47 protein-coding genes (2 of these 47 only partly in view) are annotated in these 57671 nt (G+C 52.5%); 21 read left to right on the forward strand and 26 right to left on the reverse strand.

What is annotated here, in order from left to right; translation table 11 throughout:
- Window positions 1-589: the 3' portion of an acyl-CoA dehydrogenase family protein gene (locus EHT87_RS15445; RefSeq protein WP_124907551.1), read on the forward strand. The gene continues 566 nt to the left of window position 1, outside the view; only the last 589 of its 1155 coding nucleotides appear in the window; its start codon lies off the left edge, out of view; its stop codon occupies window positions 587-589.
- 66 nt (window positions 590-655) lie between these two features.
- Here EHT87_RS15445 and EHT87_RS15450 read toward each other — a convergent pair whose 3' ends face one another.
- The 6 genes from EHT87_RS15450 to EHT87_RS15475 all read right to left on the reverse strand — a co-directional run bounded on the left by EHT87_RS15450 (window position 656) and on the right by EHT87_RS15475 (window position 7502).
- Complete coding sequence (locus EHT87_RS15450) at window positions 656-853, reverse strand: hypothetical protein (protein ID WP_124907552.1); 198 nt, start codon at window positions 851-853, stop codon at window positions 656-658.
- Window positions 854-989: 136 nt separating this feature from the next.
- Window positions 990-1760, reverse strand: coding sequence for an SDR family NAD(P)-dependent oxidoreductase (locus tag EHT87_RS15455; RefSeq protein ID WP_124907553.1), 771 nt, complete (start codon window positions 1758-1760; stop codon window positions 990-992).
- A gap of 209 nt (window positions 1761-1969) precedes the next feature.
- Window positions 1970-4570 (reverse strand): MGH1-like glycoside hydrolase domain-containing protein, encoded by a 2601-nt coding sequence (locus EHT87_RS15460; RefSeq protein ID WP_124907554.1) that lies wholly within the window; start codon window positions 4568-4570, stop codon window positions 1970-1972.
- Window positions 4571-4744: 174 nt separating this feature from the next.
- Window positions 4745-5887, reverse strand: coding sequence for a serine hydrolase domain-containing protein (locus EHT87_RS15465; protein WP_124907555.1), 1143 nt, complete (start codon window positions 5885-5887; stop codon window positions 4745-4747).
- Window positions 5888-5906: 19 nt separating this feature from the next.
- A complete protein-coding gene (locus EHT87_RS15470) occupies window positions 5907-6488 on the reverse strand; it encodes a hypothetical protein (RefSeq protein WP_124907556.1) in 582 nt (193 codons plus the stop codon).
- A 147-nt stretch (window positions 6489-6635) separates the two neighbouring features.
- Entirely contained in the window at window positions 6636-7502 is an 867-nt protein-coding gene (locus EHT87_RS15475) for a LytR/AlgR family response regulator transcription factor (protein ID WP_124907557.1), read from the reverse strand.
- Between the two features lie 307 nt (window positions 7503-7809).
- Here EHT87_RS15475 and EHT87_RS15480 point away from each other — a divergent pair, with 307 nt between their 5' ends.
- A complete protein-coding gene (locus EHT87_RS15480; protein WP_124907558.1) occupies window positions 7810-8727 on the forward strand; it encodes an SPFH domain-containing protein in 918 nt (305 codons plus the stop codon).
- A gap of 2 nt (window positions 8728-8729) precedes the next feature.
- Complete coding sequence (locus tag EHT87_RS15485) at window positions 8730-9188, forward strand: NfeD family protein (protein ID WP_124907559.1); 459 nt, start codon at window positions 8730-8732, stop codon at window positions 9186-9188.
- Between the two features lie 95 nt (window positions 9189-9283).
- Here EHT87_RS15485 and pafA read toward each other — a convergent pair whose 3' ends face one another.
- On the reverse strand, window positions 9284-10939 hold the full coding sequence (gene pafA, locus EHT87_RS15490) for an alkaline phosphatase PafA (RefSeq protein ID WP_124907560.1): 1656 nt from the start codon (window positions 10937-10939) through the stop codon (window positions 9284-9286).
- 99 nt (window positions 10940-11038) lie between these two features.
- Here pafA and EHT87_RS15495 point away from each other — a divergent pair, with 99 nt between their 5' ends.
- Window positions 11039-11767, forward strand: a complete 729-nt coding sequence (locus EHT87_RS15495) for a fatty acid desaturase (RefSeq protein ID WP_124907561.1) — start codon at window positions 11039-11041, stop codon at window positions 11765-11767.
- Between the two features lie 71 nt (window positions 11768-11838).
- Here EHT87_RS15495 and EHT87_RS15500 read toward each other — a convergent pair whose 3' ends face one another.
- On the reverse strand, window positions 11839-12813 hold the full coding sequence (locus EHT87_RS15500; RefSeq protein WP_124907562.1) for a polyprenyl synthetase family protein: 975 nt from the start codon (window positions 12811-12813) through the stop codon (window positions 11839-11841).
- 231 nt (window positions 12814-13044) lie between these two features.
- Here EHT87_RS15500 and EHT87_RS15505 point away from each other — a divergent pair, with 231 nt between their 5' ends.
- Window positions 13045-13962, forward strand: a complete 918-nt coding sequence (locus tag EHT87_RS15505) for a patatin-like phospholipase family protein (RefSeq protein WP_124907563.1) — start codon at window positions 13045-13047, stop codon at window positions 13960-13962.
- 12 nt (window positions 13963-13974) lie between these two features.
- On the opposite strand, the gene EHT87_RS31520 is transcribed toward EHT87_RS15505, so the two are convergent.
- From EHT87_RS31520 to EHT87_RS15520, 3 genes are all read right to left on the reverse strand, one after another.
- The gene (locus EHT87_RS31520) at window positions 13975-15048 is read right to left on the reverse strand and encodes a nuclear transport factor 2 family protein (protein ID WP_221622027.1); all 1074 of its coding nucleotides are present in this window, start codon (window positions 15046-15048) and stop codon (window positions 13975-13977) included.
- A gap of 65 nt (window positions 15049-15113) precedes the next feature.
- On the reverse strand, window positions 15114-15980 hold the full coding sequence (locus tag EHT87_RS15515; RefSeq protein ID WP_124907564.1) for a glycerophosphodiester phosphodiesterase family protein: 867 nt from the start codon (window positions 15978-15980) through the stop codon (window positions 15114-15116).
- Between the two features lie 67 nt (window positions 15981-16047).
- Window positions 16048-19440 carry a TonB-dependent receptor gene (locus EHT87_RS15520; protein WP_124907565.1) on the reverse strand — a complete coding sequence of 1131 codons (3393 nt, stop codon included), beginning with the start codon at window positions 19438-19440 and terminating at the stop codon, window positions 16048-16050.
- 384 nt (window positions 19441-19824) lie between these two features.
- Between EHT87_RS15520 and selD the strand changes: the two genes are divergently transcribed.
- Both selD and EHT87_RS15530 read left to right on the forward strand, forming a co-directional pair.
- Window positions 19825-20871, forward strand: a complete 1047-nt coding sequence (selD, locus tag EHT87_RS15525; protein WP_124907566.1) for a selenide, water dikinase SelD — start codon at window positions 19825-19827, stop codon at window positions 20869-20871.
- Between the two features lie 122 nt (window positions 20872-20993).
- Window positions 20994-21767: an alpha/beta fold hydrolase gene (locus EHT87_RS15530; protein ID WP_124907567.1), complete on the forward strand. Its 774-nt coding sequence runs from the start codon at window positions 20994-20996 to the stop codon at window positions 21765-21767.
- Between the two features lie 54 nt (window positions 21768-21821).
- Here the strand turns inward: EHT87_RS15530 and EHT87_RS15535 are convergent, their stop codons facing one another.
- Complete coding sequence (locus tag EHT87_RS15535; protein WP_124907568.1) at window positions 21822-22403, reverse strand: nitroreductase family protein; 582 nt, start codon at window positions 22401-22403, stop codon at window positions 21822-21824.
- Window positions 22404-22511: 108 nt separating this feature from the next.
- On the opposite strand from EHT87_RS15535, the gene EHT87_RS15540 reads away from it, so the two are divergent.
- The 4 genes from EHT87_RS15540 (at window position 22512) to EHT87_RS15555 (ending at window position 25099) form a co-directional block, all read left to right on the forward strand.
- Entirely contained in the window at window positions 22512-23213 is a 702-nt protein-coding gene (locus tag EHT87_RS15540) for an SAM-dependent methyltransferase (RefSeq protein ID WP_124907569.1), read from the forward strand.
- 21 nt (window positions 23214-23234) lie between these two features.
- The gene (locus tag EHT87_RS15545) at window positions 23235-23876 is read left to right on the forward strand and encodes an MBL fold metallo-hydrolase (RefSeq protein ID WP_124907570.1); all 642 of its coding nucleotides are present in this window, start codon (window positions 23235-23237) and stop codon (window positions 23874-23876) included.
- A 150-nt stretch (window positions 23877-24026) separates the two neighbouring features.
- Window positions 24027-24632 carry an RNA polymerase sigma factor gene (locus EHT87_RS15550; protein WP_124907571.1) on the forward strand — a complete coding sequence of 202 codons (606 nt, stop codon included), beginning with the start codon at window positions 24027-24029 and terminating at the stop codon, window positions 24630-24632.
- A gap of 86 nt (window positions 24633-24718) precedes the next feature.
- Entirely contained in the window at window positions 24719-25099 is a 381-nt protein-coding gene (locus tag EHT87_RS15555; RefSeq protein WP_124907572.1) for a hypothetical protein, read from the forward strand.
- A gap of 37 nt (window positions 25100-25136) precedes the next feature.
- Here EHT87_RS15555 and EHT87_RS15560 read toward each other — a convergent pair whose 3' ends face one another.
- From EHT87_RS15560 to EHT87_RS15575, 4 genes are all read right to left on the reverse strand, one after another.
- Complete coding sequence (locus EHT87_RS15560; protein ID WP_124907573.1) at window positions 25137-25565, reverse strand: hypothetical protein; 429 nt, start codon at window positions 25563-25565, stop codon at window positions 25137-25139.
- Window positions 25562-26863, reverse strand: a complete 1302-nt coding sequence (locus EHT87_RS15565; protein ID WP_185716240.1) for a caspase family protein — start codon at window positions 26861-26863, stop codon at window positions 25562-25564. Before EHT87_RS15565 ends, EHT87_RS15560 begins: the two co-directional genes overlap by 4 nt.
- An 87-nt stretch (window positions 26864-26950) precedes the next feature.
- The gene (locus EHT87_RS15570) at window positions 26951-30628 is read right to left on the reverse strand and encodes an nSTAND1 domain-containing NTPase (RefSeq protein WP_124907575.1); all 3678 of its coding nucleotides are present in this window, start codon (window positions 30626-30628) and stop codon (window positions 26951-26953) included.
- Between the two features lie 3 nt (window positions 30629-30631).
- Window positions 30632-32494, reverse strand: coding sequence for a CHAT domain-containing protein (locus EHT87_RS15575; RefSeq protein ID WP_124907576.1), 1863 nt, complete (start codon window positions 32492-32494; stop codon window positions 30632-30634).
- A 504-nt stretch (window positions 32495-32998) separates the two neighbouring features.
- Here EHT87_RS15575 and EHT87_RS15580 point away from each other — a divergent pair.
- On the forward strand, window positions 32999-38191 hold the full coding sequence (locus EHT87_RS15580) for a family 78 glycoside hydrolase catalytic domain (protein ID WP_124907577.1): 5193 nt from the start codon (window positions 32999-33001) through the stop codon (window positions 38189-38191).
- Here EHT87_RS15580 and EHT87_RS15585 read toward each other — a convergent pair.
- Window positions 38180-38398: a hypothetical protein gene (locus EHT87_RS15585; RefSeq protein ID WP_124907578.1), complete on the reverse strand. Its 219-nt coding sequence runs from the start codon at window positions 38396-38398 to the stop codon at window positions 38180-38182. The genes EHT87_RS15580 and EHT87_RS15585 overlap by 12 nt on opposite strands.
- A gap of 175 nt (window positions 38399-38573) precedes the next feature.
- Between EHT87_RS15585 and EHT87_RS15590 the strand changes: the two genes are divergently transcribed.
- Window positions 38574-39509 (forward strand): alpha/beta fold hydrolase, encoded by a 936-nt coding sequence (locus tag EHT87_RS15590; protein ID WP_124907579.1) that lies wholly within the window; start codon window positions 38574-38576, stop codon window positions 39507-39509.
- A gap of 1 nt (window position 39510) precedes the next feature.
- A complete protein-coding gene (locus EHT87_RS15595) occupies window positions 39511-40539 on the forward strand; it encodes a glycoside hydrolase family 130 protein (RefSeq protein WP_124907580.1) in 1029 nt (342 codons plus the stop codon).
- On the opposite strand, the gene EHT87_RS15600 is transcribed toward EHT87_RS15595, so the two are convergent.
- The 4 genes from EHT87_RS15600 to EHT87_RS15615 all read right to left on the reverse strand — a co-directional run bounded on the left by EHT87_RS15600 (window position 40536) and on the right by EHT87_RS15615 (window position 43789).
- Window positions 40536-41819: an MFS transporter gene (locus EHT87_RS15600; protein ID WP_124907581.1), complete on the reverse strand. Its 1284-nt coding sequence runs from the start codon at window positions 41817-41819 to the stop codon at window positions 40536-40538. The two genes, EHT87_RS15595 and EHT87_RS15600, sit on opposite strands and share 4 nt — an antisense overlap.
- Before the next feature lie 185 nt (window positions 41820-42004).
- Window positions 42005-42403, reverse strand: coding sequence for a VOC family protein (locus EHT87_RS15605; protein ID WP_124907582.1), 399 nt, complete (start codon window positions 42401-42403; stop codon window positions 42005-42007).
- 61 nt (window positions 42404-42464) lie between these two features.
- Window positions 42465-43058, reverse strand: coding sequence for a TetR/AcrR family transcriptional regulator (locus tag EHT87_RS15610; protein ID WP_124907583.1), 594 nt, complete (start codon window positions 43056-43058; stop codon window positions 42465-42467).
- 50 nt (window positions 43059-43108) lie between these two features.
- Window positions 43109-43789, reverse strand: coding sequence for a DUF6624 domain-containing protein (locus EHT87_RS15615; protein WP_124907584.1), 681 nt, complete (start codon window positions 43787-43789; stop codon window positions 43109-43111).
- A 93-nt stretch (window positions 43790-43882) separates the two neighbouring features.
- Here EHT87_RS15615 and EHT87_RS15620 point away from each other — a divergent pair, with 93 nt between their 5' ends.
- The gene (locus EHT87_RS15620) at window positions 43883-46894 is read left to right on the forward strand and encodes a S9 family peptidase (RefSeq protein WP_124907585.1); all 3012 of its coding nucleotides are present in this window, start codon (window positions 43883-43885) and stop codon (window positions 46892-46894) included.
- A 100-nt stretch (window positions 46895-46994) separates the two neighbouring features.
- Here the strand turns inward: EHT87_RS15620 and EHT87_RS15625 are convergent, their stop codons facing one another.
- Window positions 46995-47375, reverse strand: coding sequence for a DUF1573 domain-containing protein (locus tag EHT87_RS15625; RefSeq protein ID WP_124907586.1), 381 nt, complete (start codon window positions 47373-47375; stop codon window positions 46995-46997).
- A 182-nt stretch (window positions 47376-47557) separates the two neighbouring features.
- Between EHT87_RS15625 and EHT87_RS15630 the strand changes: the two genes are divergently transcribed.
- From EHT87_RS15630 to EHT87_RS15640, 3 genes are all read left to right on the forward strand, one after another.
- Window positions 47558-48826, forward strand: a complete 1269-nt coding sequence (locus EHT87_RS15630) for a sensor histidine kinase (protein WP_124907587.1) — start codon at window positions 47558-47560, stop codon at window positions 48824-48826.
- Window positions 48827-48833: 7 nt separating this feature from the next.
- The gene (locus EHT87_RS15635) at window positions 48834-49511 is read left to right on the forward strand and encodes a response regulator transcription factor (protein WP_124907588.1); all 678 of its coding nucleotides are present in this window, start codon (window positions 48834-48836) and stop codon (window positions 49509-49511) included.
- Window positions 49512-49613: 102 nt separating this feature from the next.
- Window positions 49614-50885, forward strand: a complete 1272-nt coding sequence (locus EHT87_RS15640; protein WP_124907589.1) for a beta-propeller fold lactonase family protein — start codon at window positions 49614-49616, stop codon at window positions 50883-50885.
- 67 nt (window positions 50886-50952) lie between these two features.
- Here the strand turns inward: EHT87_RS15640 and EHT87_RS15645 are convergent, their stop codons facing one another.
- Window positions 50953-51249, reverse strand: coding sequence for a hypothetical protein (locus EHT87_RS15645; protein WP_124907590.1), 297 nt, complete (start codon window positions 51247-51249; stop codon window positions 50953-50955).
- Between the two features lie 766 nt (window positions 51250-52015).
- Here EHT87_RS15645 and EHT87_RS15650 point away from each other — a divergent pair.
- The 3 genes from EHT87_RS15650 (at window position 52016) to glgX (ending at window position 55581) form a co-directional block, all read left to right on the forward strand.
- Window positions 52016-52747 carry a YiaD family glycine zipper/OmpA-like lipoprotein gene (locus EHT87_RS15650; protein WP_124907591.1) on the forward strand — a complete coding sequence of 244 codons (732 nt, stop codon included), beginning with the start codon at window positions 52016-52018 and terminating at the stop codon, window positions 52745-52747.
- A 69-nt stretch (window positions 52748-52816) separates the two neighbouring features.
- Window positions 52817-53272 (forward strand): ferritin-like domain-containing protein, encoded by a 456-nt coding sequence (locus tag EHT87_RS15655; RefSeq protein WP_124907592.1) that lies wholly within the window; start codon window positions 52817-52819, stop codon window positions 53270-53272.
- A gap of 206 nt (window positions 53273-53478) precedes the next feature.
- Entirely contained in the window at window positions 53479-55581 is a 2103-nt protein-coding gene (glgX, locus tag EHT87_RS15660; protein WP_124907593.1) for a glycogen debranching protein GlgX, read from the forward strand.
- Between the two features lie 55 nt (window positions 55582-55636).
- Here glgX and EHT87_RS15665 read toward each other — a convergent pair whose 3' ends face one another.
- The 3 genes from EHT87_RS15665 to EHT87_RS15675 form a co-directional block, all read right to left on the reverse strand.
- Window positions 55637-56365: a DUF3891 family protein gene (locus EHT87_RS15665; RefSeq protein WP_124907594.1), complete on the reverse strand. Its 729-nt coding sequence runs from the start codon at window positions 56363-56365 to the stop codon at window positions 55637-55639.
- 78 nt (window positions 56366-56443) lie between these two features.
- On the reverse strand, window positions 56444-56947 hold the full coding sequence (locus tag EHT87_RS15670; RefSeq protein WP_124907595.1) for a pyridoxamine 5'-phosphate oxidase family protein: 504 nt from the start codon (window positions 56945-56947) through the stop codon (window positions 56444-56446).
- Between the two features lie 359 nt (window positions 56948-57306).
- On the reverse strand, window positions 57307-57671 hold the 3' portion of the coding sequence (locus EHT87_RS15675) for a four-helix bundle copper-binding protein (protein ID WP_124907596.1). Its footprint extends 40 nt past the window's final position; only the last 365 of its 405 coding nucleotides appear in the window; its start codon lies off the right edge, out of view; its stop codon occupies window positions 57307-57309.

Consider the following 57671-nt stretch of genomic DNA (forward strand, 5'->3'; position numbering starts at 1 on the left):
CGTAGTCGAACGCGGCACACCCGGTTTTCTGGGTGGAAAAAAAGAAGACAAGCTGGGCATGCGGGCGTCGGAAACCGCCGAAATGATTTTTCAGGATTGCCGCCTTCCGGACAGCCAGCGACTGGGGGAAGTTGGCGACGGTTTTGTTCAGTCGTTGAAGATTCTGGACGGTGGCCGGATTTCCATTGCGGCCCTGAGCCTCGGTATTGCGCTGGGTGCGTTCGAACACGCCCTGAACTATGCCCAGGAACGGCAGCAATTTGGCCAGTCGATTGCCCGGTTTCAGGCCATCGCTTTCAAACTGGCGGATTTAGCCACCACGATTGAAGCGGCTAAACTCCTCACCTACCAGGCTGCGGATTTGAAGGATGCGGGAAAACCGGTCACCAAAGAATCGGCAATGGCTAAACTCTACGCGTCGGAAGTGGCCGTGAAAGCCGCCGACGAAGCCGTGCAGATTTTCGGCGGCTATGGCTATACGAAGGATTTTCCGGTCGAGAAGTTCTACCGCGACGCCAAGTTGTGCACCATTGGTGAAGGCACCAGCGAAATTCAGCGGGTGGTCATTTCGCGGCTCCTGCTTCAGTAAGTTACCCGAAAAAAGAAAAGGCGGGGAGATTTCCCGCCTTTTCTAGCTTTTCACAATTAAACCTAATCACTGATTACTCTTCTTTTGCGTCTTTTTCACTTCGGTCTTTTTCGTCACAACCTGGTGTTTACCGTGCTTGCCTTTCATTTTTCCTTCCTTCATGGCGGTGGTAGATGCGTCGGCTTTCGCTGGTTTTTCCTGGGCAAAGGCGGTTGGGGCGGCAAATAGGGCCACACAGACAGCGGCCATCATTAACTTCTTCATGATCTTGACCTGTTTAACATGATATAACCTTCCTACTGGCCGGTTTAGTGACAGAAAGATGCGTTTCCAGAATTAAAACCCTATTAAGTTTGATTTAAAAGAGGGTTAAACCTTTCCGCCTGTATTTCTTTCTGATTTATTGTTCCTCGTAATGATAGGTTAAACCGCCATCCACGAAGTAGGTGCTGCCGGTTACATACCCGGCGTCTTCACTCGCCAGAAAAGCCACCACGGCGGCCACTTCCTCCGGTTTGCCCAGGCGCTTCATCGGGATATTTTTCAGCACATGGTTGAGCAGTTCGGGCGTTTCCATCAGATGCTGGTTGATCGGTGTAGCCACTGCCCCCGGTGCAACGTTATTGATGCGAATGTTGAGCGGAGCCAGTTCGGTGGCCAGATTCCGGGTCAGCATTTTCAACCCTCCCTTGCTGGCGCAGTAGGCCGCAAAGTGCGGAAAGATAATTTCCTCATGCACCGAGCTCATGTTGACCACCACGCCGGGGCGGTTGTTGGCTTTGCAGTATTTTACAAAGGCCTGAATACCAAAGAATACGCCTTTCAAATTGGTATTCAGAACAAAATCATACTCCTCTTCGGTAACGTCCCAGAAGTCATGGTTACGCTCCACACCGGCATTATTGACCAGCGCATCGAGACTGCCAAAGGCCGCGATGGCCCCGTTGACCAGGTCGATAACATTTTTGGGGTCACTCACATCCGCAGCAATAAATTTGGCCTGCTGCCCCATGGCCGTAATCTGATCGATAATTCCCTGACCGCGCTCGTCAAATTTGCGGCCGTTCAAAATGATGTTGGCTCCTTCACTGGCCATCCGCAAGGCACAAGCCGCCCCGATGCCCTGTGAACTGCCGCTGATCAATACGTTTTTCCCTTCGAAACGTTTCATGCTTGTATAGGTTTGATACTGGTTGATACGTCTGGAACACGGATTGGGCGAATTTACGCAGATAAAAAATCCGTTTTTTGATCCGTTCAATCCGCCCAATCCGTGTTCCCATCCCCTTAGGGCGCGGGTTTTCATTTTGCCGCGTAGCCAAAAAGCAACCGACATCGCCGGATTGAGGAAGTAGCGATTTCAACAGACGTCGTGTTATGTTAGTCCAAAATGGCGACCAGGCCCGTCCAGCCGGTTTGGTGGCTGGCACCAAGTCCTTTTCCGGTATCGCCGTTAAAATACTCGTGAAATAAAATATAATCTTTAAAATGCTCGTCGGTCTGGAGCTTTTCGTTCTCCCCGAATACCGCCCTCCTCCCCTTTTCATCCCTGAGAAAAATGGCATTTAATCGTTTTGAAATCAGTTCGGCGGCCTCCTTAATCGTTGAAAACTGACCGGAGCCGGTGGGCAACTCGATTTTAAAATCATCGCCATAATACTCGTGAAAGCGGTATAAGGCCTGGACCAGCAGGTAGTTGACCGGCATCCAGATGGGTCCGCGCCAGTTGCTGTTTCCGCCGAACATACCGCTATCGCTTTCGGCCGGCGTATACCGCACTGAAAATTTTTCACCTTCAAGCCAGTAGTCATATGGGTGTGCGGCATAGGTTTTCGAGATTGACCGAATACCGTAAGGCGACAAAAATTCGTTCTCGTCCAGCATGCGTCGCAACAACGCCTTCATGCGGTGACCGCGCAAAAGACTGAGCAGGTGCATGTTATCCTCCCCGGCCTGCCCCTGCCAGTTGCTGATGAGGGCGGCCAGGTCGGGGCGCTGCGCCATAAACCACTTCATATGGGATTCGAGCCGTGGCAGCTTTCCCCACTTTCGGTCTTCCACGACCTGAGCCGCAAACAACGGAATCAGGCCGACCAGCGTCCGCACCCGCAGCCGACTCCACGACCCATCGGGCATCCGGAGCATATCGTAATAAAAACCGTCTTCTTCGTCCCACAGGCCCTGCCCTTCCACGTCGCCCATGTTGGCCATACTGCCAGCAATGTAAAAAAAATGCTCGCCGTATTTGATCGCCAGATCCTCGTAAACGGGATTATCGAGGGCCAGTTCCATGGCGATGCGCATCATCGTCAGCGAATACATCGCCATCCAGCTCGTTCCATCGGCCTGCTCCAGTTTGCCCCCGCCGGGCAGCGGTGCGCTGCGGTCAAAAACGCCGATGTTGTCCAGTCCCAGAAAACCGCCTTCAAAAATATTGTTGCCTTCGCTGTCTTTCCGGTTTACCCACCAGGTAAAATTGAGCATGAGTTTGTGCAAAACCCGTTGCAGGAATGCTGTATCCGGTTTTCCGTTCAGGGCTTCGTCGGCTTTATAAACTTTCCAGGCGGCCAGTGCGTGTACGGGCGGATTCACATCGCTGAAATTCCATTCATACGCCGGTAACTGGCCATTCGGATGCATATAGCGATCCTGCAACAAGAGCAGCAACTGTTCTTTGGCGAAGTCCGGGTCGATGGTGGCCAGGGCGATGCAATGGAAAGCCAGATCCCAGGCGGCAAACCACGGGTACTCCCACTTATCGGGCATGGAAATGACATCGGCCGCAATGACGTGTTTCCAGTCGGCGTTGCGGATGGTTTCCCGGCTTTCGGGGGGTGGAATCTCGCCCTTGTCGCCCTTGAGCCACGTATTGACGTTGTAATAATAAAACTGCTTGCTCCACAGCATTCCCGCCCAGGCCTGGCGTTGCACCCGCTTTTCATCCCCGGTTGCGGATTCTTTTTGCCGGGCCGCATAAAACGCATCGGCGTTGTTTTTCTGGGTAGCAACGATGGCATCGAAGTCGGCGAAAGGCTGCTCCGTTTCTTTGTTGGTCAGCCGCACCTTAAACACCTTGCCGCTTTTGGCGGGCACCGTTACCGGGTAATGGATGGAAACTTTGGTGCCGGTTTGCTGCGGATTCACCGTGTCTTTTTCGCCATTGACGACATAGTTATTGATGCCGTCTTTTACATAATCGGCGGTGTTGGGCGCATTGTACAAACGCCGGTTATTACTTTCGTTTTCGGTAAATAAAAACCGGACGTCACCTTCCGCGTAACAATAATAGTCGCCCAGATTCCGGGTTTTCAAGATCAGCGTGTTGGCATCGATCACCGAAATAACCGGTTTTTTGTCCGGCTCATTCCAGTCCAGGGTATTCCGAAACCACAAGGTGGGCAGCAGGTGCAAGGGTGCCGCTTCCGCCCCCCGATTATAAACCGTATAGGTGGCCAGAATGTCATGCTCATCGTTTTTAGCGTATTCGATAAACACATCAAAGTAGGCATCCTGATCGAACAGGCCGGTATCGATCAGTTCAAACTCCGGGTCAAGCCGGGTGCGCCGTTGGTTCTCCTCCTCCAGTTCCTGGTACGGAAACGCCTGCTGCGGATACTTGTAGAGCATTTTCATGTAGCTGTGGGAAGGCACATTATCGAGATAATAGTACAGTTCCTTCACATCTTCACCGTGATTCCCCTGGCGGTTGGTCAGGCCAAACAGGCGCTCTTTTAAAATCGAATCCTGTTCATTCCACAACGAAAGCGCCAGGCAAAGAAATTGCTCTTTGTCGCTGATGCCCCCAATGCCCTCCTCCCCCCAGCGGTAGGTTTTGCTACGCGCCATATCATGGCTAACCTCATTCCACGCATCCCCGTCGGCGCTGTAATCCTCACGAACCGTACCCCACTGCCGGTCACTGACATACGGCCCCCACGCCCGCCAGGTATTGCTGTATTTCAACTTATCAAATTCAGTCATGTTGTCTGTATTCTGTAGCGGCATTGCCAAAGCGCAGACGAAGTATCGATCCGCACGTTCCAGAATCGTTAAATTCTGCTCTATATACCGCATTACAGCCTGGATAACAACAACTGGTTTGTCTGCCCTATCAAAAAATGTACGGTTCGGCTAAAGATCCGTTGTGCGGTGTTCCTATTTCAGCAACTTCTCCACAAATGATTTGTCCGCTCCTCCGCCGTTGTTATTGAAAATGATGTACGTCGCCTTGGCATCGGGGAAATGAAACCAGTTGGTGTCCACACCCAATAACGTTCCGTTATGGCCCCAACCCATGCCCAGTTCCGGTGACGAATAGGATTCCAGGCCCAGCCCGTATTCATTGGTACCCTTCCGAACGGGCTGAATGGTCATCATTTCCTGTACTGAGGCCCGACCGATGATTTTTCCGCCGAAAAACGCTTCGCTAAATTTCAGCAAATCTTCCGCCGTGGAAATCAGTCCGCCATTGGCCTGTCCGTCAGAATCAGCGCGGTCGATGGCCGTAACATCCATCAGGTTTCCGTTGGCGTAAAAGTCGTTATACCCCCGGACCACGTTGCGGTCGTCGCGCCGGTCGAGGTAAGTGTGGGTAAGGCCGAAAGGGGTTAGAATCACTTCTTCCAAAACCGCCGGCAGACGCTTCCCCCGAATCTTTTCAATCAGTTTACCCAGCAACCAGAAATTGGTATTTGAATATCCGAACTGATCTCCCGGCTGAAAAACGAGTGCACGACCGTAAACGTACCGTCGAAGGAGTTCATCAGTCGATTTCTCAACCCGGCGGGATGGGTTATTGAGCAAATCAAGCTGATACTGAAGGTCATCGTTCGTCGGATCGGCAATACCGCTCGTATGCGCCAGCAGATGCCGAATCGTAATTTTGTGCGCATCCGGGATGTGGCCGACTACTTCGGGTAATACCGCTGCCAGATTGTCTTCCAAACGCAACTGGCCTTTTTCCTTCATCTGCATAATGACCGTCGCCACGAACACTTTGGTAATGCTGCCCGTACGGAACGAATCGTTGATGCGAAGGTCAGTCTGGTATTCCAGATTGGACTTGCCGTCGGCGCCGATCCAGACGGGATCATCGCCCCGCTTCAACAGCATAATGGTGCCGGGGATGTTCCATTTCCGGCGGAAGGCCTGCAATTCTTTCCGGTAAATCTGGTTTTGGGGATGGCCGGCATATTCGTCCGTCGAACCGGGTTCAGCCGCCGGTCCGGGAATCGGTTCGGTTTCGCACGCCGAGAGGAACAGGGCCATGAATGCGCTGATAATCAATTGTTTTTTCATGAGTAGTTGTTGTTTTACGCTATTGAAGAATCAGTCTTGCCCCCAAATGCAGTGCCTGATGGGGAAGTAAAATTTCACGGAATGGCATTTCGCCGAATAACTCGTAGCGGGCAAAAACCGCCGTTCGGTTGCGGAAGCGATACCCAAACCCGGCATTCACCGTCGGCATGAATTTGAGTTGAGTAGCCGGAGCTTTCCGGTAGTCTCCAGTCCTTTCGTCGCGTTCGTAGGACGGGGATACTGGCCGCAAAAGCAGCGCACCACCGCCCACCAACGCATCGGCATAGAAAGGTCCGACGTATTTTCGAAACCCAAATTCCGACTTAACAAATAAACCGGACTGCACCCGCGGATGGCGATAATAGCCCACGTTCAGCGTCTGGATGAGTTGCGAGCCGGGCCGGTTGCGGTAGTAAAGCTCGGTTCCGATTTTGAGTCCCATCCCGCCCGACTGAAGGTGTTTGAACGTCGGCAAACTGATGGATTCAGAGAATACACTGATGGTAACCGGCAGACCGCTTCGGGTCGCCGTTGGCTTCTGCGCTTTGATCGGTGTGGCCATAGGCAGCAGCATGACAAGGAGGACTTGTACCGTTTTCATGACTTTGTTCAGTAATTGTTGTTGGCTGCAAAATTGGCCTTTAAAACGATAAGGAGAGGCTTTTCGACCGCCCACCGGTCGGGGTTTCGGGGTGATCGGGCGAATTGAAAACGCGAATGGCAGGTCTGAAGAGCGGAGATTGTAAGGTTAGGCACCCATCCACTGCCGAAACTCGGCCACGCGCCGACGGCTAACGGCCACCTCTTCGGTATGGGCCGGTTGCAGATGCAGTACCAACCGCCCGGAACCGTCGTTTTCGACCTTCCGGATGGCACGCCGGTGGGTAATAAACTGGCGGCTCGTTCGAAAAAAAGCATCGGCGGGCAACCGTTCGCTCAGTTGTTCAAGCGTGGCATCGACGGTGAACGACTGGCTGTCGGTGGTTTTGACGATGCTGATTTCGTTCGTAATAAAAATGTAAGCCACCTGTTCAATGGAAACCGGCACAAATCCTTTTCCCTGATTGACCAGCAAGGTTTTCAACGCGGGAGTACGGTTTTCTATGGTCTCAGACCGAACTTCCGGCCCGGCCTGTAAGGCGGCCAGTTGTTGCACGAATCCGGCTACGGTCTGGCGGTGATACACGATCATCCAGTACAGGGTATACGCCAGGTGCAGGATGACAATGAAGAGCAGACCAATCGGCACGTCGTTGGAAATCGTGATCGATAAATCGAACGGGGGCGGCCTTTTCAGCACAAATTTGTTATAAATAACGCTAAAAACGGCAATAACCAGACCGGTAGAGGTGATCGCCAACCCACCCTGCGCAACCAGCCGTTGCAAGGGTTGATCCGCCCAGGAATACCGCCGGTCCATGGTCCGAATCAGCCAGCGGTTTAATTCCCAAAGCAGGATGTTGACCCCCATGATAACGGCCATATCCAGGTAAAATAAGGGATTCAGAAATAAATTACCCAGCGGAGACGGATCCCCGATAAACCGGAACAGAATAGCCCAGACCGGGATACCAATCACACGAACCCATTTATCGGGGTATTGAATAGCAACCATGACTATCGCATACGTTCAGGTTAATTTTCTTTTCGGCAGGGTCCATTCCCCGGCGATGGGCGAATACCGCAAATTACACGATTACTTCATTTTTCTCCATCCGTTCCCACAACCTTTCATTTACGGTTTTTTCTGCCTATCATCACACCGCTTGGAGTTATCCATCGAATTAGCCGAGATTTACCGTAACCAGATAAAAGAAGGGAGACCAAAGAGCAAAGACAGGCTATGGCCATTGCCTGCTGTTGGTCTCACGTCTCTTGTCTGTCATCGTTCTTCTTTTTTAACCTCTTAACCTGCACTTTCCATGGGATATGTATTTCTGACCCTTGTTATTCTGGCCCTGCTGATTGTTTTTATGACCGTTAAAGTGGTTCCGCAACAAACCGCCTACGTGGTGGAGCGGCTGGGCAAATTCTTCGACGTGCTGCAACCCGGTATTACGTTTATCATTCCGTTTTTCGACCGGGTCGCCTACAAACACAGCCTGAAAGAAACCGCCCTCGATATTCCCGAACAGATTTGCATCACCCGCGACAACGTGCAGGTGCGCGTCGATGGGGTGATTTTTATCCAGATCGTCGACGCCCAGAAAGCGTCGTACGGTATCGCCGATTACCGGTTTGCCGTGATTCAGTTGTCGCAAACCACCATGCGGAGCGAAATGGGCAAAATTGAGCTGGACAAAACGTTTGAAGAACGGACGACCTTGAATCAGGCGGTGGTGCGGGCCATCGACGAAGCCGCCATCGGCTGGGGCGTGAAGGTGTTGCGCTACGAAATCAAGAACATTACGCCCCCGCAGTCCGTTTTGAACGCGATGGAAAAGCAGATGCAGGCTGAACGCGAAAAACGGGCGGTGATTCTGCAATCGGAAGGTGAAAAACAATCGGCCATCAACATTGCTGAGGGCCAGAAACAGAAAGTGGTGCTGGAATCGGAAGGGGTGCGGCTGCGGCAGATCAACGAAGCCGCCGGGGAAGCCGAAGCCATCAAATCCATTGCCGATGCCACCGCCGAAAGCATCCGGAAAGTGGCAGCCGCCATCAACGACGAAGGCGGTATGGACGCCGTGCAACTGCGTGTGGCCGAGCAACTGGTCGATCAGTTTGGCAACCTGGCCCGTACCAACAACACGCTGATTCTGCCCGCCAATTTCGGCGATCTGGCATCGATTATTTCAACCGCCATGACGGTAGTCAAACACCAGGACAAAAAAGCATAACCATGGATTTCATCACCTGGCCTCAATTGTGGGTACTGCTCGGCATTCTGTTTCTGATTGCCGAGCTACTCAGCGTTTCGTTTGTCTTCACCTTTCTGAGTGTCGGCGCTTTCGTCACGGCCTTGGTTACGGTTCTGGGAATTACCCCCAATCTCACCACACAGCTATTCTGTTTTGCGGTCGTTACGGTATTAACACTGGTCACCGGCCGAAAACCGCTCCGGCGCTGGTTCGAATCCCGCACGAAAAAGCAGGAATACATCGAATCGGTTGGTGATAAAGCCACGGTGACGGAAACCATCCCCGCATCCGGCGAAGGCCGGATTTTCTACCGCGGCACGGAATGGGCAGCGGTTTCGGAACATCACGAGTCGATTATGGCAGGGCAAGCCGTGGTGATTCGGCGCATGGAGGGAAGCCGGGCGGTGGTTAGACCGGCGTCCGTCGGGAGTTTGTTGTAATGATTCTGGACGAGCTAGTTTTCAAGCAAAAAGCGACCGATACCGGTCGCTTTTTGCTTGATTCTTCCTTTCGATTTATGGGGTTCTGTCGACCCTTACTTGATCGCTTCCGCCACCGGGCTCCCAATGTTTCCACTGGGTTCCAGAATGTGCAGCAGGGCCGAAACCGTCGAGGCAATGTCGGCAATCTGCGTCCTGCGGGTGGTTTCGCCGGGTTTGATACCCCAGCCGTAAAAAACCAGCGGCACGTGCGTGTCGTAATTATAGAGCGTTCCGTGCGAGGTACCGCCTTTCTGGTACCCTTCCAGCCAGCCCGGTTGGGTAATCAGCAGGATGTCTCCGCTTCGTTTCGGATGGTAGACATTCCGTAAAAAAGGAAGCCAGTATTCCGGCACGGAGTTCGACCCGACGTCATGCAGGTTAATTACGTTCTGAATACCGGGATTTTTTAACAAAGCCAATCGAACCACTTCGACCGCATCGGCCACTTTTACCTTCTTTTCCCGCAGTAAATCGTGATTCAGATATACCTGGGCATTGGAATTGCCGATCACCCACTTGCCGGGGCCAAACGCGTCGGTCAGGGCTTTGACGGTGGTCGCAGCGATTTCTTTTCCTTCCAGAAAACCGCCCGGCAAACCCAGGCTCTGCGAAAAAGCCGGGTTGTCAGCGGCTCCGTGGTCGGCCGACAGAAACGTAAAATAATTGCCTTTACCGACCTGCGCATCCAGGGCCGTCAGCAACTCCGCCATCACTTTGTCCAGACGGAGGTATTCGTCCTCGATTTCAATGGAAGTTGGACTGAAGCGGTGACCAATGGCATCGGGCGACGAAAAACTGACACACAGAAAATCCGTCTCACTGCCTTTGCCTAAATTCTCCCCTTTCAAGGCCGCCACCGCCATTTCCTTGGTCAGCACATCCCCAAAGGGGCTGGTGCGCAGGGCCTCGTATTTACTGCCAAGCGACGCAATGGCCTGGTGCGGAAATACCGCCTTGGGCTCGCCCGCCAGCGGGTTTTCAAACGGCGTATCATCGACCGTACTTTCGGTGTATTGCGCCAGTGGCAAGGTGGTTTCCCAGGTCTGGGTCAGGTATTTATCCGACAGTTTGAGTGCGTTAAAATCCTTGGCCCACTGGGGCTGCTCCTTCATGTAAAACGTACTCGAAATCCAGCTTCCGTCTTTCGAATCGAACCAGTAGGCGGCATTCGCGGCATGTCCGGCAGGCAGGATGGCCCCCCGGTCTTTCATGGCAATACCGATCACTTTCGAACGGCCCTGCGTGGCAACCTTCAGCTGATCGGTAACCGTGGTAACGAGCAAATTACGCGGTGACATTTTCCCGGCCGACGAGGTATTCCCTACAGCTCTGACCGACGAATCTTCGACACAATAGACCGTCCGGTCGGCGGCCCGATCATACCAGTCGTTGCCGATTATGCCGGATATGGCCGGAGCCGACCCCGTATATACGTGGGTATGACCGGGTGCGGTAATCGTGGCGGCATAATGATAATGATTGTTGCGGGCGTTAAATCCATCGCGCATCATTCGTTTAAAACCGCCTTCCGTATATTTGTTGTAAAAGCGATACAGGTAATCATACCGCATCTGGTCGACGATGATGCCCACCACCAGTTTCGGGCGATTCAGCGTAGACGACGGAGTTTCCAGAACTTTCTTAGCGGCCGGTTGCGCGAATAGGGAGGCAGGCGCAAACAGAAATAATGCAAAACGGGCTAGTTTCATGCCGGGTAAAAGGAACTATTGAAAATGAGTTGGGTTACAACCCCAAAAGTAATGAACATTTCTGGTACGCGGGTCGTTAGCCGGTAAATGAATTGTTAAATGGTATCTTCTGCTAGTTCGTTTAAACCGGCACAAATTGGAAACCGGGGCCTTTACTTTGCCGCGGCCATTCTCCTGAGTTGGCTGGGAATGCTGATTTTTCTGCTCAATTTTACGATTGATTGGCAAAATCCGCTGGTCTACCTTTTTGTTCTGGTTCAAACCCACCTGTATACCGGCGTTTTTATTACCGCCCACGACTCCATCCACGGTGTCGTTGCGCCCAACAACAAGCGACTGAATGACGGGATTGGCTTTCTGTGTGCGACGCTGTTTGCGTTCAATAACTACAACCGGCTTCGCCAGAAACACCACCTGCACCACAAACACTCCGCCACCCACGACGACCCGGACTACCACGACGGCAATCCCGGTTTTCTGGCCTGGTATTACAGTTTTCTGAAAGAATACATCTCCGTGATCCAAGTTGTGCTGATGGCGGTTACCTACAATCTCCTGAAGCTCTGGTTTCCGATGGAAAATCTGATTGCGTTCTGGATGGTTCCGGCGGTATTGAGCACGTTTCAGCTCTTTTATTTTGGCACCTACCTGCCCCACCGGGGCGAGCACCACAACCCGCCCCACAACGCCCGCAGCCAGAAACTGAATCACATTACCGCCTTTCTGAGCTGCTACTTTTTCGGTTACCACGCCGAACACCACGCCTGGCCCTATTTGCCCTGGTGGAAGCTGCCGGAAGCGCGGGAAAGGAGGAATGATGGATTATGAATGATGAACGATGAATGGGCTGACGCGAAGCAATTCATCGTTCATCATTCATAATCCATCATTATTTTAACTCATTTACTCCGTTCAATCGTATACTGCACCAGGTGCTCCAGGGAAGTGCGGTAGCGGGAGTCGGGCAGGGTGAACAGCAGGGCTTTGGCTTCGTCGACGTAGCGGGTCATCACCGTCGTGGCGTACTGAATACCGCCCGATTTTTTCACAAAATCAATCACTTCGGCAACCCGCTTCGGGTTTTCACTTTCGTTCTTGACGATATTGATCATCCGGCGTTTTTCGGCCCATCCCGCGTGGTTGAGGGCGTAGATCAGCGGCAGTGTCATCTTCTTTTCCTTGATGTCGATCCCGAGCGGTTTGCCAACCTCCTCCTCCCCGTAGTCGAATAAATCGTCTTTGATCTGGAAAGCAATGCCCACTTTTTCGCCAAACATCCGGGCGGTCTCAATCGTTTCGGCCGAGGCATCGACGGAACGGGCTCCCACCGCACAGCAGGCTGCAATCAGCGTCGCGGTCTTCTGGCGGATAATTTCAAAATAGATGGCTTCCGTAATATCGAGTCGCCGGGCTTTTTCAATTTGCAGTAATTCCCCTTCCGATATTTCCTTTACCGCCCGATTGATCAATTTCAAAAAGTCGAAATCTTCGTGGTCAACGGCCAGAAACAGGCTCCGCGAAAGCAGATAATCGCCAACCAATACGGCAATCTTGTTTTTCCACAAGGCATTGACGGAAAAAAAGCTCCGGCGGTAGTTGGAGTCATCGACCACATCGTCGTGCACGAGCGTCGCCGTATGAATCAGTTCGATCAGGGCCGCCCCGCGATACGTCGATTCGTTGATTGGGCCGCAAACGCCAGCCGTCAGAAAAACGAACATGGGCCGAATCTGTTTGCCCTTCCGGCGCACGATGTAGTTCATGATCTGATCCAGAAGCATGACTTCGCTTTTCATAAACTGCCGGAATTTCTGCTCAAATGTTTCCATTTCGGCAGCAATCGGCGCTTGTATGTCCCGGATTGATAGTGGCATCGTTCACATCAGTTCGTCGGGCTGGACGAACCGTATTCAGGCCGCAAGTATACCACTCAAACGCGAGATCAGGACAATACTTCGTAAAAACTTCGTCCGGGTTGGAAGATTGGTGCTAAAAATGTAATGTTACAAACAATAAAAATGATGAATGATGGACGATAAATAAAAAGACGCCTGTCATTCCCGTTTACATTCATCGTTCATCGTCCATTATTCATCATTTCTTCCATGCGTGCACTGGTTTTAGGGGGCGGTTCGCTCAAGGGTGCTTTTCAGGCCGGTGCCATTCAGGCCATTCTGGAAACCGGTTTCGAACCCGAAGTCATTTACGGCGTGTCGGTGGGCAGTTTAAATGCGGCTTTTCTGGTTCACGAAGCCGGCAAGCAGTTTGCCGAACACGGCGCTGTAGACTGGAAAAAAGCCGGTCGCCAATTGATCGAATTCTGGATTCGAAACATCACACGCCCCGAAGACGTGGCCATCGTGCGACCGCGGTTTATGATGGGCTATAATACGTTGTTGAGTCGTTTCGATGGTTTGCTGGACAATGCTCCGCTCCAGGCGCTGCTCAAAACGCACATCAAACTTCCGATTCTGGTCAACAGCCCGATCAAGCTGAAAGTCGGGGCTGTCGATATCATTAAAGGGGATATGGTGTATACCAGCAACGACGACGAATCCATTCTGGATTATGTCATTGCCAGCAGTTCGCTGCCGTTTCTGATGCCCGCCGTCTGCATCGGCGGTGATCGCCAGAAGATGTTTCTCGACGGCGGTTTGCGCGAAGTGGCCCCGCTGCGGGAAGCCATCGACGACGGAGCCGTCGAACTGGTTTGCGTCGCCTGCCACGCCAAACACATTTTTACGGAGAAGTTCAACTACCGCAGTCTGCTGAATCTGGTCGAGCGGGTGAAAGACATTACGGTCAACCAGATTGTCAACAACGACATTGCCTGGGCCGAACGCTGGATCGAGCGTGAAAAATTACGGGGAAAAGACATGCACCTGACGCTCGTCCGGCCCCACGAACCGCTGTATTTGAACCTGATGCGGTTTTCGTCCGACGACATTGGGCGGCTGATCGTTCAGGGGTATCGGGATGCCACCATTGCGCTGCGGACGCAGGGAATCGGGCCAAAGGTGTAATGGCAGTACCCGTTACGATTCAATATTCATCGTTTTTATTTTCCCGCCCCGTAGCGTGTAGACGTGTTTGACCTGACTATCGGCCACCACCCGACCTTCCCTATCCTTAACGAACTGATGCACATCGGCTTCAATTTCTCCATTCGACCGGATTTGAAACGAAACCGGTGTTACCCGCGGATCCAATTGCTGCCATTGCCGCGTCCAGTAGTCCCGAACGGCTTCATGCCCATGCACAAAACCGCCCTCCCATCCGTTAGGCCAGTCAACGTCCGGCTGCATAAGGGCCAGCACAGCATCGATATCCCGCTTATTGAACGCTTCATAAGCCCGCTCAAGAAGTTTCAGGTTGTCCATATGCCGGTCAACCACATCCGAAATGATTCGCCAGACGCGTTGGGGTTCTAATTGGTACCGGATGGAAAGAGCATTGTTCAATGAACGGCGCAAAAGCGCTATTCCTTCCGAATGCCGGCGATCAAATTGCCGGGCAGACTCGGCTATCATCTCATCGTAGGTCAGAAAATGGAATTTGGTGTGGCTGTCGAAAACCGGTTCTTCAGCACTTTTTTCGGCCGCTTTGAAATTCGCGTACCAATGCCTGGCCAGACTACCAAATTCGTTCCGGAAGCCTCTATCCGCATAGATTTCCTCCACCAGCGCCTGATACTCCAAAACCAGTTTTCGAACCGTTGCATCGTCCGACAGATCCTGTAACCACCAGTCTGTCAGGTTGCCTTTTTCTGCGTCAAACGAGCGTCGATAAGCGGTTTTGAATAAATGGAGATACAGGCGGTACGCTTTTTCAAGTTCGTCATCCGGCAGGAGTGCGGTGCGGTTGATCCTGGTCCGGTCTTTCCTCAGCTGGACAACCGCAAGGTCCGTTTCGTTTAACGAACTAGCTGCAATAGCCTGATCGATATCGGCGTCAACGGTTTTCACCCCCCACAGGAGAAACGAGAGGTTCTGCATCCGCTTTCTTTTCTCACCGGTTTCCAGTTGGCGAAAGCGATCCAGCAGGCTGAAATCCGACTCGATACCCTGCCCAAACTGCACGATCTGTATTTCTTCCTCCAGGCTCAGCATGTTCGAATTCTCTTACAATGACGACACCAATGTAAGGGAATTTTACCATTATTTCTGTGAAATCTTCACTTTGCAAACAACGCCCGGACCTCCGCAGGCCGGTCGGTGGTCAGAATATCGGCTCCGGTCTGAAAAAACGTTCGGTACTCATTCGCCACTTCGGCGAGCGGTTTTTCGTCCAGATTACCGGGGCCGAAGGTGCTGACCGTACACGGAATCCCATCCTGATGCAGTCGTTCGTAAAACTCGCGGTTCTGCCGGGCCGATAAGCCGATCAGGTGGCGAAGCGACAAACCGGCTTTCTGAAGCGTTTCGCCGTGATTGGCCTCATTGAAACCAACCGCCACCCAGACGTCGGGATAGTTTTTCCGCACGCTGAGCGCATCCTCCGTCGAATAACAGATGATAAACACACTGTGCAGGGCTTTTTGGTCTACAATGGCCTTCATCACCTTCCGCAGATCGACGCCCGGTTTGGCGTCGATCGCCATCAAAACCCGACCAGCGCCCCATTGCAGCACCTCGTCGAAAGTCGGAATACGCTGGCGGGTGGGGTTGCCTTGTAAATCGCGGAGAAAAACCGCCTTCAGTTCGGCCCAGGTCATCGCCTTCAACGAGCCTTTTCCGGTGGTTGTCCGTTCAATTTCATCGTCGTGCAACATCGCCAACACGCTGTCTTTGGTCATCCGGACATCCATTTCGAGAATGGCCTCGGGCACCTGAGCGTACGTATGCCGGAAGGTTGCCATACTATTTTCCGTTTCCGAAGCCTGCGGACCGCCCCGGTGCGCCAGAATGAGCGGTATTTTACGATCCGGACGATACGCAAAAACCGCTTCCAGCGCCTTTCCGGTGGTGTACTTTGGTGCTTTCTGCGCAAAAACCGCAACCGAATTCAGCAGTAAAGACCCGACAAGAAGTAGCTTTTTCATAGTTCTGACGAAAAAATAACCCCCACCGAATGACTCCGGCGGGGGCGTTAATACGAATTTCAACTAATTAATTAAAGATATACCGGATACCGATCTGCGCCTGATAAACCGCATTGACGTTCTGGGCAGGCACAAACGAATCTTTCAGCAGAACCGTCTGCTTGTTAATAACCTGCGTTGCCAACCGGTAGGATGGCACACCCGTCGTCGTGTTGATACTCGCCAGCGTCAGTGGGTTAAACGTTGTCACCGAATTGCCTAAACCCCAGCTATTGTTCAGCAGGTTGCCTACGTTCAGGATGTCGGCACGGAATTGAATCGTGTTCTTCTTGCCTTTCGCGCCAACGGCTACGTAAAACTCCTGAATTACGGTGAAATCAAAACGGGTTAACCACGGATACTGACCACCATTCCGCTCGGCGTACTGACCGCGACGGGTTTTCAGGTAGTCATTGCCATTGATGTACGCTTCGAAAGCCGCCTGTTGCTGCTCCGGTGAATACGTAGCGGCCGGAAATGCAGGTGAGGTTGCCGTAGCAGCCTGTGCGGGTACCGTCAGTGGAAGGAAGGTTAGTTCAGAGGCATTTTTCGGCACATACAACAAATCGTTGGTCGTTTGTCCGTCCAGGTTCACATCCTGGTTGTAGGTGTACGAAATCTTGCTGCCACTGGTGGAGAGCATACCCAGCGTGAACGTCGTAGAACCGCCCAATTTGCCACCGTAGTTGATGCGGTAATTGGCATAGCCCACAATCTTGTGACGCAGATCCTGGTCGGAATACGCCGTCGTCAGGTAATTCTGACCGTAAATCGTCGGCACGTTGGCCTGAACCGTACTTCCGACAAAAGCCAGATCCCGGGCTTCACCATAGGTGTAGGCGATCATTCCACCCAAACCACGGGTAGCCGGTTTTTCCAACTTCGCCGTTACGATGTAGGAACTTCCTTTGTTGGTGTTTCTCAATACGAAGGCATTCGAAATTTGGGTGTTGTAATACCGGGCCGCTGCCAAACCAGCCGCCGGGACTCCGAAAGCGGGGAACAGTTGACGGTTGTCCGGGCCGCTCAGGGTCTTACCGCCCTCGGGCGCTTTCAGGTTGGCATCGATGTAGCGAAGGGCCTGGATATTTTTGTTGTAAACAAATTCCAGCGTTCCGATCAAGCCCCAGGGCAAACGCTGGTCGATGGCCAGGTTCGTTTTCCAGATTTGCGGGTATTTCAGGTTCTGATCTTCGGCGTTGATCTGATAAGGGGGCAGTTCGGCAATAGGAACTGGTTTGGGCCGAACAGCTTCAGGCAGCTTGCTTGGATCGGTTACAAATGGAAATGCCGTCGTATTCGTATAGTTAAAAGCGGCCGTGTTCACCCCGTTGTTACCCAGCTGATTGGAAATCAACACTTCCGGAATCCGGGAAACGAAAATACCGGTTCCTCCCCGGATTTGCGTCGTCTTGTTTCCTTTTACGTCGTAGTTAAACCCAATTCGGGGCGACAACAGCAGGCGCGCTTTCGGAAATGTTCCGGTCGTTACTTTGTAATTTTCCCCATTTTCATCCTTGAAAGTCAGACCGGCCACAATCGGGTTGTTAAAATCGGTCGCCGTGCTGTTGTCGTACTTGAAGATGTCAGCCCGCAAGCCAACAGTCAGTTTGAAATTCGGCGTAGCCTGGAACTCATCCTGAACATAGGCACTGTACAGATTGCGTTTCAGCGTCTGAAGCGGTTCGCCACCACCCGGTATCCGGGATGTCCGCAGGTTGTAGCGGGCTACCGTCACCGGCGAGGTCGTTGCGGTCGGGTTATTGATCGACGCTAAAGCCGCCGTCTTGAAGTCTTCGATGGAGTTATAAACATATACCCCGTTCGAGGAGGGGAAGAAGACGTTATTCGACGTGTAATGTTCAAAAACTACCCCAGCCGTCAACGTGTGTTTACCGGCAAAATAGCTGAAATTGTTGGTGATGTTCATCGTCGAATAATTCAGCTTGTTGTTCGGCGTGAACGGATCGAAACCGATGGACGTGTAGGTGCTACCGTCTTTCAGGATATCGATGGTCGGGAACAAAGCGGTTTTATACGTCCGGTCTTCAATCTGCTTGTTGTAGGTAAAGATGAGATTGTTGGCCGACTTTCCGCCAAAATTCGAGGTCAATTCAGCCGCAATCGAGCGGGTATTGTCAGCAATGATGTACCCGGAATTTTCCGGCGAAATCGCCAGGTTGCTGTTGGTCCGGTTTCCATTACCCGCCGTGTTGCTACTGTTGCTGTTGCTGATGATCGAACCCGTTTCCGAATTGTGGTGCGAATACCGCACCGACAGTTTGTGCTGATCGTTGATGTTGTAATCCAGGCGGATCAACCCTTTCCGGCTTTTCACGTCGTTGTTGAAGCCATCAAAGGCCCCCAGGCTGCGACCAAAATTCGTTTGCATAAACTGATCGAGGTCCTTCATGTCGGCTTCGGTAACCCGCGACACGTTGCTACCCGACTGACCCCGGTTTAGGCTCCAGGTCAGGGCCGGCGTGCTGCTATCGAACATCTCGCCGTTTACAAAGAAAAACAGCTTATTTTTGATGATCGGCCCACCCAGGCGAAAACCGTACGTTTTCTCGTTGATGTTGGGAGCCGGTGAAATCACCGTTCCGTCCGCTTTTTTGCCCACCAGGCTGTTATTCCGGAACAGGTGATAAACCGAACCCGAAAAGTCATTGGTTCCCGACCGGGTTACGGCGTTGACACCCGCCCCCGTAAAGCCTGACTGACGAATGTCGAACGGCGCCACGTTCACCTGAATCTGGTCGATGGCATCGAGTGAAACCGCTGTCGTACCGGTCCGGCCACCGGCCAGCGCCGAGCTACCCAGTCCGAAACCGTTGTTGAACACCGAACCATCGATGGTAAAGTTGTTGAACCGGGGATCCTGACCGGCAAACGACTGCCCGTTTCCGTAGGGGTTGTATTTCGAAATATCGGTAATGGACCGGCCAATGGTCGGAATGGTGTTGATGGCGTCCCGCCCGAACGAAGCAGCGGCCCCGGTGCGGTCCGAACTGAAAATATCGCTGCGGTTGCCCGAAACGACAATTTCAGAAAGCTGGGTACTTTCATCCGTCATCGAAAAATCGACATTGGCGGCCGTTCCCAAACTAGCCAGAATGTCACTTTTAACTTGTTCTTTAAACCCAACAAAAGTCGCCGTAACTGTATACGGCCCGCCAACCCGAACATTGGGAAATGTGTACCGACCTTCATTGTTCGTAACCGTTCCATACCGGGTACCGGAAGGCGTGTGAACGGCCACGATGGTTGCACCGGGAAGCCCATCTCCTTTTTGGTCTTTTACAAAACCCGCAATGGCAGAAGATGTCACCTGAGCCTGAACATTGCCTCCGCTAAACAAGGCAAGTGCCAGTCCGCTTAGTAAGGCTACCAGGTAGACAGACCGTAATTTTCTGTTCATAAAAATGGTTGATTTGGTTAAATTTGGTTTGAAGTGTATCTGAAACTTGCTACAGTTCACTACAAAGAAACGACATTTTTTTTTGTGACTCAACTAGCAGTTCTTAGTAAAGTACTATAATAACAATTTTACAAACAAGCTTTCCCCAAAAACTCCATAAATCTGTTTTTATCGTTCAATTTCCCCATATTATTTTTTTGTTACCATCGCCTTATCCCGGCTCCGGTTTTTGTACCCATTTTATATAATCTTCTACTATTCAGATAATTAACCGCAAATTGCACCTTCGCTGCCTTCCTCTTGTTTACCCTTTTTTAAACCTTTCTTTTTATATTTAAGTAATACAATTTTAGAAACCGAACTGAGGTTACACGTTCAACTGACATGATTCAACAAACGGAAATATACAAACTGGCTCAATTTAGCCGTAGCACGGGTTTTGGGGGTAAAATTGCCCCGGACGTCCTAAACTCGCTTTTGAACCCGCCATTGTCTTCCCGGCCCGATTTCCCGAATTTGCTGGTCGGATCGAACAGCCGCGACGATGCCGTGGTGCTGGAAACCGGACACGGGGAAGCCGTCGTTAGCAGTGCTGATTTCTTCGCTCCCTTTGTCGACGACCCCTACGATTTCGGACGAATTGCGTCCGCCAATGCGCTCAACACCATCTACGCCATGGGCGGAGAACCGCTGCTGGCGGTCGCCATTCTGGGTTGGCCAACCGACCAGATTACGGTCGAAATGGCCGGGCAAATCCTGGAGGGTGGCCGCGCCCTCTGCGCCGAAGCCGGTATTCCGCTGGCGGCCGTTCACAGCCTTGAAAGCAGCGAACCGTTTTTCGGTCTGGCCGTTACGGGCAAAGTCCGCCTGAATCATTTGAAGCAAATCAGTACCGCTACCGAAGGCTGCTGCCTGTATCTGACCAAACCGCTCGGAGTCGGTATTCTGACCACCGCCCGGCAAAAAGAAATTCTGAGTCCCGAGCACGCCGAACTGGCACTCCACCAAATGACCAAACTGAACACGTTCGGGGCCTTTCTGGGCAAACTGCCTTACGTCAAGGCGCTTACGCACGTTTCGGAATACGGTTTGCTGGGCCAACTCATAACGATGGCCGAAAGCAGCGGTCTGAGTACGGAAATTGACTTTCATAAAATTCCGGTGCTGCCCGTTTTGGGCGATTACCTGGCGCAGGGCTGCATTCCGGATGGAACGCACCGCAACTGGGACTATTTCGGAGAAAAAATCAACGAGTTAACGGAGGAACAGCGGTTTATTTTGGCAGATCCGCAACTCAGCGGGGGCTTGTTGATTGCGGTCGATTCGCGCAGCGCAACGCTCTTCGAGCAGATTGCCTTTGAATACAAACTTCATCTGAAGGCCTTCGGAGCGCTCATTGAAAAAAGAGAAAAGGTGGTTTACGTCCGCTAACTGTACCCGTTTAGTCCGCCCGTACAGCTAGTCCGTGAAAGATTCCTTACTTTTACCCGTGAAAACTAACGTCAAGATTTGCGGACTAAACGGGGCCGCCCGGCGGTTCGTGGGTACGTACTATGAAACTTTTTTCCCGACAAACCGGCGACACCGGCACGCCCATCATCATTCTGCACGGTATTTTCGGTTCGTCCGACAACTGGCTGACGATTTCTAAAACGATTGCGGAACACAACCACCGGGTCTTCCTGGTCGACCAGCGCAACCACGGGCGCTCTCCGCGTAGCGAAGTGTTCGATTATGACGCCATGGCCGCCGATTTGCAGGAGTTCATTACTGATTACCAGTTGGAAAAACCGATCGTTGTCGGCCACTCAATGGGTGGAAAAACTGTCATGCAGTTTGCCATGGACTATCCGGGCCAGTTCAGCCACCTGGTTATCGTTGACATTGCGCCTAAATTTTATCCCATACACCACGCCGAATTAATCCGGGGATTGAAAGCCATCGATCTTGCCAGCATCAAAAGCCGGAACGAAGCCGACGAAATTCTAAGTCAGTACGAACCCTTGCTTTCCGTCCGGCAATTCCTGCTGAAAAACCTGTTCCGTACCGAGCAGGGGCAATTTGACTGGCGGCTCAATCTGCCCGTCATCGAGCAGGAACTGTATGGCATCGGTGGTGAGTTGCGGAACGTCAGGACGGTCACAGAACCAACCCTGTTTATCCGGGGCAGCGAATCCCGTTACATCAAGGATAGCGATCAGGCCGAAATCAAACGAATATTTCCCAACAGCACCCTCGAAACCATTGACGGTGCCGGTCACTGGGTGCAAGCTGAAAAACCGGCCGAGTTTGTAGAGATCCTAATGCGGTTTCTGAAGGAGAATTAAAAAAGTGAAGAGTTGGCTGACGCGCTTGAATGCGTCAGCCAACTCTTCACTTTTTTAATTCTCTTCCACCCACGTCACTTTCTCCTCGATTGGTTTGCGAATCGCGGGTTTGGCTTTGGCGTTGTGGTATCCCATGTAAAAAAGTCCGACGCATTTTTGCGAGGAATTCAGGTTTAAAAATTCGCCCAGAGCCTCCAGATTGCCCGGCGTGCTCCAGTAAGCCCCTACATTTAAGGCCGTGGCTGTCAGCCACATATTCTGAACGGCACAGGCCACCGCGGCCAGTTCTTCCCATTCCGGCACCTTGTCGGGATGAAGTTGCATCGTAATGACCATGACGCAGGAGGATTGCAAAACCTTGGTGCGGGTGGTTTCGTACTTTCCTTCCGAAAATGCCGCCGGCGGTGTGTGTAACCGGTAGTTTTCAGCCAGAAAGTCGGCCAGCCTGAACAGCCCTTTTTCCCGAAAAATTGTGAACCGCCAGGGTTGCGTCAGGCGGTGAGTCGGGGCAAAATTGGCGTTTGCGACGATGGTTTCAATCACGTCGCGGGGGATTTGCTGATCGGTATAGTCGGGCGGAAAAATACTTCTGCGCGAGCGAATGATGTGGTTTATCGTTTCGAATGCGGTTTCCATGGTGCTTTATGAGTAATTTTGTTGAAAGTACAAAGCTAACCCATTCAGCGAATCCCTGTTTTCATCGATCCATGATTCGGGTTTGGCTGATTTATTAGTACCTGGAAAATGCCCATTCTGTATCTTATCCCAACGATTCTGGCCGAAAATACCGCCGAACACGTGTTGCCACCCCAAATTCGCGACGTAATCGGCCAGACGGGGACTTTTTTTGTCGAGAACGTCCGGACCGCCCGGCGCTTTATCAGCAGCCTGAAAACCGGTGTGGTTATCGACGAGCTAACCTTTTATGACCTCGACAAAGACACGCCCGAAGCCGAAACCCGGCAACAACTTCACTTCCTGAAGCTGCAAAACCGGGATGCGGGCGTGTTGTCCGAAGCCGGTTGCCCCGGTGTGGCCGATCCCGGTGCCGTGGCCGTGCGGCTGGCCCATCAGACGGGCTGGCAGGTCCGGCCGCTGGTTGGTCCGTCGTCCATTCTTCTGGCGTTGATGGCGTCGGGCATGAGCGGACAGTCGTTTGCCTTTCACGGGTATCTGTCGATCGAAAAACCGGCCCGGCTTCAGGAAATCAAGCAGTTGGAAATGGACGCCCGCAAACGGCTGCAAACGCAGATCTTCATGGAAACGCCCTACCGCAACAACCACCTTCTGGCGGATATTCTAACCGCCTGCAATCCCGAAACCCGCCTGTGTATTGCCTGCAATTTGACAGCCAGTGACGAGCTGGTCAAGACGCTCAGCATCCGCGAATGGAAGGCCCAAACACCGGATTTGCACAAAAAACCGAGCTTGTTTTTACTCCTGTAATGCTATTCGATACCCGGTAAAATGGTACAGATCCAGTCATTTACGTTTAACCCGTTAGCCGAAAATACCTACGTCTTATACGACGAAACGCTCGAAGCGGTAATCATCGATCCGGGTTGTTACGACCCGGCCGAAAAAGCGGAACTGACCGCTTTCATGACGCAAAATAAGCTGAAACCCGTTAAACTGCTCAATACGCACGCCCACATCGATCACGTGCTGGGGAATGCGTTTGTCAAACGGACCTACGGAATTGATTTATACCTCCACGAGAGCGATCTGCCAGTTTTGAGATCCGCCAAAATCCTGGCTCCGCACTACGGGATTAGGGCCTACGAAGAAACCGATGTCGATCATTTTCTGCTGGCCGGGCAAATCATCACGTTCGGAAATTCGGAGCTTGAAGTGCGTTTCGTACCGGGACATGCGCCGGGCCACGTGGCTTTTGTTAACCACGCCGGCCGCTTCGTAATTGGGGGCGACGTGCTGTTTCGGGGCAGCGTTGGCCGAACCGACTTCCCGCTTTCGGATTTTGACACCCTGGCCCGCAGCATCCGGACCCAGTTGTATACCCTGCCCGACGACTACACGGTTTATCCCGGGCACCTGGACTCGACCACCATTGGCCGGGAGAAAAAATCAAATCCGTTTGTCAGGATCTGAACGCGCGCCGAATGACAGGGCATGGGCAGACCGGTGTGCGGGAATTAAATATGGTATTTATTCAATAGTTTCTGGCACTTGTTTTTTAAAACCAGAACAATTTCTATTTTTGGAAAGCAAGACCGCTGCAATATCGTAGAAAAGGGCTAGATGAACAGACTGAATAAAAATCCGGTTTTCTCCGAAAAGTCCGAAGTATGGCAGCAGTTTAAAAAGGGGAATTTTCTCGCTTTGCAGGCTCTGATGGAGCAGTACGGGCGTTTTCTCTTTTCCTACGGCAGTAAATATTCCGACGACGCTGACTTTATAAAAGACTGCATTCAGGACCTTTTCCTGGAAATGTGGCAAAAACGGGCCGAACTCAACGATAACGTTGTGATAAAAGCCTACCTGCTGGCTTGCCTTCGCCGGCAGATTCAGCGCGCCATTGACATCCGGCGCATGAAGCCCGGCCATCTGACCACCAATGCCGATCATTTTTCGGTGGAATTTTCGGTGAATCCAAATTTAGTGGAAGATGAAACCGCCCGCCAGGTGGTCGGCAACGTGCAACGGCTCATTGAGCAATTGCCCAAACGGCAACAGGAAGTGGTTTATCTGAAGTTTTTTCAGGAACTGGACCGTGACCACATCGCCGTGGTGATGCGCACAGCCCCCCAGTCGGTTTCCAATTTGCTTCAGGAAGCCATCAGGTACTTCAGATGCCAGTGGAAAGCGGGTTTCTCCTTGATTTCACTACTTAGTATGGTGTTTTGATTGCAGTGCCGTTTCAGGAAATTGCCGTTCAATGATGAATCCGCAGCGCCGGATTCCTGATAGTTCAACCAGCAGACAGCCATCGGATGCAGCCGCAGCACAACCCGAATATCGAAAAATTGATCTGGAATGAATCCTTCCGGAAGTGGGTTTTGCAGCCCACGGCCGAAAGCGATGCCTTCTGGTATCTCTGGCAAGTCTCTAATCCCGACCGCGCGGCAGATTTCAGGCTCGCCCGAACGGTGGTGGCGGCTTTGCAGGTGCACGACCGGCCACTACCCGAAGCGGAGCTACAACAACTGATTGCCCGTACCGTTGCGCTGGCTAAAAAGGAACGGCCCTTTCAAAGCGCGAAACCGGTTTTTCGCCTTTTCCGGTGGCCACTACCGGACTGGACGGCTTTCGTTCTTCTGGTTTCGACCTGGAGTCGGGTGAAATGTAAACTGGCGACCTTCGTAAAAATATAGTTCGGTTGAACTGACGACCGAAGCCGTGGAGCGTATCTTAATCTTCTGGATTTAACGCCAGTTTGCCATCGGCGCCGAGGTAAATCCGGTAGCGCGAACCGCGCCGAACGGTGTATTTATTACTTCGGGCCGGATCGGTTTTCAGCCGAACGAAAAGCTGGGCGTTGTTGGTCGGATAAATGCTCACGTTGCTGGCCTGAATCGTAAAAGCCGACCATTGTTTCATGTCTTTACTGATTTCAAGGGTGGCCGGTTTGGTGTAATCGTTCACCAGAATAACACTTTTCTGGCTGTAACTGATCGTCACTTTGCGACTCGAATCCGGCACAGACGCATCCATGAAAAAAACCTTGATGTAACTCACTTCCAGCGTGTCGCCTTTCGTCCGGCTGGAATCCGCCGAAACCGGTTTTCCCAACACCGGGATTCCCAATCCAAAAAGGCCGATGAACAGAAGCCGTTTCATTCCGATTTGCTGGCTAACCGCATTTTTCGTTTGAACAGAAAATCACCCGCGCCCGGCGTCAAGCCTTTAATGTGCCCGTAGGTCGGTTTCTGGCGGATTTGCGTTTTGTTGTGAACTTCGTTTTTAAGGCTGTCAAAGAGCTCTTCCGACGGCAGATACTCTTCCGAATTGGTGGCCAGCCGCCGGATAAAGTACTCCAGAAAAACACTGTTGTCGGGCACTTCTTCCAGCGAACTGCAACTCATGGCTTTCCGGCTTTTCTGGTTGTATTTTTCATCCCAGGTCTGCAGTTTCTGATTGGTCATCACCTGATACGACACGATCGTGGCACCGTAACACGCATCGACCACCAGCAAAAGGTGCTGGGTCCGCATTTCATTCAGAATAGACACCAGCGATGCATTGGACAGATAGCTGTCGAGGTCTTCCTGCCGGGTGTCCTGCAACGCCCAAAATCCGTTGTTTTCGTCGGTACTCACACTGTGTCCGGCAAAGAAAATCAGCAGGTTATCGTCGCTCAACAGCCGGTAAGAAAGGGCCGTCAGCGTATCTTTCACCATTTTTTTGGTGGCATTGGGCAAGCGGATAATCGACGTAAAATCGTACCGCTGGCGAAGCACACTATCCAGCCGGGCCATGTCGCTACGGGGGCGGTTGAGCTTGATCCGTTCGTCGCTGTAGTCGTTGATGCCGATCAAAACGGCGTGATACCGGGCGGTTGTTACCGAGGGCCGTTTCAGTTTGGCGGGCAGCGGATACTCATTGTTCCGTTCCGTTTTTCGGATCACCGAAACCTGAAGGTCATACACCGCCGGCGACATATTCGGATTGGAAATGTAAACAAAAATGAATTTAAGGCTTGAATTGTCCAGCGACAGTTTTCGCCCGGTATTGTCCGTAAAATTTACGGTCTGGGTGATGGGCACTTTCAACGTTAAATCCTTCAGGGTGTCGATGTTAGCGGACAAAACCGCGTAGGCATTTGTTTTCGATCCACTGGTGGCCCGCTCGTCGATGGTGCAATTCCCGTAACAGTTCCGGATGGAAATAATCAGGTTCCGGTTCGACTGGATGGGCGTCACTTTCACCTGTAGCGTATCGCCAATCCGCAACCGGACGCTATCGGCATTAACGGGATAAAACCGGTTAAAATGCCGCCCGGAGCCGGTTACACTAAAGGCCATGGCCGGTATTGAATCGTTCTTAAACTGAACAACCGGTTCTCCCACCGCCTGCCCGCGCGTTGGCAGACTCGCTACACAGAGGCAAATCAAAACCAGGCCAACGAAGGGTTTCATACGGATCGACACGTTTTTCTGCAAATAAGGTACATAATCGAGCACTCGCATACAAAGACTTTTTGTGTAACTGGCCGATATTCAGCCTTAATCCCTAAAAGATTGCCAGATCGCTTCCCAAAAGGAGGTTTGCAGCTTGTACTGGTCCCGGACATCGTCCAGAATCGTCCGCCGTTTGGTAGCCGAAATGTGCTGATTGAGCCACGGAATGATGAAATTCGGCCCCGGCCAGATCGACACCCGGTTATTCTGAACCGTATAATACACAGAGCCATCCTGCAAAAACCGGTATTGGTTCACCGCTCCCACCCATTCCAGCAACCGCTGCCCGTTCATGCTCCACCAAATGGATTGTCCTTCGGACTGGAGGGTGGCCAGAAGCAAACCGTCCGGCGAAAATTCGGCCACCTCCACGACCTTGTTGTGATTGAACAAACTGAGCCCCCCGGTTTTTCGACTCCAGACAAAAGCCTGATTTTCGCCGGACAGCAGAATCATGATCTCCTCGCCGGAAGGTGAAACCCGGAAAGCGGTAAGCCGATAGCCTTCGGATAAGCGCACGGTTTTCAGTGGATAGGTGGCCACCGGCTTGCCCTGCTGATTCCATACCGACAAGACGTCGGTTTCGCCAACCGTCAGGCCAACGATCGATGCCCCGTCCGGACTGATGGTTCCGGCCGCCTGTTTGCCCGGCAGTTCAATCACCTTGCGGTCAGCACGGCTCCAGAAATACAGTTTCCCATTCCTCGACCGAAGTAATAATTCCTGTCCATTGTCTGACAAAAAGGCGCTCTTGTCTTCCAGACTGATCGGAATGCTATCGATTTGTTGCCCTTTGGAATTCCACAGAAGTCCTTTCCCGGTTTTGGTACGCGTCAGCAAAACCTGATGGTCGTCGGAAAAATCGGCGACTTCGCCCGTCAAACCGATCAGGCGCCGATCCTGCCGGTTCCAGCACGAGACATCCTTTCCGATGTTGATGATGAAAATAGTCCGCGCGTCGTTCGAAGCCAGAACCCGATCCATGACCGAATCGGTGGCCATCGAATCGACCACCGCGCCCGCCCGGTTCCAGACGTAGATCCAATTCGCATCCGTCAGCGTCGTAATGAACGCCCCATCCGCCGAAACATCAAAATCCCGGACACCTTCCAGGTGCGGCAATTCCACCAGCCGTTCATCGTTGAGCTTCCAGAGAAAAACTTTCCCTTCTTCCGTATGGGTAAGAATGGTTTTCCCATCGGGAGAAAAAAACGCCGACGCAACCGCAGCCGTATGGGATAATTTTCCCTTGAACTGTTTGTTGGCATCCCGTAATTCGACGTCCGTATCGACCACAATCAGAGTCGTTTGTCCATCCGGCGACAATTCGACGGTTCTGATTCGCCGTTCATACGCCAGGGTATCCAGCACCTTGCCGGCCGCATCCCACCAGTAAACCACCTTCCCGACGGCAGCCGCCAGCCGTTGACCATCGCGGGAGAATTTCACTTCCGGGAAGAGGAAATTCTTGTTCAGGAGCTGTAAGGGCCATAGCTTTCGGGTGGTTCGATCCCAGCGAAAAACCCGCCCATTCATGGTACTGACGATCAGCATGGATCCATCGGCGTTTATTTCAGCCGATAAAACCGCGTCAGGCATCGTCAGCGAGTCCAGCAGGTGTTTGCCGTGCCGATCCCAGATCTGAATTTTTTTATTCAGATTCACCTCCGAATCCGCATCTGACAGGGTCGGAACAGTCAGCATCATCCGTCCGTCCATGGAATACCCCGCCAGCTCGACCGGCGGCATGGACTTGAGGGTTTCCGGCTTGCTGCCATCCGTCCGCCAGATCGTGATCAAACCGCTGTCGTTCGTCGTCAGAACCGTTTGCCCATCCGGCGACATCGTGGCCGTGTTGATGGTGCTGTCGTTCCCCATTCGTTGCAGGGTGTGGCTTTCCAGATCGCCCAGGAACAGCTTGCCCGGTTCCACCAGCGCCACCACCCGCCGGCCATCACCCGATAGTTCGACCGACAAATACCGGCCCGGAATAAACAATCCATCGCCCAGCGGCTCACCGGTTGCGCTCCGCCGGTAAACCATATTATCTTCCGCTACCAGCAGCAGTGACCGCCCGTCGAACGAATAATCGATGCCCCGAATGGCCGTGCCGTTCAGCTCCAGTTTCGACGAATAAAGCCGGTGGTTGTAAAAATGATTGTAGAGTGATTTTCGGTTCAGGTCGTTGGGGTCCTGTTCATAGGCCACCGCCACCGTCACCAGCGCCTGCACGGGGTCCATGCCGTCGGCCTGCAACACGATGCGCGTCCGGTTGGTTTTATTCCACTGATCGACGGCAAACCAGACCGAAGCCAGCGCCACCACCAGCAATACCGACACAAAGGCGACCGTCCGTTTTAAACGGGCATTTTTACGCTGCTGTTCTTCCAGTTCCCGGCGCTGTTCGCGCCGGTGAAATTCGCGGCTATCCTCGATGTATTTCCACTTTTCGGCACTTTCGGCTTTGCTCAGGCTGCGGTCCAGTTCGCCCTGGATGGCGGTTTCGTACAGCTGAATTTCGGACAACCGGCGCGGGGGAAGCAGCAAATCGTCGGCCTGTTTTTTTTCGGTATATTCGCGATACGCATCTTTCAGCCGCCGAATAATGTCGTTGATCTGTCGTTGTTCCGCCGAACGCCCTTTATCGATCACCTTGGCCAGACTATCGTGCGCCAGTTCGTAGGTGTCGTCGTCCCGGCGAACCAGGCGGGTGCGTTCCAGTTCGCCCAAAACCGGCACCAGCAGTGCAACCGGCAAACCGGTATTTTCTTCCAGCGACGCAAGCCGGTGTTCCCGGCGCGTCCCTTCGTAGGTGACAAAGGCTTCCAGAATGGTCGAAACGGCGGGCTGCTCGTCCGGCGGCAATCGGTCGGTGATGGATTTCTTTTGTTCGACCAGAAAAACTTCCAGCACATCATCGATCCGGCCCACCTGCTCCACCAAAGCCGGCGTAATCCAGACCGGCGGTTCCGGCTCTTTTTCGTTTTCCAGCCGCCAGAGCCGATCCAGATACACCTGAAGATACGGCAACTGGAAGGTATTGGCCGAACTGCGGTTATTTTCCAGAATCAGCCTGACCGTCCGGGGTTCATCCACCAGCCGAACGTCTTGAATCTGGCTGAAGGTGCCGGTAATGACTTCCTGCAAATTCCGTTCGCTCATCGGCTCGACCCGCATCCGGAAATCGAACAAACCGGGCAGTTGATCCTCAAATCCGTAGAGGTACGCCAGAAAATCTTCCCGGATCACCAGCACGATTTTACAGGCCAGCGACGACTGATCGACCGCTTTTAAAAAACCGGCAAACCAGGTCTGCTCCTCCGCCGTACCGCTGATAAACAGTTCTTCGAGTTGGTCGAACAGCAGGTAAATCGGGCGCAGCGCGTAGCGAATACACTCCGCAATGAGGGCAAGCGGTTCCGTCGTGGCGGTTTCCTCCAGCATACCGGTCAGCGTCGTAACCAGCGTCTGCCGCAAATCGCCCCGGCGCCGGATGGGCATCGAAAAATAATCGGATGCGGGAATGGCTTTGGCCAGACCACACTGTACCAGGCTGGTTTTTCCGGTTCCCGACGGGCCATACACCAGAATGAGCCGGGAACGGAAGAGCAGTTCGACGAGCCGTTTTTGCTCCGCGTTCCGACCAAAAAACCGGGATTGATCAGCGGCCGTGTAGGCATCAAGAAATTTAAACGGACTGCTAACGGGCGGGTGAGCGGACATGGTTTAGTCAGACAGAGAAAGCAGGTCGATGTTGAGATCGGTATTTTCGGAAACGGGTTCGTTTTCGGTCATCGCCAGCGGATCGGGTAAAGAAACGAGCGTAAAAACGGTACTGAATTGTTCGCGCAGCGTCGTAAAGTCCTGTTTCTGGAGCAGTTCCGTTTCAGTGGGTTTAAACAACACGCTCATCAACGGATCTTCGGGCCGGGCGATGTGCTTGAACTGAAGCGTTCCGGTTTGCGACGAATGAAAACTGTACGGATCGAAAACATTGCTTTTGATGTACACATTCCGGTCGATCAGCAAGGGGGAAAGGTTCAGAAAATCGGCGGTTTCGGGTTCGCCGGTAGCGGTTTCCCGCCGGACTTTCACCAGCAGCACGGATTGTGACGCCCAGGGATTTATCATTTTAACCTCCTGAAATGACTTGTCTTCGTACGGATTCTGAGTCGTCCGCAATACCGCCTTTTCGTGATTATATTCTTCCTGGCGGTAAAAAAAACGCACGACGCGAATGTTTTTGTACGATTCGAGCTGGTAGTTGGCCCAGAACCCGAGCCGTTTGCACAGTTCCACCAGTTGATCCTCGCCCACCTGACAGAGCGACGGAATGCTGGCCAGTCCGGCGGATTTGGCGAGCCGCCGGCGGAGATCGTCAAAAAATAGAACGCACTCGTAGAAAGCCTCCCGTTCGTCGAAGTGCCGGGCCAGTTCCTGCATTTCCGGAATAAAGAGCGCGACCTGGCTTTCCATCAGAAACGCACTCAGATTTTTCAGCGCCCGTTCCAACTGGATCGGTTCCAGATTCGACCAGCCTTCCGTCACCAGGCGCTGCACCAGGGCGGTGGTTTCGGTCGTCATAGGTGGTTTGACTCCCTCTTTCCGGTACCGAATCAGCCGGTCGAGCACCTGCGCCAGCATCGTAATGACCAGTAAATCAATCGCCGACTCAAACAAAGCCGTATAATTGAGGAGCCGCTCCTGATCGCATTTAATCGGCATTTTCTTGCCTTCGGGCGTGAACGGGGGCGTAAATAACCGGCGGAGTGGCTCGGCAATCGGATACGGCAGGCGGCTCAAAATGGCATCGTTGATCCAGAGAATCTGCGACTCCGGCGACTGCTTACTGACCTGCATGAACTTCTCCCGCAAACTGGGTTCGTATTTATTGAGGGCATTGAACAGCGCATTGCGCAGGGCGCTGTTCGGCTTGTAGTCGACGGCAGTTTGTTCGGCAGCCGTGGGCAGTTCCCAACGCGCGGCTTCGTCGGACGGACGGTGGAAATACCAGAGGTTCCGGTTAACTTCTTCTTCCGACAGATCGACCATCGCCCTGTCAACCACCTGAATAGTAGTCGCTTCGCTCACCTGCAATTTCAGTTGGGCTATATCGAGGGATTCTTCTACGGAATGCTGATTGGCCAGAGCACGGTAAAATGTGAGGGCAAAAACCGATGCGGCTTTGTCTTCAATCGGCGTGCTGGTGGCAATAATGGCCGCTTTCACGTTCTGGGCCGCCAGCAGCCGAATGTGCTGGAGAGTAGAGCAGCCATTGAGAAAAACCAGCTTCAGATTCGGGCAACGGCCGAGCAACTGGGCAATGCCCACGCCCCGCGCCACCGTATCTTCAAGTTGCAAAACCGAACTGCCAGCGTGACCGCTGAAATGAAAAAGGCTCAAGGTTTGCTGGTAAGCCGCCAGCTTGTCGGCTACCGAGCTGGTCGAGGCAAATGAATCCCGCACTTTCTGAAAGTGGCCTTTGCTACTCCGCAGATCCAGCAGACGGTCGATACCGTCGTCTTCATCCCGCAAAGAGGGCAAAGGATGATCCCGGTCGTTGGCAAAACAAAAAAGCAGGGTGTCCATCTCGGTGGTAACAAATTGTAACTTAGGGCTATGGGCGCAATCCGCAGGGACTTTGGTCGGAAGGAATTGAACCCGGCGACTAAACCGCTGTCAGAAATTGGAAGGTAAGTAATAAGTCGTTAGATTCAAAATTGCCCAGAAACCGCACGCTGTCTCCAAACTTTTACCGTCTGATAACTTAACTCCATCTCTAAAAGATTATGCCTTCATTTATCTGTATACTTACTCTATCTATCAATTTATTCTGGATTTAATACTATTATTCCCCAGTAAAACCGGGTAATCCGAAGGAAACTTGCAAAATTCAAACCCAATTTTAATGTCTGACAAATAGTGGAACAACTATTGATAGAACAGGTTAGAAACCAGAAAGCAGAAGTGGGTAATTGTCTGCTTATTAGTGGACGAATCTACCGCTGTTTACCAACCTGGTGACGGAATCGGACTGGTTTGGGCCTTTAAGTGATGCACTATGATACCGCTACCTATTTAAAAAAGAACTCTATGAATTGGATTCTCTACGGATTAGTACTCTGCCTTTCTTTGCCAGCCTTTGCCCAGCGAACCCTGACGATCGCTGATCTTCATACCGAAAATCTGACCAATCCGGAAGGCATTACCAGGTCGGCACCCCGCCTGAGCTGGATTCTGACCAGCAATCAGCGAAATCTGAAACAGGACAAATACCAGATTCTGGTGGCGTCTTCGCTGGACAAACTCAACCAGAACGAAGGCGACTTATGGAACTCGGGGCTCGTAACCAGCGATCGGTCGCAGTGGGTTGCCTACGCGGGCCAGGCCCTGAACAGCCGCCAGCTATGCTTCTGGAAAGTTAAAATACGAAGCAAAGACGGTGTCGAGTCGGGCTGGAGCCAACCCGCCCGGTGGACGATGGGCCTGCTGCAATCGACCGACTGGACGGCGCAGTGGATCGGACTGGAACAGGCTTTTGAATGGGACGCACCCAGGGCGGTCAACACCCGGTTGTCGGCCCGGTATTTTCGGAAACAGGCTACGTTAACCAAACCGATCAAGCAGGCAACCGCCTACATCAGTGGCCTGGGCCTGTATGAACTCTCCCTGAACGGCCGGAAAGTTGGTGACGCCGTGCTGGCTCCGGGGCCCACCGAGTACGACAAACGGGTGTTGTACAATACCTACGATGTGACAACCTATTTGCAAGCGGGCGATAATGCGTTTGGGGTCACCCTCGGCAACGGACGGTATTTTGGGATGCGCGTCGGTCAGCCCAAAGTTCCTGCCACCACCAACTACGGCTATCCGAAACTGCGGTTGCAGATAGAAGTGACTTATACCGACGGAACGACCGAAAAAATTGTGAGTGATCCGTCCTGGAAAGTAACGGCGGATGGGCCGATCCGGGCTAACAATGAATTCGACGGAGAAGAATACGATGCTACGCGTGAATTAACCGGCTGGGATCAAACGGGTTACAATGCCGACAGCTGGCTAACCGCTTCAGTAGTCAATGCGCCGGCCAGCCGGATCGAGTCCCAAACTAACCCGCCCATCCGGGTGACCCAAACCCTGGCCCCTGTTTCGGTGCAGCAACCCGAACCCGGAAAATACGTTTTCGATCTGGGGCAGAATATGGTCGGCTGGGCCCGACTGAAGGTGCAGGGCCCCCGGGGCACGCGGGTGGTTTTGCGGTTTGCGGAAAACATCCAAAGCGATGGAAACCTACAAACCGACAACCTGCGTTCGGCAGAAGCCAAAGACACCTACACGCTCAAAGGCGGGGGCGAAGAAATCTGGGAACCGCGGTTTACCTACCACGGTTTTCGCTACGTTGAAGTGACCGGCTATCCGGGAACGCCGACCACCCAATCGCTGGAAGGCCGGATTGTACACGACGATTTGCCGCAGACCGGAACATTGACGACGTCGAATGACTTGCTCAACAAGATTTATAGCAATGCGTTCTGGTCGATCCGGGGCAATTACCGGGGCATCCCGACCGACTGCCCGCAACGTGACGAACGGCAGGGCTGGCTCGGCGACCGCGCGACGGTTTCGACGGGCGAAAGTTTCATTTATGACAACCAGAGCCTGTATGCCAAATGGCTGGACGACATCGAAAGCGCGCAAAAACCGGACGGTGGTATCCCGGATATTGTTCCCACATATTGGAAATACGCAACTCCCAGCGTCACCTGGCCTTCAACCTATGTGCTGGTGGCCAACATGTTATACGAGCAATTTGGCGATGATGAGCCGATTCGGAAGCACTATGCATCCATGAAGAAGTGGGTGACGTATCTGGAAAAATACAGTGAAAATTACATTCAGCAGGCGGATGAATACGGCGACTGGGCGCTACCGCCGGAATCGATGTACCTGACCAAGTCGGAAGATCCTACGCGAAAAACCGATGGCAGGCTACTCAATACCGCCTACTATTATTACGTATTGAAACGGATGGAACAGTTTGCCGTCCTGACGGGCAACGAAGGCGACCGCGCCACCTTCAGCAGCCGGGCGGCTTTGGTCAAATCGGCCTTTAACCAGACGTTTCTGAATCCCGTTACAGGGCAATACAGCAACAATACCGTTACCGCTAACCTCCTGGCGCTGGCTTGCGGGTTGGTACCCGACGAACTTCGTCAAGCGGTTTTTAACCAGATGACGGCGGTGATCGAAGGAAAATTCAACGGCCAGATCAGTACGGGCGTTGTGGGCACGCAGTGGCTGATGCGGACGTTGACGGCGAATGGCCGGTCAGACCTGGCGATGCGGCTGGCGACCAATACCGCCTATCCGAGTTGGGGTTACATGGTTCAGAATGGCGCAACAACGACCTGGGAACTGTGGAATGGCAACAAGGCCCCGGCGTTTATGAACTCGGGCAACCACGTCATGCAACTGGGTGATTTGCCCATCTGGCTCTATGAAAATATAGCCGGAATCAAATCCGGAGAGGCCGGGTTCAAATCCATCGTGATGCGCCCCGTTCCCGCCGGCAATCTGAACCGGGTTAGTTCAACCTTCGCTTCGGCCTACGGCACCATTGCCAGCGAATGGACGGCTGCGGATGGGGAGTTTCGCTGGAAAATTACCGTACCCGGTAATACCACGGCGCTGGTTTCCATACCCGCCGACAAGCTGGCATCGGTTCGGGAGGGCAACCAGCCAGCCGAAAACGCAACAGGCGTGACGTTTCTGCGGATTGAAGACGGCCGGGCGCTGTTTCAGGTGGGGTCTGGTACGTATGATTTCCTGTCAACGCCGGAGACCCCCGAAAACCGCCCGCCAGTCGCACCGGCTTTTGCCCCGCCCACCGGAACGGTAAATAAAGCCTATACCTACACCCTGCCGGCTTTTACCGATCCGGAAGGGGGTGCGGTAACCCACACTCTCAGCGGCACCGTTGCCGGTCTGACCTTTAACTCAACCACCCGGGTGCTGAGTGGTACGCCCACCACCGCCGGAACGTATCCGCTGGTGGTGCAGGCCACCGATCCACAGGGAACCTCCACGACCGCTACGTTGTCGATCGTCATCAACAACACCCTGAACGGGTTTGATGGTTATCTGGATCAGGTCCGTTGTGACAGCATTACAGGCTGGGCCTGGAACCGGGACCGGCCCAATTTTGCCGTCACCATCGAGTTTCTGGACGGCGCGACCGTCGAATCAGCCACCGTTATCGGTACGACCGTGGCCGACTTTTACCGCCAGGATTTGAAAAATGCGGGAAAAGGAAACGGAGCGCACGGGTACCGGTTTCTGGTTCCGGAGCGTTTAAAAGACGCTCAATCACACACCATCTGGGGGCGGGTCGAGGGGACCTACCTTCTGAAATGGTCGCCCAAAACCCTGACTTGTGAGAGCCCGATAACGCCCCCGCCACCCAATCTGCCACCGGTTGCTCCTTCGGTTGCCTCACTCAGCCTGACGGTCGGCCAATCGTTCACGACGCCCCTGCCCCCGTTTACCGATCCGGATAATGATCCATTGACCTACAGCCTGGCGGGGTCGGTGCCCGGGCTGACTTTCAGTGCGGCTTCCCGGATGCTGAGCGGTACGCCAGCGACGGCCGGTGTGTTCAGCCTGACCTACACGGCCACCGATGCGAATCTGGCCACACCTGCGGTTTTTAGTGTTTCCGTTGAAAGTCCACCGGTTGTCAACACACCACCGGTAGCGCCGGCACCCCAATCGTTTTCGGCCCTGACCGGGCAAGCTTACTCGACGACCCTGCCCCCATTCACCGATCCGGAAAATGGGCCATTGACCTACAGTCTGGCGGGAATTGTACCGGGTCTGAACTTCAATACGGGCAGCCGTATACTGAGTGGTACGCCCACCACAACCGGTACGTATAGCCTGACCTACACCGCTACCGACGCCCGGAATTTGGCCCAAAGTGTCGATGTAACCGTAATTATTTCGAATACCGCTACCACTTCCCCCCCATTGAGTCTGGCGGGATACGACGGTTATCTATCGACGGTCAACTGCGCTGTTTTTTCGGGCTGGGTGTGGCACCGGGACAAACCCAATGTGCCGCTCACCGTTGAATTTCTGGAGGGGGCTACACTTGAAACCGCCAGGCGGATCGACGCCATTCTGGCCGATATTTTTCGGCAGGATTTAAAAACCGCCAACAAAGGAAATGGCAACCACGGGTATGCCTTTGCCGTTCCCGAAAGTCTGAAAGACAATCAGTCTCACACCATCTGGGCGCGGGTTGAGGGGGCGGCTTATGTGCTTCGCCAGTCGCCCAAATCGATCACCTGCGAAAGCTCTGCCACCCCTGCGCCGAATCAGCCACCGGTCAACAAAGCCCCCGTGGCTCCCACTCTGGCGTCCACGACCGCAACCCTTGGTCAGTCATATGCCACCACCCTGGCGGCTTTTACCGATCCCGAAAACGGGACCTTGACCTATGCTGTGGCGGGGCTTCCTGCCTGGCTCAGTTTCAATTCCGACACCCGCGTTTTAAGTGGCACACCTACTGCAATGGGCACCCATTCTCTGACGTATACCGCCACGGACGATAAAAATGCCAAAACCAGCCTCACTCTGACGCTGACCGTTAATCCAGCTCCGGTCACAGGAAACTTTCAAGGCTACCTGGATCTGGTCAATTGTACGAGTTTTTCGGGCTGGGTGTGGAACCGGGATAAACCCAATACCGCCGTCACCATCGAGTTTCTGGAGGGGGCAACGCTGGCCACGGCCAAAGTAGCCGGAACGGCAACGGCCGACATTTTCCGGCAAGATTTAAAAGATGCCGGAAAAGGCAATGGAGCCCACGGTTATTTTTATACCGTACCCCAAAGCCTGAAAAACAGCCAGCAACGCACCATTTGGGGGCGGGTTCAGGGCAATAGCTATGTGCTCTTATGGTCGCCCAAAACCATCACCTGCGCGCCGAATCAACGGATTGGAACGGAAGAAAAGGCCGATGACAAATCGGTTCAGGATCTTTTCATCACGCCAAACCCAACAACCGGGCTGGTTACTGCCCGCTTCCAGTTGGTCGAAAATCAAAAAGCCACGTTAAGTGTCACCGACCTGTCGGGCCGAACGTTGCATCAGCGCGACGTTTTGGGAACGGGTCGGCCCCAGGAAGAAACCATCGATATGAGACCAAACGCCGACGGAATGTATTTCATTCATCTCAAAACCGCCCGGCAAACCCGAAGTGGGCGGGTGCTTTTACACCGGTAAGGCCCGGGAACCGGCTTGCCCAATCGACACGCCGGTTCCGGGTTCAGTGTCGTCGCCTTCTTCACCGCCGTCGGGTTCGAGCGTATCGTTTTCATCTTCCCGGGGCGCATCCGGGGGATTCATCAGTTCGGGCTTGGTTTCCAGACCAATCGCGTCCCGGTGGATTTCTTCTTCGGTTCTTTCCTGAACAGATTCCTGATTATTCATTGTATGGGATCATAGAGTATACGCCTTCTGTAACCGCCGATCAACCGGAATGTTTCCGGTCTGTGCGGAGCCAGTGGCTGGCTAACCGCGGGTACCCGGCTCTGAGCCGGTCAGAAAACCCGTGCAAATATCACCTCTCCTGAAACCTCAGCCGGGGATCGGTAGTTATAGAAGCATGAAGTTATTTTTGCGCGTTCTACGCTGGGCTTTTATCGTCATCGTTGTTCTGTTTGCTGGCTTACTAACCGCTGCACACTGGGTAAAATCGCGGGATAGTGACGAAGAAATCGCGGAAAACTTCCGCCATGAGCGGGTCAAGGCGGTGGTTCACCGGTATAAAATCAACGACCGGACCATCCGGTATATGGAAACCGACGAACCGGGTCAGGATTCGTTGCCGGTCGTGTTGTTTGTTCATGGTGCGCCCAGTTCATCGGCTTTTTTTACCAAATTCTTTAAAGATACGACCCTTATCAACCACGCTCATCTGGTGGCCGTCGACCGGCCCGGCTACGGTTATTCGGATTTCGGGCGGGTCGAAACGTCCATTGTCAAACAGGCCCGGTTGCTGCAACCGCTGATGAACCGCTACCGGAAAGCGCCGTTTATTATGCTGGTGGGATCGTCCTATGGCGGCTCGGTGGCGGCCCGCCTGGCCATGAACAACCCGGATTTAGTGGATCAGGTGGTGTTTGTCTCATCGGCGCTGGGGCCGGGTCTGGAGCGCACCTACCCCATTAGCTATTTCATCGACAAACCGCCGTTACGGTGGCTGATCCCGCGGTTGTTGCTGCTGGCCAACGACGAGAAACTGGCGCACCGTGAAGCGTTGACCGAAATTTTGCCCGACTGGTCGAAGATCAAAGCCGGGGTGACTTTTCTGCACGGGCAGCGCGATGATCTGGTGTATCCGACCAATGTGGCTTTTGGGCGCACGCACCTGATCAATGCCAAATCCAAGGAGTTTTTATTACCGGAAAACCGCCACGACATCGTGTTTAAAAAACGGGAATATGTGGCGCAGATCATTTCCAATATTCTGACTACCTACGCCCATTCGATTGACCCCGTCAAAAGCAGTCATAAAGAATACATGACGGCCAACCAATAACATGAAAAAGTATCAACTCCGTCGTTTATCGGATCAGCCCATTCTGACGGCCGCCGATGTAAAACCGTCGCATCCGCAATTTCAGGTGATGGGCGCTTTCAATCCCGCAGCCTGCCGGTTGGGCGACGAAGTTCTGCTGTTGTTGCGGGTGGCCGAAGCCGTGGAAACGCAGCCCGGAAAAATTCAGGTGCCCGTCGTTCAGCAGCAGGCCGGTCATTTCCAACTGGTTATCAAAACCTTTCCCGAACCGGAGGGCGACTATGATCCGCGCGTGGTTCAAATCGATGATCAGGCCTACCTGACGTCGCTGAGTCATTTGCGGCTCGCCCGCAGCAATGACGGTATTCACTTTACAGTCGATGAGAAACCGTTCATTTTTCCGGAACGCGCCGACGAATCCTTCGGCGTGGAAGATGCCCGAATTACCTTTCTGGATGGGCAATACTGGATTACGTATACGGCGGTTTCGGAAAACGGCCCCGGCGTGGGCTTGATCATTACGAGCGATTTCGTGACGTTCGAACGGAAGGGCATGGTCATTGCCCCCCCCAACAAGGATGCGTGTCTGTTTCCGCAGAAGATAAATGGCTACTACTACATGCTGCACCGGCCCATGGTTTCGGATATTGGCAAACCGTCGGTCTGGCTGGCCCGGTCGCCGGATGGGGTGCATTGGGGCGACCATCAGTTTCTATTCGGAGCTGCCGGAACCCCCTGGGAACACCTGAAAATTGGTGCCGGACCAGAACCGATGCTGACCGACGAAGGCTGGCTGGTTTGCTACCACGGCGCCAGCGTCGACCACGCCTATTCGCTGTCGCTGGCCCTCCTCGACCGCAACGATCCTACCCGCATCCTCGACCGGTCGACGGCGCCGTTGATGGTTCCGGAACTGGACTGGGAAAAAACCGGATTTTTCCCCAATGTCGTTTTTAGCAACGGCTGGGTCCGGATGCCCGACGGCCGGATTCTGGTGTATTACGGGGCCGCCGACTATTGCGTGGGCGTGGCCGAACTGGTGACCGTTTAACGGGCGGTTACGGGTTGTCCACCAGTTACTTGCGAACCCTTTGCGGCTTCAGCCGCCTGTTTCCTAGCAACGTATTTATTGATCGAATACATCATCACAATCGTGATCGCCATCGTCGCGGCTACGATATACCCCAGTACATCGTAACGCCCCAGCGAACCATCCTTGCTCTGGACCACGATCAGTCCCGCAATCATGGAGGCAATACCGCCGGATATTTGCTGAACCGACGAATTGATGCCCATGTAGGCACCGCGGTCTTGCGGATCGGGAACACCCGAAACCAGCGCCGAGGACGAAACCATCCGGGCGGATATTCCGGCAAACAGCAGCACGTTGATCACCATGATTTGCCACAGTGGCGTTACTCCCAGGTTGCAATAGACCATCACGACGGCCATGCCCCACAGGGATGCGTATAAAAACATGGGAAATTTGCCGATTTTATCACTGAGTTTCCCCGACAACGGCCCAATGATGATGGCGGAAACACCGGTTACCATGTAAATCAGCGGCAGTTCGGCCTGGGAAATACCCAGGTTATAAATGGCAAACGCACTTCCGAAGGGCATCATCATAAAACCACCGGTGGCCAGAAGCGTCGTGCTGGCAAAACCCCGCAAATAGCTCGGACGCGAAACCGTATGGAGCAAATGCTGAAACGGATTTCGCTCCGATTTCAACTTCAAATGGGCATTGACCGGTTTCATATAGATCACAATTGCAAGGCCGACCAGAACACTGACGCCCACAATCAGCAGAAAAGGCGAATGCCAGCCGAGGGTATTGGCCAGGTACAATCCCACCGGAATGCCCAGTACCTGACTCGCTGCGAACGCCGATTGGACGACGCCCATCACCCGCCCGCGCATCTGGAAAGCAAACAGATCCGTGATGATGGCAAACCCGATTGAACCAATGACTCCGCCGAAAATACCGGTAACGATGCGGGCGATCAGTAAAAAATGGTAGTCGGGCGCAATACCGCAAAGCAGCGTTCCCAGCACAAAACCGCTGTAAAAAAACAGCAGCATTTTTTTCCGATCAAACCGGTCGGCAAACCCGGCCGTGAGCAGCCCTGCAATCCCGGCACTAAACGCATACGCAGAAACGACCCAGCCGAACTGAGCCGTTGTAATGTTGAGTTCAATCATCAACTGAGCCCCCAACGGGGACAACACCATAAAATCCAGAATAACCGTAAACTGGATGAAGGCCAGCATGGCAATAATGGCTTTTTCGTACCTGGTAAATGGAGTGGTTGTGGCAGCAGTGTTCATAGCGTCTCTTTTCGGCAGTATTGGTTGTTTTTTAAATTAAATGCGCTCTCTATGAATGACTTGAGAGTTTCCGCCCCCGATTGAATTTCGGGGATCGGATAAAGATGGGACATTTTTGGAACCGATCGCCGGTGCCGGCATTAAAAAACCGTTAAAACGGTTACCCGTTTGGGATCGATTTCCGGCTACGCTACGGTCGAAACCGCGGGCCGGGTTTGATTTTCGGGCAGACAGCTTACTTCAATCTGTACGTTGCCCGGACCGGAAAAATAGAACCCCAGCGAACCCCGGATGGGTCGTGGTTCGCGTTCTACCGGCACGCCCGCAGCCAGCAGCCGTTGGTACACTTCGTGAACCCGTTCGGGTTGTTTTACCAGAAAACCGAGGTGAAAATCAGGCGGATAAACCGGTATCGCCGATTTTTGAAAATTACTGAGCACGAGAACGAAGTTATCTTCGCCGAATAAAACCGCCAAAACGTTGTTTCCTTTCGTTTCGCGGCATTCAAAATCGAAAATGCGTTTAAAAAAATCCGTGGCCGCGGCCACATCCGGTACACACAGATTCAGGTGATTTAGTTTCATACGTGGATAAAAATTAGCAAGTTGATAAATGAACGTTCATTATTTTTTATGGCAAAAAAAATCAGGGTTTCAAGGCTTTCAATACCAAATCCAGGGTTCGATTCAAGGTTTGTTCGTCCAGCACAAACTTCCCCCAGCCCGGCATTCCGTTCTCCGACTGATGGAATTTAATCAATTGATACAAAGGAGCATATGCCATTGACCAGTACACTTCAATTGGCAACTTCACCAGTTCATTTCGCTGAATGGCATTGGCTACGAAGGTTTTCATGGCCGCCGAAAATGGATTCTGCGCATCGCCCTGAAATTTTTCGTGCAACGGCGAATGCCGCATTTGCTCCATGAAATGCATCCGCAGCGGATACTTCATACAATACTGAGCCCGGTTCATCCACTGTACCCGCAATCCTTCATCAAAATGCATGTCCGGGTCAAAACCTTTCAGCGTTTCCTGACTCATCACCAGCATTTCTTCGTAATAAATCTGCCGAATAAGGTCTTCGCGATCCTTGAAATAAATGTAAATCGTGGCCGGAGAAACGCCCGCAGCTTTCGCCAGCTTCTGCATGCTCAGACCATCGAAACCTTCTTTTACAATCATCTCCATCGCCTGTTCGCGAATAGCCAATTCCTTCAATTCGTCCCGCAATCTCATTTCGATTCAAAAATAAACGAACGTTCTTTTATTAAAAAATATTTTCTACTTTATTTTTCATCTCCGATCATGTACCGCTGTTTGATGGCTTCCATCGTCAGTACTTGATAAGCAACATCCAGCCGTTTTGCATTTTCTTCGACGGTTTGCGTAAAACCGGCTTTTTTGCGACGCTCGTTGACGGTGGCCGGATTTTCGATGGGCCAGATAAAGCATTCCTGCTTGCCCGGATCGGCCCTTAACCGGTAACACGATGCCTGCGTTCCGTAGATCTGGGGTTTGCGCTGCTCCGTCAGCAACCGATCCTGCATCATGGCCACCAGCGACAGCGGCAGTTCATTAGCCTGCCCGGCTTTTTCGATGATTGGAAAATAAACCGCTATATCCGGCGAATGCTGAATAATGTGCCAGGCCGCCATGTGAGTTGGTTTGCCGACCAGCGAACTCCCGGGGTAGCCGTAGGTTTTGATGATTTCTCTGGTCCGAATCTGATTTGAACTGTCTACGCGGTTTTGATATTTCCAAAGCGTTCTGTTCAGATTTTCCTTGCTATTAAAAGCCGCCATGAGACTGTCGGCCAGTTTTTTGTTTTTGTGAATTTCTGAAATATAAGACCGGTAGCGCTGGTCGAGCACAAACATGCTATCCAGTTCGCGCTTGAGCGGTTCATTAATCTGGCCATAACTCACCAAAGGTCCCGCACAGAGTAGCAAAAAAAGACATTTTTTCATAAAGTAATGCGTGATTCGCTGCATTTTACACATTGTGGAACAGATTGACAACGCATTTTGGTTAATTTAGTACGTTATTAACCGGCTCAACTTATGCGTCTTTGCGCTTTTCTCTGTATTTCTTTTACGCTTTGTCTTCAAACGTTCCTTTTTGCCCAATCGCCCAAACGGCCCCTCACGCACGCCGATTATGATCGCTGGCAAACCGTCCGCTCCGAAAAGCATTCCGGCAATGGCCAGTGGATCACCTACCAGATTGACCCCCAGGAAGGCGATGGCGTTCTGGAATTGATTCGGGTAGGAAAAAGTGAATCCGTTCCATCCACCGAAAAACCGGCCAATCAACTGGAAGCGAAAGCCGGGCCAAACGCACCGGTGGATGTTAGTCCGTTGGACCTGTCAAAAACAATACGGACTAAAGGCCGTAAATACGTATTTGCGCGGGGTTATCTGGCGCAATTCACACCCGACAGCCGGTTTCTGGTGATGCGGTTAAAAGCGCCTTTTAAACTCACGCGGGAAGCTAAAAAGAAAAAGGTCCGGGCCGACCAGCTCCCGAAAGACAGTCTGGTGGTGTTCAACCTCGAAACCGGCAGCCGCATCGGTTTTGCCAACGTCAAGTCGTACGTACTTCCGAAAGAAAGCGGTTCGTGGGCGGCAATTTTGCAGGAACATCAGGACGTAAAAGGCATCAGGAAAGACTCGACGACCGCCAAACCGGCAAGCCATGGCCGGGCTTCGACGTCCGCAAAAAAGCTGAAAGGCGACGATCTGATTCTGCTCAATCTGGAAACCGGCGCGACGCAATCATTCCGGTATGTGACCTACGTGGCGGTTTCTGACAACGGCAATACGATTTTTTACAACAAGGAAGCCGTCAACGACACCCTGAAAAAAGCCGGTGTGTTTGTGTTTGATACCCGAAAGCAAAACGAAATGCTGGTCGATACCAGCTCGAAGCGCAAGGTGTACAAAGGCCTGGCGGTTGATAAAACCGGCTCCCAACTGGCCTGGATGGCCACCGCCGACAGTGCAGAAGCGGATGTCAGAGCTTACGCCCTGTATTACAAAAACCTCGCTCCCGCCCTGCCCGTTTCGTCCCGGAAAAAGAAAAAGAACGGCTCGGCTCCCACCTTCGCGGAGCGGAGTGCGACGGGCCCGATCGTGCTGGCCGACACGCTCACCAAAGCCTATCCCAAAGGCTGGAATGTGAACGAATACCGCACGCCAACGTTTTCGGACGATGGCCGGCGGCTGTATTTCGCGACCTCGATTTTACCGCCTAAACCCATCAAGGATTCGACGGTGCTGGATGAGGAGCGGGTGAAAGTGGACGTCTGGAGCTGGAACGATCCCACCATTCAGCCCATGCAGCTGAAGCAATTGAAGCAGGAAAAAGAACGCGGTTTTCTGGCGGTTTGCGATTTGACAACGGGCGGGATTACGCAACTGGGAAACCGGGATATGCCCAACGTTCAGGTTGACACCAAATTCGATCATCCGTACTGGCTGGGACTGAGCAATTTGCCGTATCAGATCAACAGCATGTGGGACCCCGGCCAAACGGATTTGTACCTGATCAACGCCAAAACCGGTCAGAAAAAACAGATTGCCAACGACGCCCGGGTGTCGTACGCCCAATTGTCGCCGGGCGGGAAATACGCCTGGTGGTACGACGAACGCGATTCGCTCTGGCGGGCGTGGTCGGTGGCGGAAGGCAAACGGATCGACCTGACGCGCGGCATTCCGGTCCGGTTTTTCGACGAAGAACACGATACCCCCGACCTGCCCGGCAGTTACGGGGCTGCTGGCTGGACCAAAGACGACCGGTATGTGCTGATTTACGACCGCTTCGACCTCTGGCGCATCGACCCGACGGGGCAGGAAAAACCGGTCAATCTGACGGCGGGCTACGGACGGAAAAACCGCATCCGGCTTCGTCGCGCGAACCTGGATTGGGACGAAAAGTATGTTTCCCTGACCGGCGATTTATGGCTGACCGGTTTTTGGGAAAGCACTAAATCAACCGGAATTCTGAAGAAGCCCATGGCCGGTCCGGCGGCCGAACCGGTCATTCTAACCAAAGGGGAGTACAAATTTGCCGGTTTGTCGAAAGCGAAAAAAGGGCCGACGCTGACGTTTCAGAAAGGCAACTTCCGGGAGTCCAATAACCTGTACCTGACCGACACGACCTTTGCCGAACCGCAGCAACTGACCCGCATCAATCCGCAGCAGGACAGCGTTCGCTGGGGCAACGTCGAGCTGGTTCACTGGATTGGCAACAACGGAACTCGGCTGGAAGGCTTACTGTATAAACCCGACGATTTCGACCCGAAGAAGAAATACCCGATGCTGGTGTATTATTACGAGCGCAATGCCGAAACGCTGAACGATTACAAGGCTCCGGCCCCCAGCCGTTCCACCATCAACATGGCGTATTGCGTGTCAAACGGGTATCTGGTGTTTGTTCCCGACATTGTCTACACCACCGGAATGCCGGGCCAGAACGCCTACGACTGCATTGTGCCGGGCGTACTGAATCTGATTGAAAAAGGGTTCGTGGACCGCGACCGCATCGGTTTACAGGGGCAAAGCTGGGGCGGTTACCAAACGGCTTTCCTGGTCACCAAAACCAATCTGTTCAAAGCCGCCATGGCCGGCGCGCCGGTGGTCAACATGACGAGTGCCTACGGCGGGATTCGCTGGGGAACGGGCATGAGCCGGATGTTCCAGTACGAAAAAACGCAAAGCCGCATCGGCGGAACGCTCTGGGACAAGCCGATGAATTACCTCGAAAGCTCTCCGCTTTTTTACGCCAACCGCATCCAGACCCCGCTGTTGCTGATGGCGAACGATCAGGATGGCGCGGTGCCCTGGTACCAAAGCATCGAGTTTTATTCGGCGCTCCGGCGGTTGAGCAAACCGGCCTGGCTGCTGGTGTACAACGGCGAAGACCACAACCTGACCCAACGGCACAACGCCAAAGACCTCAGCATCCGGATGTATCAGTTTTTCGATCACTACCTCAAAGAAGCTCCGCTGCCCGCCTGGATGAAAGACGGCCGGTCGGCGGTGGAAAAGGAACTGGGCGTAATGAAATATTGACGATGGGAACACGGATTTGGCGGATTGAACGGATTTTCACGGATAAATTGGATAAAAAATCAGTTTTAATCCATTCAATCCGTCCAATCCTCGTTCCCATTTACTGAATCACTTCGCCCCGGATCGTCAGCACGTTCGTACCGCCTTCGGCGTTGGATTCAACGGTGACGGTTTTGTTGAAAGTGCCCACGGAAGCGGCATTAAAAGTGGCTTTGATCATTCCGGCTTTTCCGGGCAGAATGGCTTCCTTCGGATACTCGACACCCGTGCAGCCGCAGGAGCCGCGCGCACTGCTGATGACCAGCGGAATACCGCCATTGTTCACAAAGGAAAATTCGGCCACAACGGGTTTACTCCGCTGAATTTTACCGAAATCGTGGGTAGTTTCATCCCACTTAAAAACGGCGGCTACCGAATGAGCAATCAGGACGCTGGCCGCAACCAGCCACAGGCAGGAGGCAATAATCAGAACGCGTTTCATGAGGTTTGCGTGTAAAGGTGACTACTTGATTTATCAACGTTACAAAAGTACCGGCCCCAGCAACAGCCCGGTGTTAACGGGTAGCGAATGGTTGTTAACGAGATGTTAATGAGTTGATTTTTAACCGCCGAAAGCCGACTTTTGGATTTCAGTCCTCTTTTTTCAGGAAACCTCCAGCGAGCATGTCCCGACGCGTTTTCCGCATCCTGATTATTTTGTCGGTTATTTCGATCATCGGCATCATCACCGTTCAAATTGTGTGGGTGCGCAAGGCGTATGCGTTACGGGAACGCCAGTTCCGGCAAACGGCTTTCATCGCCCTGCAGGACGTGGCCAATCAGGTGGGCCGGCTCAATGGAATCACCCAAAGCTATACGGCCGTTACCCAGCTTTCGCCGGATTATTTCATCGTCAATACCGACTCGCCCGTCGATCCGGGCATCCTGGAACACTACATTCAGAATTCCCTGCGCAACCACCACCTGATTACGGATTTTGAATACGGTATTTACAATTGCGAAAGCGACCGGATGATTTACGGGGCTTTCGTGAGCCTGAACGCCAATCCGGAGACGGTCCAGGCCAGCCGGAATCTGCCCAAATTCTCGCGCAGTCCGTATTATTTCGGCATTCATTTTCCGAGCCAGACCAGTTTTATCGCCGGTCATCTGGACGGCTGGATTGCCTCCTCGGCCGCGGTTTTGCTCGTTGTTCTTTTCTTTGGCTACACGCTGGTGGTGGTCCTGCGGCAGCGCAAGCTGACCGAAGTGCAGCGCGATTTTATCAACAACATCACCCACGAACTGCAAACGCCCGTTGCCACCCTGCGCATTGCCGCCGACGTGCTCCAGTCGGATTCGATCTTCAGCCAGCCCGAACGGCACCGCCAGTACGTTCGTGTCGTGCAGGAAGAGAGCCTCCGGCTTCAGAAGCAGGTCAGCAACGTGCTGCAACTGTCGCGCTCCGAACGGATGCAGTTCACGATCAACGCCACGGAAGTCGACCTGCATGAACTGCTGACGGAAGCGGCCACGGTTTTTCATCCGCACGTTACCCTGGAACTCCGGGCCGAAAACGCCGTCATCCGGGCGGATCGGTATCACCTGGAAAACGTCATCAACAACCTGATCGACAACGCTTTGAAATACAATACAGCGGTTCCGCACATTCTGGTGCAAACCCGAAACGAGGGAAACCGGCTGCTTTGGTCGGTCCAGGACAACGGCATTGGAATTGCCCGGGAACACCATCAGGTCGTTTTCAATCAGTTTTATCGTGTACCAACCGGAAACGTTCACGCGGTGAAAGGATTTGGACTGGGTTTGTATTACGTCTGGAAAGTAATCAAGGCCCACCGCTGGCAAATCGTGCTCGAAAGTATTCCCGGAGTCGGTAGCATTTTTACGGTGAAAGTCGGGGAAACGAAGAAAACCGCCTTCCTAAACTTCTGAATACGCGATGAAACCCCTTCTGCTGTACGTTGAGGATGATGTAAACCTGAGCTTTGTCACGAAAGACAACCTTGAATTAGCACAGTTTCAGGTGGTTCATTGCACAAACGGCCTCGATGCCTGGCGGTGTTTTGAACGCCAGCCGTTCGATCTGTGCATCCTGGATGTGATGTTGCCCCAATCCGACGGCTTTACGCTGGCCCGGCAGATTCGACAGATCGACGCCGAGATTCCCATGCTGTTTCTGAGTGCACGGGCCGACAAGGACGACCGTTTGCAGGGGCTTCGGCTGGGGGCCGACGATTACATGACCAAACCCTTCAGCATTGAAGAACTGATTCTGAAAATCAACGTCTTTCTCCGCCGGCGTAAGCCACCGGTTTCCGCCGGTTCGTGCCAAACCATCGGCTTGTACCAGTTCAACTTCCAGAATCTGACGCTGGAAAAAGATGGCCAGCTCCAGACCCTGACCCACCGCGAAGCCGAAGTGCTGCACTACCTGATGAAGCGTCCGAACACCTTGATCCGGCGCGATGAAATCCTGAAAACCATCTGGGGCGATGACGATTATTTTATGGGTCGCAGTTTAGACGTCTTCATCTCCCGGCTCCGGAAACGACTCGGTCACGACCCTTCCATTCGAATTGAAAATCTACACGGAATCGGCTTTCGTTTTTTGTTTTAACGCTGAAATAAACTTTACGTTAACTGGAAAGCCGCTTACTAAAATTGCGGCTTTCGGCTATATTTGCGTAATATCCAAAGATATAACCCTTCTATTAGCAGTATGAAAAAACAGAGTTTGGTTGCCCTTGCCACTTTATTGACAACGGGGGTATTCGCCCAGCAGGACCCCATCCAGTTTACCGCCAAAGGCATTGTTGTGCTGTCAGACGCCGACATGGCAGCTTCGGCCCTGGTGGATGGTAACTTGTACAAAAGTAAAACCAGCCGTGATGTGCTGACGGTGGTTAAATTTCCGCTCGACCGCAGCGGTCAGAACATCACCACTGCTCCAATCTCCAATTCATCGGCGCTGTATGACAAAGCCGCCGTGGTAACGCCGAACGGACGCTTTGCTTTCGTGTTGGAAGGCCGCGGTCAGTTGGGCGACAGCGTGGCTACGCTCAAAGGCGGGGTTAAAGATTTGCCGGCCGCTGCACGGATGTTCATTGTTGATCTGGCCCCGGCCAAACCCACCGCCAAAGTGGTTAGCGTCGGCAACCTGCCAACGGCCATCACCATCAATCCGCAGGGAAATACCCTGGCGGTGGCATCCGGCGAAGCGGGCAAAGAGATGCGTCTGATCGAAATTGACAATACCGGTACACCCAAGCGGGTGATCACGGCAGCCTCTCCGGTTCCGGGTGCGCGCATTACGGATCTGGTGTGGAGTCCGGCCGGTGATTTTATTGCCTACGTTATTGAAGACACGCAGGAAGTCGGCGTCATGAAATTTTCACTCGATGCGGCCAAAAAACCGAATATCGTTCCCCACGGTAAACCCATCAAAGTAGGTGGAATGCCCGCAACCGGCAAGTTCTCGCCCGACGGAAAATTCTTCATCGTATCTGATATCAAGAAGGGCGCCAGCGCTCAGGGAGCCGGAAAAGGCGAATTGTTCGTGGTCCAGTTCAGCACGGAGGACACCCCGGGCGAACACAAAATTGTTTCGCAAACGGCTTCGGGTGAGAGTGCGGAAGCGCTGACAATCAGCCCCGACGGTTCGATGGTCATTGTAGCAAACGCGGGCCAGTCGTACCAGCCTTTCGGCAATGCCGGGGCCGGAAAAAGCTCCTTATCCGTTTATTCACTTGACAAAGAAGGCAAATTAGCCCTGGCAAACGAGTATCCGTTTGAAGGAATTATGCCCCAAAGTGTGGAGTTCGATAAAAGCGGAAATGCCATTGCGGTGGCGGTTTCCGAATTCCTCGACTATGGCGACCGCACTGGTGCCATCGAATTCTGGAAAGTGACCAAAGGCGACAAACCGGCGCTGGAAAAAATGCCGGGCAAAATCAACGTAGCCCGCGGCAGTCACACCGTACGCGTTTATTAGTTAAGAGTTGGGAGTTAAGAGTTAAAAAAGAGTGCGCCAGCTAACTCATAACTCTTAACTCCTAATTCTACACCCTTTCCCAGCGGAATTGCTTTTTCACTTTCTTCTGTTTGCCATCGCCTTTTTCCGGTTTCGATCCTTTGCGGTCGCTGGCCATGGAAGCTCGCGCGCCCTCGCCTTTGCGGTTCGACAGCCACCAGGTCGGGCTGTGCATGGTTCCGAAAAAGGTTCCGCGGTAGGTGCGGCCACCGTGGGGATGTTCCATCCGAACGTGGCAACTCTTGATTGGGCAGTTTGAAGCCATACAACCCGTCAGCAACCATCCACTAACTAAGCTTACCCACAATCCCCGGCGTTGTTTCATTTCGGTATTCGTATCAAGCAGAAGGGATGAAAATAGAAAAAGTTTTGCTCTTTTTCCAATTTCATCCCTTCTGCTTTTCGTGGTCAACTATCTCCCAAAAGCCAATTCATACCCGGCGCTTACCAAATATTCAGCTACTCGCGGCCGAACTACCCAATAAACTCCATTGTCCCCGCGCAAAATCCAGTGATCACTTCCCTTCACATAACGATTATTAGCGCAATCAATCGCCTGCATTAATGTTTTAAATTCGGATTGACGTGCTTCTTTCAACATCTCAGCAAGTCGTGGAAACGCCACGTTCCGCCTTAACCGTAGAGTAATGGTTGAATCTCGAGAGTACATACACGTAAATAGAACAGTGCAAAAAATGATAAGTTACGTGCACAAATCAGGCCAGATATTAATCATTTGTAACCGTTTAGTAAAATAAGGCAATATTACTTAATTATTCGAATCGTCGACCTACCAAAAACTAACATTTTACTTAACGCATTCTCCTACAGTATCTTACTTATTGAAATATGAATATGTTGGTAAATCTACGGATGCGAGTGTAGAAAGACTTCCACAGGCATTACCGTCTGTTTCTTCTGCTCCCCAATCCGTAATAAAATATGAAACTTGATCAATTTTTCAGCGAACTCTGTATAACCTGCTTATTTTCAAATCATTACCCATTGAGATTAGTCATTACTCCGCCGTTTATTTGTAACTGGTACGGCTTTTGGCTCTACTTGAGGTGAACCAACGTTTCAAACTCACCATGATAAAACACAGCCAATCTTTAAATTTTTTCAAGATCAGAGCGGTGGCACTCGTATTAGCCGGAAGTATTCTTGCAGCTAATACCATGACAGGATGTAAATCAATTAGGAAGAATACGAATAATACCCAGCGCGGGGCCATGATTGGGGCCGGTGCTGGTGCCGTAGCCGGCGGGTTAATCGGCCGGAGGTCGGGCAACACGGCCATCGGTGCCATTCTGGGTGCCACAGTGGGTGGTGCCGGTGGCGCTTTGATTGGCCGGCGAATGGATAAGCAGGCCGAAGAGCTGCGCCGGAGTCTCGAAAACGCCCGGATCGAACGAGTCGGCGAAGGAATCAGGATCACATTCGATTCCGATTTGTTGTTTGACGTCGATCAGTACAACCTGAAGTCTGCCAACCGGCAAAACATCGAAAAACTAGCCGAAACTCTGAAAAAGTACGAAGATACCGAAGTACTGATCGAAGGTCACGCCGATAATACCGGTTCTGATAAACACAACCTCCAGCTCTCGGAACGCCGGGCCAAAACGGTAGCTAAACTGTTGCAATCCGAAGGAATCAAAGGGAATCGATTGACGGAGAAAGGCTACGGCGAAAGCCAGCCTATTGCTGACAACGGCAGTGTATCGGGCCGTCAGCAGAACCGCCGGGTTGAAGTGGCCATTTTTGCCAACGAAAAATTGAGAAAAGCCGCCGAACGCGGAACCATTGGAAATATAAATAGTTAAGTTCTTACCCTTGCCCAACCAAGGGGAGTTGTCATGTTTATTAGTATTCACTGATCATTAAAAAACGTTATGGAAGTAGGAAACACAAACAGCGAAATTCTGGACCGACTGAATACGCTTTTGACGCGGACACGCGACGGCGAACGGGGCTATCAGGAAGCCGCTGAAAACGTAAAAGACGCGGAGTTAAAGAGTTTATTTCTGGCTCAGTCCCGGCAACGAGGAGAATATGCGCTCGAAATTGACCGCGAAATCCGCACACTGGGCGGTGATCCGGAAAACAGCACAAGTCTGGCGGCCGATCTGCACCGCGCCTGGATAAATATCAAAACTTCTTTTACAGGAAACGACGATAAAGCCGTAGTGGAAGAATGCAAACGCGGTGACGGTCAGGCTCTGGACGACTATCAGGAAATTCTGCAAAGCACCAGTTTGCCCGCCAGTACCCGCGAATTGTTACTCCGGCAAAAAGAACGGATCGATTCGGCCCACGCGTCGATGTCGCGGCTGGCTCAGGTAGTTTAGGTACGTATTCTCATTTTAGGGCTGAAGAAGTCCCGGATTCAGTTGAATCCGGGACTTTTTTTTGTATACAAAAACAATCCAAATCATTGAATTGTTGAATTAGTAGCCGGTTTACTCCTGCCAGAATTGACTGAAACCCATTTTAAAATCCTATCAACACTGACAGTAATACTGAAACCAAAGTACCCCGGTAACTCATTTTTTATATGGAAAACATACATACTGTAGAAAACCCTGAAGAGATTCGATCCAGACCAGGGAAACCGTACCCTTTAGGCGCAACCTGGGATAGTGAAGGGGTTAATTTTGCCCTTTTTAGCGAACATGCCACCGGCGTCACCTTGTGTTTATTCGACACGGACGATCCAACGAAAGAAACCATCTGTATTCCGCTGACGGAACGCACGGAGCACGTCTGGCACATTTATCTGGACGCCATTCAGCCCGGACAATTATACGGTTACCGGGTTGATGGACCTTTTGAACCATCGCAGGGCTTCTTGTTCAACCCCAAAAAATTACTCCTGGACCCCTACGCCAAAGCCATTAGCGGGCCCATTGAAAGCCATATCGCGCAGTTGGGATTCGATCCTGATAATCAGGATGAAAACCGGTATTCGGAACCTCAGCCAGATGACAGTGCCCCCTTTGTTCCCAAGTCGGTGGTGATCGATTCCACTTTTGATTGGGAAGATGACCAGCGACCGGATATTCCGCTAAACCGTACTATCTTTTACGAATTACACGTGAAGGGGTTTACGAAGCAACACCCTGATCTGCCCAAAAAGATTCGGGGAACGTATGCCGGTTTGGGCAGCTCTGAAGTGACGGATTACCTGAAATCGCTGGGCATTACAACGGTCGAACTGATGCCCATTCACCAGTTTACGAGTGAAACCTACTGGGGGTATAATTCCATCGGTTATTTTGCGCCCCACAGCGAATATGCCTCCAAAGGGACCATCGGCCATGCGGTCAACGAATTCAAGGAAATGGTGAAAGCGTTGCATAAAGCCGGTATCGAGGTGGTTCTGGATGTGGTTTATAACCATACGGCAGAAGGCAATCAGCACGGGCCGACACTCTCCTTCCGGGGCATCGACAATCCGGCTTATTACTGGCTGGTTGAAGGAAATGAAACCTTTTATATGGACTATACCGGCACAGGCAATACCCTGAATATGAGCCATCCGCGCACACTTCAGTTGGTGATGGATAGCCTGCGGTATTGGGTAACGGAGATGCACGTCGATGGATTCCGGTTCGACCTGGCTACGGCACTGGCGCATAGCCTGAATGCCGCCGGTCAGTTGTCGTCATTTCTGGAAACCATCCAGCAGGACCCGGTTTTGTCGCAGGTAAAACTGATTGCCGAACCCTGGGACGTCCAGTCGTATCACGTCGGAAATTTTCCGGTAAACTGGTCGGAGTGGAACGGGAAATACCGGGATAGTGTACGATCGTACTGGAAAGGCGATACCGGTTTGGCGGGCGAATTAGCCGCGCGCATTCTGGGGAGTCCGGATCTGTATAACGATGGTCGTCAGCCCGCCAACAGCATCAACCTGATCACGGCTCATGACGGTTTTACGCTCAACGACTTGGTCAGTTATAACGACAAACATAACGAGGCTAACGGCGAGAATAACATGGACGGCACCAACGATAACCGGAGCTGGAACATGGGTGCCGAAGGCCCTACCGACGACGAAACGATTGTTCGGGCGCGCGAACAGCAAAAGCGAAACTTTCTGGCGACGCTGTTTTTGAGTCAGGGAACGCCGATGATCGTGATGGGCGACGAATACGGTCGTACGCAGCAGGGAAATAACAACGCTTACAGTCAGGATAACGAAATCAGCTGGTTCGATTGGGAGTGGACGACCGAACAACAGGCCTTATTTGATTTTACCCGGCAACTCATTGCGCTACGGCAGGCGATGCCGCTGTTGCGCCGACGGAAATTTTACAGCCAGGAAGAATTCGTCTGGATCCGCGTCGATGGTAAACCCATGACTGATGTGAACTGGAACGACGGCATAACCCGCTGCCTCGGCTTGTTGATCGACGGAACGAAAGTTGACGAACAGGACGAAAACGGCGAAGCGATCGGCGAAGGGCATTTGTTTATCTTGTTGAACGCTTTCTGGGAGACATTGCCCTTCAAACTTCCCAAAATTGGCCGCAAACACACCTGGCAGGTTCTGGTCAATACCGATCTGGATGCCCAGGTTCCTTACGAAGTTTCTGCCCGCGAGCCTTTTGAAATCAAAGGGCGCTCGGTGGTTCTGTTTAAATTAAAAGAATGATGACTGCGGGACGATGGACGATAGCGTGTAGTCATCGTTCATCGTCCCACGTTCATTATTCCTGCCTGAATTTCCACACTTTTTCCTCAACCGGCGCCTGCTGAATGCATTCATACAGCTCGGTGTCGTTTTTAAAACGTAGCTGGTGCAGTTGATAAGCTTCTACTTCGATCGTAAACTCCGGCGAATCGAAGGGCCACGGGTCTACCCCTACGGACTCATCGGAACGCTGATAGATGTAGTAGGAAATCCCATCGGGGCCGGGACTGATTTCCAGCCGGCGGCCGTTTTCGGGCAGGTGGCCCTGACACAGTATGAGGGACAAAGCATCACACCACTGCACAAATGCATACGCAAAGTCGACCTCTTTCCTGTCGAGTTTCATTTGCTTTATCCATTGTTTCTGATTCTGCTGCTGGTCATCGAGAAAGCGCGCCAATTCTTCATTTTTATGAGCCAGCGCACTGTATAAAAAAGTAGCGTGGAGGGATACCATCAGCGCATTCCAGCGGCTTTTTTCCAGCGCAATTTCAATCATCCGTTTGGCTTGCCCCACGGAATATTCTTCAATTCGAAAATCCATTGGGGCTCCCGCACTCGTGAGGTGGTTTGTGTCTTCCCACGGCTCCTGACCATCGTCATGCTCCGTGAGAGCAACGAGCGTTTCAATCCATCGTTTGGATCTTTTAGCGGGATCCCAGTGCATGGCAATTTTCACAGCTAAAAGGCCATGTGCCTGCTGGTGAATCAGTTCCCAACCGAAATCTTTATTTTTTACGATCATAAGTATGCAACCATCCGGTCCATTACGCAAAAATGCCGACCTGATAAGCCGGCATTTTCGCTCACTACTATCAATTTTTCAGCGATTTTCCACCACTTTATTTTCTCCTTCGCGATACGTGTCACCGGTCAAAGCCGCACGCGCCATTTCAAAAAGCCGGATCATGCGGCTGGACGTCGAATCCCAGTATTCAGCGGTTTCGGTATGCACTTTCAGAATGGAAAGCGACGGATCATCTTTGCCATCGGGGAACCACGGTTTGGCCATGGGTGACCACAATTCCTCCACTTTGGCGCGGTCCTGAAGTTCTTCTGCCGTTCCGCTCACCGATACATACGATGCGTCCGGTGCATTGGCAAAGGCGACATTTACCTTATAATTTTTGCTGATCTGATCGGTTTTTGGGGAGTTTTCCTTCGTCAGAAACCACAGATCGCCATTCTCGTCCACCTGCATAACGGCCATTGGACGACTCACCAGGTTTCCCTGTTCGTCCTGTGTGGTTAACATACCAACCCGAATGTCGTTGATTAGCTTGCTAACTTTTTCCATGCCCGCATTCCGTTCTTCTAATGTTGCCATAATTCGATTTGTTAAACTAAAATTAGAAAGCCGATCGTCTTTAGGGTTAGCTAAATACAACCGGCCATTCACTTTTGAATATTTATAGACGGTGCCGATTACCGGTCCAAGGTCTTCATCCGTAGGGCTTTCTTAAGTGACTGACACAGGTTCTATATAGCCAGTTCAAGAGAGCACTTTACACCCGAAATTCGCAGATAGTTTCACGCGTCAGATTACTCTTTATCAGCCGAATCATTTTTCCACACACGATTCCGATGACACGTTCACTGATTGAATTTCCCGGTGACCGATGGCCCAGCCGGTTTTTATACCAGCACCGTTCTGATACACAGCCCGTCAACCAATTGATCGACAGACTAGTTGTAAATCATTTCCTGACGGCCTAACGCATTAAATAAAGTACGCGACATTTCGGATTCGCTGTCGGGACGAAGTGTCATTTCCAGAATAGCCATACACACCCGGATACACTGGCGACACGTCGACGCGATCTGACATGCCCGTTCAGCACTCATGCGTTCGCACTCTTCGGCGCATTTTTCACACACTTCAATACAGGTTCGGGCCAGCAGCCGCGTGTTTTCAGAACCGCGGACGTACAGGACGGCCACCTGACGGCACAAATCAGCGCAATCCAGACTCAAAAAAATACAGCGGTACAATTCTTCAATATCCTGTTGCCGCGAACATTCCGTCGCGTATTCATCACAGGTGGTGGCGC

Source organism: Larkinella knui (genome assembly GCF_003858645.1).
GTDB classification, from domain to species: Bacteria; Bacteroidota; Bacteroidia; order Cytophagales; family Spirosomataceae; genus Larkinella; species Larkinella knui.

Excerpts from the sequence above, each read along its gene's own strand:
- pafA (WP_124907560.1), bottom strand. The coding sequence starts at position 10,939 with ATGAAACTAGCCCGTTTTGCATTATTTCTGTTTGCGCCTGCCTCCCTA.
- EHT87_RS15650 (WP_124907591.1), top strand. The coding sequence starts at position 52,016 with ATGATAAAACACAGCCAATCTTTAAATTTTTTCAAGATCAGAGCGGTG.
- EHT87_RS15655 (WP_124907592.1), top strand. The coding sequence starts at position 52,817 with ATGGAAGTAGGAAACACAAACAGCGAAATTCTGGACCGACTGAATACG.
- EHT87_RS15615 (WP_124907584.1), bottom strand. The coding sequence starts at position 43,789 with ATGAAAAAATGTCTTTTTTTGCTACTCTGTGCGGGACCTTTGGTGAGT.
- EHT87_RS15630 (WP_124907587.1), top strand. The coding sequence starts at position 47,558 with ATGTCCCGACGCGTTTTCCGCATCCTGATTATTTTGTCGGTTATTTCG.
- EHT87_RS15575 (WP_124907576.1), bottom strand. The coding sequence starts at position 32,494 with ATGGACACCCTGCTTTTTTGTTTTGCCAACGACCGGGATCATCCTTTG.
- EHT87_RS15625 (WP_124907586.1), bottom strand. The coding sequence starts at position 47,375 with ATGAAACGCGTTCTGATTATTGCCTCCTGCCTGTGGCTGGTTGCGGCC.
- EHT87_RS15665 (WP_124907594.1), bottom strand. The coding sequence starts at position 56,365 with ATGATCGTAAAAAATAAAGATTTCGGTTGGGAACTGATTCACCAGCAG.
- EHT87_RS15565 (WP_185716240.1), bottom strand. The coding sequence starts at position 26,863 with ATGAAACCCTTCGTTGGCCTGGTTTTGATTTGCCTCTGTGTAGCGAGT.
- EHT87_RS15600 (WP_124907581.1), bottom strand. The coding sequence starts at position 41,819 with ATGAACACTGCTGCCACAACCACTCCATTTACCAGGTACGAAAAAGCC.
- EHT87_RS15530 (WP_124907567.1), top strand. The coding sequence starts at position 20,994 with ATGAAACTTTTTTCCCGACAAACCGGCGACACCGGCACGCCCATCATC.
- EHT87_RS15540 (WP_124907569.1), top strand. The coding sequence starts at position 22,512 with ATGCCCATTCTGTATCTTATCCCAACGATTCTGGCCGAAAATACCGCC.
- EHT87_RS15470 (WP_124907556.1), bottom strand. The coding sequence starts at position 6,488 with ATGAAAACGGTACAAGTCCTCCTTGTCATGCTGCTGCCTATGGCCACA.
- EHT87_RS15590 (WP_124907579.1), top strand. The coding sequence starts at position 38,574 with ATGAAGTTATTTTTGCGCGTTCTACGCTGGGCTTTTATCGTCATCGTT.
- EHT87_RS15580 (WP_124907577.1), top strand. The coding sequence starts at position 32,999 with ATGAATTGGATTCTCTACGGATTAGTACTCTGCCTTTCTTTGCCAGCC.
- EHT87_RS15560 (WP_124907573.1), bottom strand. The coding sequence starts at position 25,565 with ATGAAACGGCTTCTGTTCATCGGCCTTTTTGGATTGGGAATCCCGGTG.
- EHT87_RS15595 (WP_124907580.1), top strand. The coding sequence starts at position 39,511 with ATGAAAAAGTATCAACTCCGTCGTTTATCGGATCAGCCCATTCTGACG.
- EHT87_RS15605 (WP_124907582.1), bottom strand. The coding sequence starts at position 42,403 with ATGAAACTAAATCACCTGAATCTGTGTGTACCGGATGTGGCCGCGGCC.
- EHT87_RS31520 (WP_221622027.1), bottom strand. The coding sequence starts at position 15,048 with ATGCTGAGCCTGGAGGAAGAAATACAGATCGTGCAGTTTGGGCAGGGT.
- selD (WP_124907566.1), top strand. The coding sequence starts at position 19,825 with ATGATTCAACAAACGGAAATATACAAACTGGCTCAATTTAGCCGTAGC.
- EHT87_RS15450 (WP_124907552.1), bottom strand. The coding sequence starts at position 853 with ATGAAGAAGTTAATGATGGCCGCTGTCTGTGTGGCCCTATTTGCCGCC.
- EHT87_RS15670 (WP_124907595.1), bottom strand. The coding sequence starts at position 56,947 with ATGGCAACATTAGAAGAACGGAATGCGGGCATGGAAAAAGTTAGCAAG.
- EHT87_RS15545 (WP_124907570.1), top strand. The coding sequence starts at position 23,235 with ATGGTACAGATCCAGTCATTTACGTTTAACCCGTTAGCCGAAAATACC.
- EHT87_RS15535 (WP_124907568.1), bottom strand. The coding sequence starts at position 22,403 with ATGGAAACCGCATTCGAAACGATAAACCACATCATTCGCTCGCGCAGA.
- EHT87_RS15635 (WP_124907588.1), top strand. The coding sequence starts at position 48,834 with ATGAAACCCCTTCTGCTGTACGTTGAGGATGATGTAAACCTGAGCTTT.
- EHT87_RS15645 (WP_124907590.1), bottom strand. The coding sequence starts at position 51,249 with ATGAAACAACGCCGGGGATTGTGGGTAAGCTTAGTTAGTGGATGGTTG.
- EHT87_RS15455 (WP_124907553.1), bottom strand. The coding sequence starts at position 1,760 with ATGAAACGTTTCGAAGGGAAAAACGTATTGATCAGCGGCAGTTCACAG.
- EHT87_RS15610 (WP_124907583.1), bottom strand. The coding sequence starts at position 43,058 with ATGAGATTGCGGGACGAATTGAAGGAATTGGCTATTCGCGAACAGGCG.
- EHT87_RS15555 (WP_124907572.1), top strand. The coding sequence starts at position 24,719 with ATGCAGCCGCAGCACAACCCGAATATCGAAAAATTGATCTGGAATGAA.
- EHT87_RS15620 (WP_124907585.1), top strand. The coding sequence starts at position 43,883 with ATGCGTCTTTGCGCTTTTCTCTGTATTTCTTTTACGCTTTGTCTTCAA.
- EHT87_RS15465 (WP_124907555.1), bottom strand. The coding sequence starts at position 5,887 with ATGAAAAAACAATTGATTATCAGCGCATTCATGGCCCTGTTCCTCTCG.
- EHT87_RS15480 (WP_124907558.1), top strand. The coding sequence starts at position 7,810 with ATGGGATATGTATTTCTGACCCTTGTTATTCTGGCCCTGCTGATTGTT.
- glgX (WP_124907593.1), top strand. The coding sequence starts at position 53,479 with ATGGAAAACATACATACTGTAGAAAACCCTGAAGAGATTCGATCCAGA.
- EHT87_RS15570 (WP_124907575.1), bottom strand. The coding sequence starts at position 30,628 with ATGTCCGCTCACCCGCCCGTTAGCAGTCCGTTTAAATTTCTTGATGCC.
- EHT87_RS15520 (WP_124907565.1), bottom strand. The coding sequence starts at position 19,440 with ATGAACAGAAAATTACGGTCTGTCTACCTGGTAGCCTTACTAAGCGGA.
- EHT87_RS15495 (WP_124907561.1), top strand. The coding sequence starts at position 11,039 with ATGGTATCTTCTGCTAGTTCGTTTAAACCGGCACAAATTGGAAACCGG.
- EHT87_RS15460 (WP_124907554.1), bottom strand. The coding sequence starts at position 4,570 with ATGACTGAATTTGATAAGTTGAAATACAGCAATACCTGGCGGGCGTGG.
- EHT87_RS15640 (WP_124907589.1), top strand. The coding sequence starts at position 49,614 with ATGAAAAAACAGAGTTTGGTTGCCCTTGCCACTTTATTGACAACGGGG.
- EHT87_RS15485 (WP_124907559.1), top strand. The coding sequence starts at position 8,730 with ATGGATTTCATCACCTGGCCTCAATTGTGGGTACTGCTCGGCATTCTG.
- EHT87_RS15550 (WP_124907571.1), top strand. The coding sequence starts at position 24,027 with ATGAACAGACTGAATAAAAATCCGGTTTTCTCCGAAAAGTCCGAAGTA.
- EHT87_RS15475 (WP_124907557.1), bottom strand. The coding sequence starts at position 7,502 with ATGGTTGCTATTCAATACCCCGATAAATGGGTTCGTGTGATTGGTATC.
- EHT87_RS15585 (WP_124907578.1), bottom strand. The coding sequence starts at position 38,398 with ATGAATAATCAGGAATCTGTTCAGGAAAGAACCGAAGAAGAAATCCAC.
- EHT87_RS15500 (WP_124907562.1), bottom strand. The coding sequence starts at position 12,813 with ATGCCACTATCAATCCGGGACATACAAGCGCCGATTGCTGCCGAAATG.
- EHT87_RS15505 (WP_124907563.1), top strand. The coding sequence starts at position 13,045 with ATGCGTGCACTGGTTTTAGGGGGCGGTTCGCTCAAGGGTGCTTTTCAG.
- EHT87_RS15515 (WP_124907564.1), bottom strand. The coding sequence starts at position 15,980 with ATGAAAAAGCTACTTCTTGTCGGGTCTTTACTGCTGAATTCGGTTGCG.